The 57,671-nt window shown below is 47.4% G+C and carries 40 protein-coding genes (1 of these 40 running past the window's edge); 6 read left to right on the forward strand and 34 right to left on the reverse strand.

Features of this window, described 5'->3' with window-relative positions; genetic code table 11:
* Positions 1-229: 229 nt before the first annotated feature.
* Entirely contained in the window at positions 230-394 is a 165-nt protein-coding gene (locus tag JT717_RS05080; RefSeq protein WP_205509120.1) for a DUF6728 family protein, read from the reverse strand.
* Between the two features lie 311 nt (positions 395-705).
* On the opposite strand from JT717_RS05080, the gene JT717_RS05085 reads away from it, so the two are divergent.
* A complete protein-coding gene (locus JT717_RS05085) occupies positions 706-3,288 on the forward strand; it encodes a zinc-dependent metalloprotease (RefSeq protein ID WP_205509121.1) in 2,583 nt (860 codons plus the stop codon).
* A gap of 94 nt (positions 3,289-3,382) precedes the next feature.
* Here the strand turns inward: JT717_RS05085 and JT717_RS05090 are convergent, their stop codons facing one another.
* Positions 3,383-3,844: a hypothetical protein gene (locus JT717_RS05090; protein WP_205509122.1), complete on the reverse strand. Its 462-nt coding sequence runs from the start codon at positions 3,842-3,844 to the stop codon at positions 3,383-3,385.
* A gap of 767 nt (positions 3,845-4,611) precedes the next feature.
* Positions 4,612-5,007 (reverse strand): group III truncated hemoglobin, encoded by a 396-nt coding sequence (locus JT717_RS05095; RefSeq protein WP_205509123.1) that lies wholly within the window; start codon positions 5,005-5,007, stop codon positions 4,612-4,614.
* Positions 5,008-5,352: 345 nt separating this feature from the next.
* Here JT717_RS05095 and JT717_RS05100 point away from each other — a divergent pair, with 345 nt between their 5' ends.
* Both JT717_RS05100 and JT717_RS05105 read left to right on the forward strand, forming a co-directional pair.
* Positions 5,353-5,913, forward strand: a complete 561-nt coding sequence (locus JT717_RS05100; protein ID WP_205509124.1) for a YciE/YciF ferroxidase family protein — start codon at positions 5,353-5,355, stop codon at positions 5,911-5,913.
* Between the two features lie 240 nt (positions 5,914-6,153).
* Complete coding sequence (locus tag JT717_RS05105; RefSeq protein ID WP_369411692.1) at positions 6,154-7,632, forward strand: MFS transporter; 1,479 nt, start codon at positions 6,154-6,156, stop codon at positions 7,630-7,632.
* Positions 7,633-7,743: 111 nt separating this feature from the next.
* Here JT717_RS05105 and JT717_RS05110 read toward each other — a convergent pair whose 3' ends face one another.
* The 22 genes from JT717_RS05110 to JT717_RS05215 all read right to left on the reverse strand — a co-directional run bounded on the left by JT717_RS05110 (position 7,744) and on the right by JT717_RS05215 (position 41,937).
* Positions 7,744-9,105, reverse strand: coding sequence for a chloride channel protein (locus JT717_RS05110; RefSeq protein ID WP_205509125.1), 1,362 nt, complete (start codon positions 9,103-9,105; stop codon positions 7,744-7,746).
* A gap of 219 nt (positions 9,106-9,324) precedes the next feature.
* Complete coding sequence (locus JT717_RS05115) at positions 9,325-10,092, reverse strand: hypothetical protein (RefSeq protein WP_205509126.1); 768 nt, start codon at positions 10,090-10,092, stop codon at positions 9,325-9,327.
* A 261-nt stretch (positions 10,093-10,353) separates the two neighbouring features.
* On the reverse strand, positions 10,354-10,629 hold the full coding sequence (locus JT717_RS05120) for a zinc ribbon domain-containing protein (RefSeq protein WP_205509127.1): 276 nt from the start codon (positions 10,627-10,629) through the stop codon (positions 10,354-10,356).
* A gap of 281 nt (positions 10,630-10,910) precedes the next feature.
* The gene (locus JT717_RS05125) at positions 10,911-12,242 is read right to left on the reverse strand and encodes an MFS transporter (RefSeq protein ID WP_205509128.1); all 1,332 of its coding nucleotides are present in this window, start codon (positions 12,240-12,242) and stop codon (positions 10,911-10,913) included.
* 62 nt (positions 12,243-12,304) lie between these two features.
* Positions 12,305-12,964 (reverse strand): bifunctional 4-hydroxy-2-oxoglutarate aldolase/2-dehydro-3-deoxy-phosphogluconate aldolase, encoded by a 660-nt coding sequence (locus JT717_RS05130; RefSeq protein WP_205509129.1) that lies wholly within the window; start codon positions 12,962-12,964, stop codon positions 12,305-12,307.
* Positions 12,964-13,971, reverse strand: a complete 1,008-nt coding sequence (locus JT717_RS05135) for a sugar kinase (RefSeq protein WP_205509130.1) — start codon at positions 13,969-13,971, stop codon at positions 12,964-12,966. The genes JT717_RS05130 and JT717_RS05135 overlap by 1 nt, the downstream gene beginning before the upstream one ends.
* A complete protein-coding gene (gene uxaC, locus JT717_RS05140; RefSeq protein ID WP_205509131.1) occupies positions 13,971-15,371 on the reverse strand; it encodes a glucuronate isomerase in 1,401 nt (466 codons plus the stop codon). Before uxaC ends, JT717_RS05135 begins: the two co-directional genes overlap by 1 nt.
* An 87-nt stretch (positions 15,372-15,458) precedes the next feature.
* Entirely contained in the window at positions 15,459-17,114 is a 1,656-nt protein-coding gene (locus JT717_RS05145; RefSeq protein WP_205509132.1) for a UxaA family hydrolase, read from the reverse strand.
* The gene (locus tag JT717_RS05150) at positions 17,114-18,628 is read right to left on the reverse strand and encodes a tagaturonate reductase (protein WP_205509133.1); all 1,515 of its coding nucleotides are present in this window, start codon (positions 18,626-18,628) and stop codon (positions 17,114-17,116) included. The genes JT717_RS05145 and JT717_RS05150 overlap by 1 nt, the downstream gene beginning before the upstream one ends.
* A gap of 189 nt (positions 18,629-18,817) precedes the next feature.
* Positions 18,818-20,758 (reverse strand): glycoside hydrolase family 88 protein, encoded by a 1,941-nt coding sequence (locus JT717_RS05155; protein ID WP_205509134.1) that lies wholly within the window; start codon positions 20,756-20,758, stop codon positions 18,818-18,820.
* Positions 20,759-20,893: 135 nt separating this feature from the next.
* Positions 20,894-22,540, reverse strand: coding sequence for a glycoside hydrolase family 28 protein (locus tag JT717_RS05160; protein ID WP_205509135.1), 1,647 nt, complete (start codon positions 22,538-22,540; stop codon positions 20,894-20,896).
* 734 nt (positions 22,541-23,274) lie between these two features.
* Positions 23,275-24,972 carry a RagB/SusD family nutrient uptake outer membrane protein gene (locus JT717_RS05165; RefSeq protein ID WP_205509136.1) on the reverse strand — a complete coding sequence of 566 codons (1,698 nt, stop codon included), beginning with the start codon at positions 24,970-24,972 and terminating at the stop codon, positions 23,275-23,277.
* Positions 24,973-25,003: 31 nt separating this feature from the next.
* Positions 25,004-28,270 carry a TonB-dependent receptor gene (locus JT717_RS05170; RefSeq protein ID WP_205509137.1) on the reverse strand — a complete coding sequence of 1,089 codons (3,267 nt, stop codon included), beginning with the start codon at positions 28,268-28,270 and terminating at the stop codon, positions 25,004-25,006.
* A gap of 148 nt (positions 28,271-28,418) precedes the next feature.
* Positions 28,419-29,513: a FecR family protein gene (locus tag JT717_RS05175; protein ID WP_205509138.1), complete on the reverse strand. Its 1,095-nt coding sequence runs from the start codon at positions 29,511-29,513 to the stop codon at positions 28,419-28,421.
* 218 nt (positions 29,514-29,731) lie between these two features.
* The gene (locus JT717_RS05180) at positions 29,732-30,319 is read right to left on the reverse strand and encodes an RNA polymerase sigma-70 factor (protein WP_205509139.1); all 588 of its coding nucleotides are present in this window, start codon (positions 30,317-30,319) and stop codon (positions 29,732-29,734) included.
* Positions 30,320-30,445: 126 nt separating this feature from the next.
* Positions 30,446-32,050, reverse strand: a complete 1,605-nt coding sequence (locus JT717_RS05185) for a glycoside hydrolase family 43 protein (protein WP_205509140.1) — start codon at positions 32,048-32,050, stop codon at positions 30,446-30,448.
* Positions 32,051-32,196: 146 nt separating this feature from the next.
* Positions 32,197-33,180: a pectinesterase family protein gene (locus JT717_RS05190; RefSeq protein ID WP_205509141.1), complete on the reverse strand. Its 984-nt coding sequence runs from the start codon at positions 33,178-33,180 to the stop codon at positions 32,197-32,199.
* 101 nt (positions 33,181-33,281) lie between these two features.
* Entirely contained in the window at positions 33,282-34,196 is a 915-nt protein-coding gene (locus JT717_RS05195) for an alpha/beta hydrolase (protein ID WP_205509142.1), read from the reverse strand.
* Between the two features lie 143 nt (positions 34,197-34,339).
* Positions 34,340-35,074, reverse strand: a complete 735-nt coding sequence (locus JT717_RS05200) for a rhamnogalacturonan acetylesterase (protein ID WP_205509143.1) — start codon at positions 35,072-35,074, stop codon at positions 34,340-34,342.
* 107 nt (positions 35,075-35,181) lie between these two features.
* Positions 35,182-36,618, reverse strand: coding sequence for a pectate lyase family protein (locus JT717_RS05205; RefSeq protein ID WP_205509144.1), 1,437 nt, complete (start codon positions 36,616-36,618; stop codon positions 35,182-35,184).
* Between the two features lie 282 nt (positions 36,619-36,900).
* Positions 36,901-38,715 carry a RagB/SusD family nutrient uptake outer membrane protein gene (locus JT717_RS05210; protein WP_205509145.1) on the reverse strand — a complete coding sequence of 605 codons (1,815 nt, stop codon included), beginning with the start codon at positions 38,713-38,715 and terminating at the stop codon, positions 36,901-36,903.
* An 18-nt stretch (positions 38,716-38,733) separates the two neighbouring features.
* Positions 38,734-41,937 (reverse strand): SusC/RagA family TonB-linked outer membrane protein, encoded by a 3,204-nt coding sequence (locus tag JT717_RS05215; protein ID WP_205509146.1) that lies wholly within the window; start codon positions 41,935-41,937, stop codon positions 38,734-38,736.
* Positions 41,938-42,363: 426 nt separating this feature from the next.
* Between JT717_RS05215 and JT717_RS05220 the strand changes: the two genes are divergently transcribed.
* The 3 genes from JT717_RS05220 (at position 42,364) to JT717_RS05230 (ending at position 46,355) form a co-directional block, all read left to right on the forward strand.
* Positions 42,364-43,407 carry a LacI family DNA-binding transcriptional regulator gene (locus JT717_RS05220; RefSeq protein WP_205509147.1) on the forward strand — a complete coding sequence of 348 codons (1,044 nt, stop codon included), beginning with the start codon at positions 42,364-42,366 and terminating at the stop codon, positions 43,405-43,407.
* 730 nt (positions 43,408-44,137) lie between these two features.
* Positions 44,138-44,821: a ribose-5-phosphate isomerase RpiA gene (gene rpiA, locus JT717_RS05225; protein ID WP_205509148.1), complete on the forward strand. Its 684-nt coding sequence runs from the start codon at positions 44,138-44,140 to the stop codon at positions 44,819-44,821.
* Between the two features lie 94 nt (positions 44,822-44,915).
* Positions 44,916-46,355, forward strand: a complete 1,440-nt coding sequence (locus JT717_RS05230; RefSeq protein WP_205509149.1) for an aminotransferase-like domain-containing protein — start codon at positions 44,916-44,918, stop codon at positions 46,353-46,355.
* A 414-nt stretch (positions 46,356-46,769) separates the two neighbouring features.
* On the opposite strand, the gene mobA is transcribed toward JT717_RS05230, so the two are convergent.
* From mobA to JT717_RS05275, 9 genes are all read right to left on the reverse strand, one after another.
* Positions 46,770-47,390 (reverse strand): molybdenum cofactor guanylyltransferase, encoded by a 621-nt coding sequence (gene mobA, locus JT717_RS05235; protein WP_205509150.1) that lies wholly within the window; start codon positions 47,388-47,390, stop codon positions 46,770-46,772.
* A gap of 32 nt (positions 47,391-47,422) precedes the next feature.
* Positions 47,423-47,710 (reverse strand): Rdx family protein, encoded by a 288-nt coding sequence (locus JT717_RS05240; protein WP_205509151.1) that lies wholly within the window; start codon positions 47,708-47,710, stop codon positions 47,423-47,425.
* A 112-nt stretch (positions 47,711-47,822) separates the two neighbouring features.
* A complete protein-coding gene (locus JT717_RS05245) occupies positions 47,823-49,310 on the reverse strand; it encodes a rubredoxin (RefSeq protein ID WP_205509152.1) in 1,488 nt (495 codons plus the stop codon).
* 159 nt (positions 49,311-49,469) lie between these two features.
* Positions 49,470-52,991, reverse strand: coding sequence for a nitrate reductase (locus tag JT717_RS05250; RefSeq protein WP_205509153.1), 3,522 nt, complete (start codon positions 52,989-52,991; stop codon positions 49,470-49,472).
* Positions 52,992-53,068: 77 nt separating this feature from the next.
* The gene (locus JT717_RS05255; RefSeq protein ID WP_205509154.1) at positions 53,069-54,376 is read right to left on the reverse strand and encodes a NarK family nitrate/nitrite MFS transporter; all 1,308 of its coding nucleotides are present in this window, start codon (positions 54,374-54,376) and stop codon (positions 53,069-53,071) included.
* A 114-nt stretch (positions 54,377-54,490) separates the two neighbouring features.
* Positions 54,491-55,357 carry an ABC transporter ATP-binding protein gene (locus JT717_RS05260; RefSeq protein ID WP_205509155.1) on the reverse strand — a complete coding sequence of 289 codons (867 nt, stop codon included), beginning with the start codon at positions 55,355-55,357 and terminating at the stop codon, positions 54,491-54,493.
* A 37-nt stretch (positions 55,358-55,394) separates the two neighbouring features.
* A complete protein-coding gene (gene ntrB, locus JT717_RS05265; protein WP_205509156.1) occupies positions 55,395-56,177 on the reverse strand; it encodes a nitrate ABC transporter permease in 783 nt (260 codons plus the stop codon).
* A gap of 33 nt (positions 56,178-56,210) precedes the next feature.
* The gene (locus JT717_RS05270) at positions 56,211-57,434 is read right to left on the reverse strand and encodes a CmpA/NrtA family ABC transporter substrate-binding protein (RefSeq protein WP_205509157.1); all 1,224 of its coding nucleotides are present in this window, start codon (positions 57,432-57,434) and stop codon (positions 56,211-56,213) included.
* Positions 57,435-57,458: 24 nt separating this feature from the next.
* Positions 57,459-57,671 carry the final stretch of an alginate export family protein gene (locus tag JT717_RS05275; RefSeq protein WP_240347850.1) on the reverse strand. The gene runs 1,329 nt beyond the window's last position, so only the last 213 of its 1,542 coding nucleotides appear in the window; the start codon falls outside the window, past its right edge; its stop codon occupies positions 57,459-57,461.

Genomic DNA, 57,671 nt, shown 5'->3' on the forward strand with positions numbered 1-57,671 from the left:
GCTGTCCGGTAAAAAAGCTACCTTTACGCATGGCTATTTTTTGTTGTGGTAAACTAAAAATAACCAAAAGGAGGCCTCCGGCCTCCTTATTTATTCTATTTCTTGAGTCTTTTACCGGACACCAATGGTTCAAAGTTCTAAGTTCGAAGTTCTCAGTTCTCGAAGTTGGAAGTTCTTAGTTCGAAGTAAAGCTCAAAGCGGGTCGAGGTTTAAACCTCAAAGTTTATATTCAGGAACGGAGCAGCTTGATAATGATCACAATGATCGCTATCAGGAACATAAACAGCGAGATCCTGTTGATGCCATGCATATAGCGCATCCAGGGCGTGTGCGGCGCATTCGGATCGCGCTTCTTCAAATAAAAATATTCCTGTAATTGTCTCCATACTCCCATAAGCCAAAATTAATATGATAATGTGCTAATTAGCTAATTTGCTAATATGCTGATGAAAAAAAGCCCTGGCCTTTGTTATCACAAAATTACTTCATTTCATCAAGCCGGCAAATGATTGGGGGCAAGCCTGCCGGGGTTGTATCCAATTAGCACATTAGCTAATTAGCAAATCAACAAATCGGCTAATCAGCACGTTGGCATCGCCGTCAGACAGCCATGCAGTTAATCTATCCTTAAATTTCGGGCGTCCATCCCAAAAATTTCAACCAAGGAGAAACCATCTGTAAATTGAAATACCTAAAAACACATGTATGAAAAATTTCCTGAAGGTCCTGATTTTGTCGCCGGGTTTGCTGGTAATGGCAGCCCAAGCTCAGGACAAGAAGAAAGGAGCAGCTCCTATGCCTCCGCCCGTGACCGACAGTACTGCCAAACAGAAAAAACCTGCCGGTATTTCAGACAAAGTAAAAAGCAGCCGTAAATACGATGGCCTGTTCACCCTGTACCAGGATACGGCAACAGGCACCGTTCAACTATACGTAAAAAAAGACCAGCTGGGAAAAGAATATATCTACCAGAGCTTTTCCATCAATGGTCCCAACCAGCTGTATCTGAACCAGAGCATGCACCGCGCTACCCTGGTATTCAAGATTGAGAAAGCATTCGATAAACTGGAATTCTCCCGTGTGAATACCCGGTTCTGGTACGATCCCAAGAACCCGGTGAGCAAAACAGCGATGGTAGATAAACCGGAAGCCGTTTTCCTGGTAGAAAAAACCGTTGGCGAAGATGCAGATGGCTACCTGGTCAGCGCCGATGGCTTATTTATCAGTGAAAAACTCGATCCGGTGAAACCGTTGATGCCTATCGGCATTCCGCCTACGGCCATCTTTAACCTGGGCAATCTGAACCCCGCCAAATCGCGCTACACCAATCTTCGTTCTTTCCCCCATAACAGCGATATTGTTGTAGACCTGGCCTATGATAATCCCAGTCCGTATAACTCAGGTACTACCGACATTACCGATGCCCGTTATGTACGGGTACGCATGCAGCACAGCCTGATAGAGATGCCCAAAAATGATTTCCGCCCCCGCCGCGACGACCCGCGGATAGGTTATTTCTCGCAAATGGTGAACGACCAAACCAGCATCAGCCCGGTTCCCTACAAAGACCATATACACCGCTGGTTCCTGAAGAAAAAAGACCCGGGCGCCGAAATAAGCGAACCGGTTGAACCGATCGTATACTGGATAGAAAATACCACCCCGCATGAATATCGCCAAACCATCATCGATGCAGGGTTGAAATGGAATGAAGCCTTTGAAAAAGCCGGTTTTAAGAACGCCATTCAAATGAAGGTCATGCCCGATGATGCCGACTGGGATCCCGCTGATATCCGCTATAATGTGATCCGCTGGGTCTCTTCTGCACAACCCACGTATGGCGCCATCGGTCCCAGCTTTGTAAATCCGAAGACCGGACAGATCATTGGTGCCGACATTACGATTGAGTGGTTCTCCGGAAGCTCTACACCACTGCTGGATGAACTGTTCAAAACAACGGCTGCCGGCGGCGATCTGCATCTCCCGGGCATGGATCCGAACCATGCCGCTCATTGCACCCTGGCCGGCGAACTGAAAAGCCAGCTGCTCACGGGTATGACCGTGCTCGATGCCAGCGGCGCTTCCGCCAATGAAGTAAAAGAAATGCACAAGCAGTTCCTTACCTACCTCATCCTGCATGAAATGGGACATACACTGGGCCTGAACCATAATATGAAGGCCAGCCAGATGTTGTCGCCTGCCGAGATCAATAACACTGAGATCACCCATAAACTGGGCCTCATCGGTTCGGTAATGGATTATCCCGCCATCAATATCGCATTGGACAGAAGCAAACAGGGTGATTATTATACCACCAAGGCAGGGCCCTATGATATCTGGGCTATTCAATATGGTTATACGCAGTTCGATGAAGGCGAAGAAGCAGCCGGTTTAAAGAAGATCACCGCGCGCAGCACCGAACCGCAATTGGTGTTTGGCAATGATGGCGACGATATGCGGGCGCCCGGTAAAGCCATGGACCCGCGGGTAAATATCAACGAGCTTACCAGTGATGCCATCGGTTATGCCGAGGACCGCTTCAAGGTGGTGAACCAGACACTGGGCAAGCTGGTTGCGAAATATTCCAAAGAAGGACAATCGTATGCTGAGCTGCGCACCCGTTATGGTACCCTGATCGGGCAGCGCTACAGCATGGCATCTGCTTTAAGCCGGTATATTGGCGGCATTTATATCGATAGAAGTTATCCCGAACAGAAATCCGGTGTGAAACCTTATACCCCGGTGCCCCTGGCTACCCAAAAGCGGGCGATGGACATGCTGAACAAATATGTGTTTGCGCCCAACGCCTTTGACGGTGACGATGCGGTATTTGCTTATCTGCAGCCTCAACGCCGCGGCTTTACGCAGAACGGCTCAGGTGATGATTTTCGCATTACCGAGAACCTGATGATGATCCAAACCAGCGGCGCACTGTCGCACCTCCTGCATGGCGCCACTTTACAGCGTATTACCAATACCCGTTTATATGGCAACCAGTACAGCGTTGCCAGCATGCTGGGGGATCTGCAGAAAGGCATTTTCAATGCCGATATTGCAACCAATGTGAACATTTACCGCCAGTACCTGCAAACGTATTTTGTACGGCAACTGGTAGCCATGATCGATCCCAAAACGCAACAGTTCGATGATGTGGCAAAAGCAGCAGCCCTGTACACGCTGAAAAAGATCAAAACACAATTGGGCACTGCGGTTTCGGCGAATGAAGAAACAAAAGCCCACCGCACAAACCTCTTATTCCTGATCAACAACGGGCTGGATAATAAATAGAATTCGGCAAGAACATTTTATAGTGCAAAAGAAAGCCCTGACGATCCTGTCAGGGCTTTTTTATTGAGAACATCAAATCAACACAAGCCTGAATTTACCTGAAGAACCTTGCCAGGGGTAAACTTTTTTTATTGCGGTTCATTATTGTTTTTAGTCCTTTTTCAATGGTTTGCACTTTTTCAGTGGGATCTTCTTCATGCAGGGCGATCGACAGATCGCAATACCCGCTCTCCATGTTAAATGTCATAATAAGTACGATCACTTTTTGCCCCCAGAAATTAAATGCATTGTTATGCACCAGTTCCACCGACACTTCTTCCACATGCTCATCGAATACTTCATACCCGTATTCATCAATGGAGCGTAATTGTTCTTTGTTGTTTGTTCGCTGGATGGTAATGGTAATGAATGGGCTTAGCGGCTTATCTTTTCCTTTTTCCAGATTAAGCAGCAGAATGCGTGGAATGTTGCGGTTGATGTACCCTTCAACCCGTTGGATCAATGCTTTGTCAATGTTGTAGGGCCCGAGGTGTTTTTGCAGACTGTGACGTGGCATAGCGCATTAGTTTAGTAGTAAAAATTAATTGCTATGCTAATAATCAGAGTGCCTTTTCACATTAAATGTAAACAAGATTTGTCAACTGCCAAAAATTAAAAACCCTTAGGAAAGGCGCAAGACTAAAGGCGGAAGGCTAAACGCAGCATGCAATGAGGGCGGATGGGCGCTACACGTTATGCTGAACGAACAGACCATCGGTAACCAGTAAACAATTAGGGTGTTTTAGGTAACTGGTTTAACGCTACGTACTACCTTGTATAAGCGGTTAAACAATACGGCGAATCTACACAAAGAGGCCAGCCGAAATTTGCAAAGCGCCTGTTTGCGGTTGTACTTTTACATCAGCAAGCAAATGATCATAGAAAGTGCTAAGCTCTGAAATCCTGAAACCCTGACAAAACGCAAAAGGCTTTAGCTGAAAGCTACACGCTGAAGGCCCGAAGCGAAAGCCGAAAACCGGACCCTATATTGAAATCGAGTCCCTTGAAAACCAATCGCAAGATGCATAACCTGAACAGAAAACGGCTGCTGGTGGCTGGAACATGCGAAACCAGCTTTGATCCTTACCCTTATGCATTGCGCGTACATCGTACCCTTGGAGTTCCCAACCTAAGCCCGTTTTATTCCGAAACCCTATGAGCTATTGATCCGTCCCTGATCCGATCCAGATCCAATGAAATCCGTACAACCCGCCTTTTGGAACCACCCAAAAGAGACTGTCCTTCTCCGCCAGCTGGCGGGGGAGGATTTTTTTATGTACCTGCTTACATAATGGACCTGGGATCATTGGAAGGCGTCACCTTTATAAGCATCATGGTGGCAATGGAACGGGCGCGCTGTTTAATGATCTCGGCCTTTTCCCCGACAAAGAGTTCATCAACGGTTGCCAGGAACAGCTCCTGCCAACGGTCAAAATGCGCCTTGTTCAGCGGCGATCTCTGGTGCAGTTCTGCATGCACCTGCATGGGATTGCCCTTGAAGCCACCGGTTTGAAAGAGGATATTCTCCCAAAAATCATACATCCTGGGTAAATGCTGTTCCCAGTTCACCTGTGCTATATCATTGAACAGGTAGCCGATCGTTTCATCGGCCTGCACCTTGCTATAAAATGAATTTACCAGTAATTGAATGTCGGTTCTGTCTGTAATGTCTTTTTTCATAAATTGTCATGATGTGTTGCCGGGCCTGCTTTGCTTATCTTATTGATTGCCAAATAAGTTTTAAGTACAGCCTAATTGTATGAGATGGTCCACCATATAAACACCTGAACAGCATCCCTGGTTTGCCTGCGCAGGATATAAACCATTACACAATGCTCCCCCAAAATAAAAGCAAAGAAAACAGTTCTGGGATGATCCTGCTCATATGGTGTAATTCATTGTTTACAAGTAACCAACATTGATCCACAATTTTCGGGGGTATAATAATTGCAACCTTAGCACGCAAGCACTGTTAAAAGAAATTAAACCCTCCCCTTTTTTATAATATTATTTAAATACGTTGTTATGGCTATTCAAACTAATGCAGGTTCGCAAACGTCTCCCCGTTCTTCGGTTATGCCCGATTCAAAATTGCATCAATTCTTTTTACAACAATTACAGGATGTGTACTGGGCAGAAAAGAAACTGGTAAAAACTTTACCCAAACTGTCAGATGCAGCTACATCGCCCCGCTTAAAACAAGCATTTAACGATCACCTTGAGCAAACCATAAATCATGTAACCCGGCTTGAGAATATTTTCGGTTTACTGAACGAAGAGCCGCGGGCTTTGAAATGCCCTGCCATGTCAGGGATCGTTGAAGAAGGTTCAGATATCATCGATGAAACTGATGAAGGCAGTGCCCAAAGGGATGTGGGTTTGATTTTTGCAGCACAAAAAGCAGAGCACTATGAGATAGCTACCTACGGGGGCCTGGTGACGTTAGCCCGTACGATGGGACATGATGATGTGGCTGAACTGTTGGATCAAACTTTGTCAGAAGAAAAAGTAACCGACAACTTACTTACCAAAATTGCCGAAGAAGATGCCAATGTGAAAGCGAGCACAGAAAAATACGAAAATTAATTATAGATCGAAAGATCAACCCAACCAATTAGTAGTCGGCGATAAAATATAAAGGCTGTTTAATGTCTTTATTTTATGAAGCCATTTGCCGCAGGCGAATGGCTTCTTTTTATTTGCGTTAAAGGATTTATAAATATTCGTTTATGTCATAATAAGGGAGAATAAGTAAAGTCCTGTTAATAATATCCACAATTATAATGCGTTTCTAATATGAGCACTAATTTTGTATTCCATTAAGCTGTGATAAAACTTCAACCATCTGATCAATTAACCAATGCCCAGATAAAGACCGGGTTGCATTTGATCTTAAAGGATGGCCTGGCAACAGAGACCATGAGCACTCTTACTGCAGGCACTTTCCTCGTAGCCATTGCTTTATACATGGGCGCTTCCAATGTTCAGATAGGTATTCTGGCAGCCCTTCCTACTTTCACCAATATATTTCAGCTGGTATCGGTTTGGCTGGTTCAACGTTTTAATAACCGGCGCACCATCACCGTCATTGGCGCCTTTTTCGGCCGCATTCCTCTACTGGTCATAGGAACACTGCCTTTATTGTTCTCCGCCAGCGCGAGCGTATCGGCCCTTATTTACATCCTGTCGTTCCAGTACCTGTTCGCTTCCATTGCCGGCGGCAGCTGGCATTCATGGATGCGCGACCTCATTCCTCAACAGATCCTGGGCAGCTATTTTTCGCACCGCAGCCGCCTCATGCAGATCCTGAATGTTACCCTCAGCCTGCTCATTGCCATGAGTATTGATTACATCAAGGAACATCATCCTGCACATGAGATCACGGCTTATTGCTGCATGTTCATCATCAGCGGTGTTACCGGCATGTGGGGCGTATATGCCCTTGCCCGCACCCCTGAACCAAAGTCGAAACCCATCAACGATAATATTGTAAAGCTCTTCAGCAAACCGCTTACGGTTCCCAATTTCAGGAAACTGCTAGTCTTTAATTCCTGCTGGATCTTTGCCTTCAACCTGGTTACACCTTTCTTCTCGGTGTATATGATGAAAACGATGGGACTGCCCCTCGTGTATGTTATCAGTTTGAACATTGTTAGTCAGCTAAGCAGCATTACCTCCATAAAATTATGGGGCCGGTGTTCAGACCGGTTCAGCAATAAGACCATCATTCGCATTTGTGCGCCGGTGTATACCGGCTGCCTCATGGCCTGGTCGGTTGTAGGCATTATGAGCCCAGCTGTATTGTTTCCGGTACTGGTGATCATGCACATGCTGATGGGCGCCTCCAACGCAGGCATTACGCTGGCCCTGCAAAATATAGGCTTAAAGCTGGCGCCGGCAGAAGAAGGTATTGTATACCTGGTTACCAAGAATATTGTAACAGCTGTTTTTTCTGCTACCGCTCCCCTCGCCGGTGGTTTACTGGCCGACTTCTTCACCAGCCATTTTGTAATTGATCTCTTTGGCCGCGGCCAGTGGAATTTATTATTTATGACGGGCGCAGCCGCTGGTGTTTTGTCATTGAAGCTGTTGAGGTCGGTTCAGGAAAATGGAGAACGGGATAAAAAACTATTGGTTGCCGAATTACAGCATACCTTCAAAAAGAAACTACGCAACCGGCATCAGCTGTCATTGCTGCGCCGTTGGTTCTACCATAGATCGGCTGTCGTCTTTAAAAAAGGCATTTCCTTCGATTTCGATAACCTCATTCAATACAAGGGCTGGAGCGATAAGAAAAATAACTAGTAGCTAGTGGCTAGTGGGAAGACACCCTCATATTACCGGCTCGCTACTTGTTTGATCATACGCTTTGTGCTGAAAGCAGGAAATGCCATGCAATGTGCTTACAGCCATTTACTATTTACTACCGGCTTCCTCATGATGTGCATCATGGATGTATGTCATTTTCAAATGATCATAGAATGAATGCCTGTCGACCAGATAAGCGACCAGACTGGCCACCATACCGGCCAGCATCAGGTGAAATATAACATTGTGCCGGTCAGTCATTTCAAGCACCAGGATGGCAGAAGTAAATGGGGTGCGCGTTACGCCGGTCAAAAAACCCACCATACCCGCCAGTATCAGCAGGTTTACATTGGAGCCTGTTACCTGGAACCATTCGCCCATCACCGCACCAATACTGGCGCCGGCCGTTAAGGCGGGAGCAAATACCCCACCGGCAGCCCCGGTTGTAAATGATAATATGGGGCCCAGGATCCTGATCAATGGCATATACCAGGGCAGATGTTTATCATTGGTAAACAAAACATGGGTCATGATCTCTTTGCCAGATCCCAATACATGGGCGCCTGCGAACCAGGCCATCGCCGCGATCACCAGGGCGCATGCGATTATGTACAACACCCTTTTGGGTACCGACGCCAGGGATCTTGTCCATTTCATGATATTCAATATCACCCGGGCCATGCCGCTGCCTAATAAGCCGGTGACGATACCCACAGCAATGACCCCGAAGAAGATATACCCCGATAAATTGCTTACATCTGGATAACCGAGGTATAAATAGGGACCCAGTATAGCCTGTGCAGTTAAACCGGCAATGATCACCGCGGTAAACAGGGCTGTTTTGAAATAACTTATATGCGTACGGGTCACTTCTTCCATGGCAAACACCACTCCACCAAGAGGCGTATTAAAAGCCGCCGCCAGACCGGCCGCAGCGCCCGCCTTGATCATATTCCGTTTCGATATCCTGGGCCACCAGCAAGGCAGTAACTGGTTAATGGTCCTGAATACCGAGCCGGCAATTTGAATGGTGGGACCTTCACGCCCCACTACGCCACCGCCGAACACCATGATAATGCTCGATACTATTTTAACTATGATGATTCGTACGCTCAGCAGTTTTTTTACTTTGTCGACATAGCGCGGTGTGGCCAGTTCTACTGCTGCAATCACCTGGGGAATACCGCTTCCACGGGCATTCGGGGCTAATTTATACACGAGCCACCAGGCAATAACAAAACAAACCGGCATCACAATGAACAACCATCGTATATCGTGGTGTATTAGCCAGGCGGTTCCCATTTCGGCCCATGAAAATAATTTGGCATAAAGCACGGCAATAAGCCCTGTTATCACAGATGCGATCCAGAAGGGAATGGCCTGTAAAAGATTGTTCTTGAAATTTTCATTGTGCAACCGGTCATAGATCCGTTTCAGGCGGTTGCGCAGCACATGAATAAATTGCTTCATAGTTTATAAACAGCCTGGCATTGAACGACAATACCCAATGGTGGTCGGTTCCATTTGAGGGTGGTATTGTTTGGCAAGAGAAGCTATGGGCAAAAGGTCACAGGCTTAATTGACGCAAAGATACACGGGTGGGCCACACCGGAGATTAGAATTGGATTAGTAGGTTGATGAAATGGCAAGTCGCTAGATGCCAGTAGCAAGTGGCGAGTGGCTACCCGCTTAAAAACTGAGTGCAAGCCCGGCCATTACATTTACCTCCGCCAGCCGGTATTTGATCTTCTCTGTTCTGGGTGGAACCGGATTGGGCGAGAACGGAAAGGTAAACGTATATTCTTTGGCGGTGGTTGCATTGAAAGAGTTTAGATCAAGCAGCAGATGCAGTTTTTTGTTCAGCTGGTATTTGACCCCCAGGCTTACCTGGTAACAAAAAGCCCAGTTCAGGGAGTTCTCACCGGTGCTGCCGGCATAGGAACTGCCATTCTGTTCATTATAGGCAGTGAAGCTATAGCCGGGAACAGCGGTTTTACAGGCGCCGGCCGTTATTTTTGTTTGCAGCACCAGGTCTTCCTCCATGGTCAAGGGAGTGACCAGGAAAGCACCGGCCAATAATTTCAGCATCTTCCAGCTTTTCGCGTCAACCGCTGCATGGGATGCCGTCGGCGCGCCCATTGCACCGGTACTTTCTTTGATAAAATTTTCATATCCCGATCCATCCTGCGCATGTATGCTGTAGCCTGGCGACAGCAGCAAGCCAAAATTTTCACCTAAATAATAGCCCACTGCAGCCTGGAGGTTAAGCCCTGTTTTGGCCAAACCCGCAGGTTCATCATCTTCCAGTACACTTTTATAGTTTTTGTCACCGAATTTGCCAATGGGAAAAGAGGGACCAATACTCAGCTCTACAAACAAGTTGGATTCTTTCTCCTGTGCATGCGCCAGGATAGTGAGTAACAGAAAGCCGGTTAACAGGAATGGTGTTTTTTTCATTGTGGTAATTGAAAATGATGGCGCATTAGCGATCCTATACGCCTTCACTATATTACACACAAGATAAAAAATAAACCCGAGCCGATGCCTATGGCTAGCCGGTCCCGGGCATTGGTGCCGGAAACAAAACTCCTGCAAGCAATACCTTTTCAGGTATTGCACAAACAAGTTGGTCGCCGCTCGTTAAGGAACAGCCAATAAAATTCGCGGGTTAAGATTGCAATAGATCAATGTTCATAAAAACGCCCTGCTGAAGGTATATTATTCAACAGCAAGGGGATGTGATTTCCAGCGCTCCAGTTTGTGTATGTTACGGGTATAAAAGCCGGTCAGGAAACCAGGAAAGCCAACCTCTTTTAATTTACCTTTTACCCGTTCCTTCATATCATCAACTGTAATGTTACGCACTGTAAATTTCCCATCCTGAAAACAGTGACTGCAATACATCGTGCTTCTGGTGCCATCCGCATGGGTGCCACCAGTATCCCGTTTCATAGGCATACCGCAGGATTGACAGCATTTGTAGGCTCTTTCCATAACAGTCGATTTAGATTATTTCTAATTTACAAAATTCTTCTATACGACGATCAATAAACGACATTAGAATCCAAATTTTTCGAATTATTCGAATCCATGGGGCGCAATTTGCCCTTAATGTGGCTATTTTACGCATTTTTTATGGCCGAACGACAAAAACGAATAGCAGCACTTTAATGCGTTCTGGTGAGCATCACCCTAGGCTAAATGGATTTAAAAAGAAAACGGGGAAGAACCGTTTTTACCGGTCTCTTCCCCGTTCGAATTTTATATAAGTTCTTTTAAATTTCTACTCTTCTTTCTCTTGGCACCAGGAAGTGCATGATCAACCAGGCCAGTAAGTAAGCGCCGCCGCATACGGCAAACATGATATAATACGCTATTTCAATTTTACCAATGCTGCGATAATGCACAAACAAATTCTTCTGTACGGCAGCAGATAACAAAATACCGCCAACAGCACCGAACATACCACCGATACCGGTTACAGAACCCGTTGTATGTTTGGGGAACATATCACTTACAGTTGTGAAGATATTAGCGCTCCAGGCCTGGTGAGCGGAAGCAGCAATTCCAATAATGATTACTGCAAACCACATATCAACACTACCCGCCAGCTGCGCAAAGATGATGGGAATAACAAAGAATGCATAGATCAGCATCGAAGTCTTCCTGGCTCTGTAGGTTGGCCAGCCGCTATTGATGAACTTCATAGGCAGCCATCCGCCGAATACACTGCCAATAGTAGACATAGTATACACAACAGCAACTGGTAATGATACCGCTGTTCCTTTCAACCCATATTCACTGCCCAGGAAATCGGGTAACCAGAAGAGATAGAACCACCAGATAGGATCGGTGAGTAATTTACCAATGGCAAATGCCCAGGTTTGTCTATAGGTAAGCAATTTTGCCCATGATACGCTGGGTTTTACCTGCTCCAGGGCCGGGGCTTCATCCCTGTCGCTATGAATATATTCAAACTCAGGCTTTGATAATCTCTTTTGCTTTTTGGGAATTTCATAATACATAAACCAGAGGATCAGCCAGAAAAAACCCAGCGCACCGGTAATGATAAAAGCCCATTCCCAGCCTAATTTTGCTTCAATCAGGGGAACTGCAATAGGCGCAGCAATAGCGCCCACATTGGCGCCGGAATTAAATATCCCTGTTGCCAATGCGCGTTCTTTCTTTGGGAACCATTCCGCCACCGTTTTAATGGCTGCGGGAAAATTACCGGCTTCAAAAACACCCAGAAAAGCGCGGGCAACGCCAAATCCAAACACCGTATTAACGGCAGCGTGCGCTACGGCGGCGGCGCTCCATAAAAAGGTAGCGACCGCATAACCGATCTTGGTGCCCATCTTATCTATTACCCGGCCGGCAAGCAATAAACCAATGGCATATGCAATTTTAAAGGCGATCTCCACATTGGCATAATCGCCATCATCCCATCCCAGCTTTGTGGTAAAAGTATTCTTTAATAAACTGATAACGGCGCGGTCGAGGTAGTTGATCGTGGTGGCAAAAAACACCAAACCACATATCGTCCACCGGTATTTTCCAATGGATTCCTGGATGCCGGGTCCTTTTTCTTTCGCTATAGCTTGCATATCAGTCCTTTTAAGGGAGAAAGACGTGCTTCATCATATGAACGTGGCACGTCTTTTCGATTTTATTGAATGTTAATTAGTATTTCCTGTACAACTTTCGTCAGCCTCGTGAGCTCATCGTATTGTTTTTCCTGCAGGATCTTTTTAGTGATCAGTTTGCTGCCCATACCAACGGCCACCACGCCCGCATCGAACCACTCTTTAATGTTCTCAGCAGTGGTATCAACACCCCCTGTAGGCATGAACAATAAACCGGGGAACAATTCCTTAATAGCTGAAATATAAGAAGGACCCACTACACTGCCCGGAAAGATCTTCACCATTTTGGCGCCATTCATCTCTGCCGTGAAGATCTCCGTAGGCGTTAAACAACCAGGGATCCATACAAGCCCGGCATCCTGCACCACTTTGGCAACCGGCGGGTAAACCACCGGACTAATAATAAAATCAGCACCGGCTTTAATGAACCGTTCTGCATCTTCCACGGTTTTTACCGTACCAATGCCCAGGAGCATGCCGGGCATGCTTTCGTTTACGATGGTACGCATGGCCTTGAAATTGGCTACGGCTTCCGCGCCCCGGTTGGTATACTCCACCGCCCTTATACCGGCCTGGTACAATGCTTTCAATACATCAATGCTTACTTGTACATCCTTATGAAAGTACAGGGGCAGCATTTTCTGCTGCCTGATCTGTACGATTATATCTTGTTGATTCTTCATTACTTTTTTATAGATGCTTTTATTTCTTCAACCGTTTTATTGGTAGCGTCGCCCTTGATGAACAGTTTTTGAAAAGCGGCTGCCGTGGCGAACTCAAGGATCTCCTGCGGCGCTTGCTTTTTGTAATAACCGTAGATCAAACCAGCCATATAACAATCGCCACTACCTACTTTATCTATTACGGTTTCGGTTGTATATACCTGCGAAACATGCAGTTGCTCATTGGCATATAAGGTGGTATAATATACAATCCCTTTATGATCGAAGCGGAAGGTATTTGCTACTGCTTTACAGCGGGGGTATTGTTTAATGATCTGTTTTGAGGTGATCAGCGCCTGCTCCAGGTACTTTTCCTTCGTATCTGTGCTCACCAGGTCGGGATGCACCGGGATCTGTAACATTTTTTCGGCCGCCCACACATTCCCCATGATCACATCACAGTAAGGCGCCAGCCGCATCATAACTTCATGCACCGGTACGCCGTATTGCCAAAGCTTCGCGCGATAGTTGAGGTCAATAGAAACGGTAATTCCTTTTTTATTGCATACCTGCATTACTTCGGCACATACATCGGCGGCATCGGCATTCAGGGCCGGACAAATAGCACTCAAATGGAACCAGCTAACGCCTTCGAGTAAGGCATCCCAGTTGATGGTGCCTTTTTGCAGCCGGGCAAATGATGAATCGGCCCGGTCGTAAATAACGCCGGCATTTTTTACATCCAGTCCCTGCGGCAGGTAATAGATGCCCACCCGCTGGCCACCATATTGAATGGCCGAGGTATCGATCTTCCATTCCTGCAGCTTTTTGACCAATTGTTGCGACAGATAATTATCAGGTAACCCTGTGCAATACTTCACCGGTATGTTCCAAAGGGCCAGCGCCCGGGCAACATTCAGTTCGGCGCCGCCTACGTGCACGGGCATCGATGCATTTGCCAACCACTGGCCTTCCGTATCGGGTGATAAACGGAGCAGGAGCTCTCCAAAGCTTAAAACATTGCCCATTACCAGTTGAAGTAGTTTTTAGCGTTGTTAAAACAAATATCCTGGATCACTTTTCCTATCCAGTCGAGATCAGCAGGTAATTCGCCATTTTCTATATCATCTCCAAACATGTTGCACAGCAGGCGCCTGAAATATTCGTGGCGGGGGTATGAAAGGAAACTTCTTGAATCGGTCAACATACCTACGAACTTGCTCAGCAATCCCATATTTGAAAGGGCATTGATCTGTTTGGTCATACCGTCTTTCTGATCGAGGAACCACCAGCCGGAACCAAACTGGATCTTTCCTGCTACGCTGCCGTCGTTAAAGTTACCGATCATGGTAGCCATCAGCTCATTATCGGCAGGGTTCAGGTTATACATAATGGTTTTTGCGAGCTGGTCTTCCGTATCGAGTTTGTTCAGGAATTTCGAGAGCTGGCGTCCTTGCGAGAAGTCACCAATAGAATCCCAACCGGTATCGGGACCCAGTCTTTTCAGCATGCGGCTGTTGTTATTGCGCAGCGCGCCGAGGTGGTATTGTTGTACCCAGCCTTTTTCCCAATCCCATCTTGCAAATTCAACCAGCATGGCCGATTTGAATTTCAGGTTCTCCTCAATCGACAATTCTTTTCCGCTTCTTATTTTGGCGAAGGCGTTTTTGATCTCGGTCTCAGTATAGTCTTCGGCATAGATCTGCTCGAGGCCATGATCGCTCACTGAACAACTCATGGTGGCAAAAAAATCGTGGCGTTTTTTTAACGCTGCCAGGTAATCGCTATAACTACCGATGGAGGTATTGGCTGCTGCTTCCACCTTTGCCACATAAGCATTAAAGGCCGCGGCATCGTCTACATTCATGGCCTTGTCGGGACGGAATGCGGGTAATATTTTTATCTCAAAGCCATCTTCCTTGATCTTCTTATGATACTCGAGGTTATCGACAGGATCATCGGTGGTGCACACCACTTTTACATTCATCCTGCGCAGCAGGCCGCGAACCGAGTATTCTTTTGTTTGCAGTTTGGCGGTAGCTTCATCGTATACCTTCCTGGCTGTTCTGCCATCGAGGATCTCGGTTATTCCGAAATAACGTTGCAGTTCGAGGTGCGTCCAGTGATATAAAGGATTACGTAAGGTGTAAGGAACAGTTTCTGCCCATTTTTCAAACTTCTCATAATCGCTTTTACTGCCGGTAATGTATTCTTCATTCACCCCGTTGGTACGCATGGCGCGCCATTTGTAATGGTCGCCATATAACCAGATCTGGGTCAGGTTCTCAAACCGGGTATCATTGGCTATCTGGTCGGGCGGCAAATGACAATGATAATCTATTATGGGCATTTGTTTGGCAAACTCATGGTACAGTTTCTGGGCGGTAGGCGTTTGCAATAAGAAATGCTCGTCAATAAACTTTTTCATGGTGAATGGTGAATGGTCAATGGTGAATAGCCCGCGGCTATTCACCATTTCCATCTATTATTTAATATTTTGGATTCAAACCTCAAATTAAAGCGATACGCCGCGTTTCCACGGAATGAAATCATCCTGGCCATGACGAACGGCGCTCACCTCCAGTTCACCGCTGGCCACTTTGATCACATAATCGAGTATGCGCTCACCCGCCTGCTCGATGGTCTCTTCACCTTCGATGATGGTGCCGGTGTTGATATCAATTATATCGCGCATTTTATTATATAAAGCGGTATTGCTCGATAATTTAATAACCGGTGCAATGGGGTTGCCGGTTGGGGTACCCAGGCCTGTAGTGAACAGCACTACGTTGGCGCCGCTGGCTACTTCGGCCGTGGTTGATTCCACATCATTCCCCGGCGTGCACAGCAGGTTCAAACCGGGTTTGGTTACTTTTTCAGGATAATCGAGTACATCGGTCACCGGTGATGTACCGCCTTTTTTGGCGGCGCCGGCCGACTTAATAGCATCGGTAATGAGACCGTCTTTGATATTACCCGGAGAAGGGTTCATATCAAAACCACTGCCTACGGCAACAGCCCGGGCATTATAGGTCTTCATCAGGTGTGAGAAGCGTTTGGCGATATCCACCTGTACGCAGCGGTCGCTCAAGCCCTGTTCAACACCACAGAGCTCAGGAAATTCAGAAAGAATAACTGAACCGCCCAAACCCACCAGCAGATCTGATGTATAACCGATGGCCGGATTGGCTGAAATACCGGAGAAACCATCACTGCCACCGCACTCGAGCCCGATGCAGAGCTTGCTCAGCGGTGCCGGTTCGCGTTTGGTTTGATTGGCCAGGATGAGCCCTGCAAATGTATGTTTGATAGCAGCGGCCAGCAGATCAGATTCTAGCCCGATCTTCTGTTGCTCCAGAATATACAATGGCTTGCTGAAATTGGCATCGCGCTTTTTGATCTCTTCTTCGAGAATGGAAACCTGTGCGTTCTGGCAGCCCAGGCTCAGTACCGTGGCGCCGGCGCAGTTCGGGTGTGTGATGTAACCGGCGAGCAAACCGCACAATGCCTGCGCATCCTGCCGGGTTCCGCCACAACCGCCTTCATGGTTCAGGAATTTGATACCGTCAACGTTCGGGAATAAACGCGTTGCGTTCTCTTCTTCGGCACTTGTACGTATATCAGCACTCAGAATGTCTTCAACACTTTTACCGGTCTTGTACAGCTCGATGAGCTGTTGAGCCTGGTATTTATATTTTTTATTCCGGCCATAACCCAGGTCGCGCACCAGGGATTCCTGTAATACGTCGAGGTTGCGGTTTTCGCAGAATACCATGGGAATAACCAGCCAATAGTTTGCTGTACCTACCTCACCGTTCGGGCGATGATAACCCATAAAGGTGCGGCCGGCAAACCTCGATACATCGGGCTTTTTCCACTCGGTATTGCGCTGGGGACTGATCTCGAAATCGTTGGCTGCGTGTTTTACGTTGGCGGTTGAAATAAGACCGCCTTTTTTAATGGGTGACTGGGCTTTTCCAACCAATACTCCATACATGATGATGGAGTCGCCTGCATTCAGGTCAGTGGCTACAAATTTGTGTTTTGCAGTAATATCTTCCTGCAGGGTATAATCCTGGCCATTCAGGGATACTGTTTCACCTTTTGATAAGTTGGTGAGTGCTACCACCAAATTATCATCTTCATGAACTTTTAAGACCTTTTTCTTCATTACGCCAATACTTTTTTGGTCTGATGTGTTTGAATTGTTTTAGCAACGCCGGCTTCCAGCAATGAAGCCATATTGTCTTTTACTGCCTGGGCAAAGCCCGGGATGGCGCTCAGGTCGGCACCCCACAGGGAAGTATCGGCCAGTACTTCATCGGCCAGTTGGGCCGGTTTCAGCTTGCTCCATTTTTCAAAGAAATAAGCGGCAAAATCGTCCTGGATCAGGTATTCTTTTCCCTGCCATTCACCGTAAAATTTATCCTGTTTTTTATTTACGGGCTTCAAAAATAACAGATAAGCAGCAAATCCCAGAGCAATATTCTCGGGCACTGTTTTTATCCGTTCTGCATATGTCAGGATCACAGGTACATTACGCATTTTCATCTTAGAAGTGTATTGCATGGTAATGTTGATCCAGTGGTGCTCGATATTCGGGTTGGCGAAACGATCCAGTACTTTATTGCCAAAGGTTTGGGAAACGCCGTGCTCTACATTGTAAGGAATGCCGGTCGCTATTTCATTTAACATTAATTGCGAGATAAATGTTTGCATGCCGGCATCGTCCATCGCCTGCTTAACGGTGCCAAAACCACCCAGGTATGCCAGTCCGCACGATAAAGTATGCGTACCATTCAACATACGTAATTTCAGTTCTCTGAAGAGGTTGATATCGGGAGCGATCACAACGCCTTCGTCAACCGAAGCAAACGTAAGCACCGATTTAATGTGCTCGCCGCCTTCAATGGCCCAGAGGCGGTACACTTCAGACATAGTGAGCAGTTCGTCTTTATAACCGAACTGTTTTTCCAGCTGTTCGCGGGTTGCGGCATCGGGTTTACCGGGTACGATGCGGTCAACCAGGGAGCTGCAGAAATAGTTGCAGTTCTCGAGCCATTGGATGAAATTATCGTCGAGGCCGTTCAGATGGGCCAGTTCAAGCACAATTGATTCCAGCTTTTTACCATTGTCGGGGATCAGCTCGGTAGGCACGATCACCATACCGCTCTGGCGGCTGCCGTCGAATGCTTTATACCGCTCCAGGAGGAAAGCCAGCAATTTGCCGGGAAAAGAAACAGGCGGCAGGCGGTGAATATCGTCCTGTACCAGCTGAATGCCTACTTCGGTGGTATTGGAAATGATGATCTGCATGTTAGGGTTATGGGCACATTGCAGAATTTCGCTCCATTCGTCTTTAGCGCTCAATACGCGGCTGATAGAGGAGTTGATGATATTCTCTTCTATTTTTTTACCGCCTTCCAGTCCGCGAACGCATAAAGTATATAATCCATCCTGTTTATCAAATGCGGAAGAATCGCTGTCGGTTGATTTAACAACCACCACCCGGCCATTGAATACGCCCCGGCGATTGGCTTTGTCGATAAAATAATCGGGTAAACCGCGTAACAATACGCCTGTACCGAATTGCAGCACTTTTTCAGGAAGATCAAAAACCGATTCAGCAGGCGTTTCTATATCCTGCGCACTGATATTTTTCAGGTTATACCTCGAAAGGATCATACACTACGCGTTTAATTTTTATAAATCTTTATTTAGATGATCAATTTTTACGTTCTGTGAAAAAACCGCCGGCCGGCTGCCGGCATGCCACCACAAGATGCATAATAAATTCAGGCGGGCTGTCCTGCACTTACCTTTAACCCGTTTGCCTGTGCTTATCCAGTGCGCTGACAACCAGCGGGTAAAATATTACTTCTTCGGTGCCTGCAAAAGCAGCCATTTGGCTAATTCATAAGCTGCTTTGGCATTTTCATACTCCGCGGGTATTTTACGGCCATCGGTGTACTCGTTATACAGCCAGGGATCGCCTACCGCGAATACAGTTCCCTTACCGTATTTGGCCACTGCCATCACCACATCGCTCTCTGCTTTCACTACCGGGCGGGCAGGCGCCTTGGTCTCAATGATGCTGATCTCCTTCAGGTAGGTCTTTTTCGTTTGTTTAAAGATCTCATTGCCGGGTGCAATGGGCACAGCTCCTGTTTCGTACTGATCGCCTTTTACAAAATTGCGGCCCCGGTTGCTGAAATGAATACCAAAGGTATTGGCCAGTTTGTTGAAATGTGCCAGGTCGCAATTGACACTGTCATTGGCCATCAATACCAGTACGCCGCCTTTTTTCACCCAGTCGCTGATCACCTTCACGTGGCTCTCCTCCACATAATTGGGGTTCTTGTTATCTTTTAAACCATCGGGGTCAACAATAATATAAACATCCGATTTGGCGAGATTGCTTGCGGTGGGCGCAGCTTCCAGGGTATTGAGTTTGGCGCCATAGCTGCTGAAAATATCGCCCAGGTAGCTGAACCCGTTATAGCTCATTTCATTCCAGGTATAATGGGTTGGATACTGGAAACCATTCAGGTTCTTTTTATCCTCGTGGTTAAAATAGTAATCAAGGGTTACGGTCTTGCCCTTACCTGGCATCTCGGCAGGCATGTTCTCCATTTCGGCGCCGGCCAGCAGGTAAGCGCCCACGCCCTTCCAGTCGTTCACGATCACCGGCTCGCGCATATAATATTCAAAGCTGCCGTCGCGGTAGGGATTACCACCCAGGCCCGAAACTTTTACAGTGCCTTTCAACTGCACCTGGCCTTCTGCATTCTTGTCGACAAATGTTTTCAGAATGCCGGCGTAGCCCTTTTGGGCATTGGACCAGTAGCTGGCCGGCAGGTAACCTTTACGAATGCCTTTGGCGATGGTATATACGAGCATGGCGGAGGCCGATGCTTCGAGGTAATTCTTTGGCCGGGTAGGCAGGTCAACCACATCGTACCACAGGCCGGTCTTCGCGTCCTGCACTTTGGTAACGGCTTTGGTGAACCGGTTGAGGATGCCAATGATGGTATCGCGGCCGGGGTGGTTAGCGGGGAAATAATCCAGCACATCCACCATCGCCATTCCGTACCAGCCCAGGGCGCGGCCCCAGAAATGCGGTGAGGTACCGGTTTGTTTATTCGCCCATTGCTGTTCCTTCGATTCATCCCAGCCATGGTACAGGAGGCCGGTCTTGGGATCACGGGTATTCCTTTCTATATTGGCGAACTGGCGGGTAATATCATTGAAGACGGTATCTTCTCCAAACAACATGGCATATTCGGCATAAAAGGGCTGGCCCATATACAAACCATCGAGCCATACCTGCCAGGGATAGATCTTCTTGTGCCAGAAACCGCCCTGTTTGGTGCGGGGGTGGGTTTGTAACTGCGCGCGTAAATGGTCTGCCGCTTTTTTATACTTGGGTTTTTCTGTTACGCGGTATAACAATAATAAGAGCTTGCCATTATTAACGTGGTCGATATTGTATTCGTCGGCTTCGTATCCGCGGATATTGCCTTCCTCATCTACCCAGGCGTCCATGCTTTTCTGAATGTATTTGAAGTAGGAGGCATCACCGGTCGCTTTCCATAAAGCTTCCATGCCTTTTAAAACCACGCCCATATCGTAGCTCCATTTGCCTGGTTTTTTGGCGGCGGAATCACTCCACCAGCTCATGACCGAAGCGGCCATGCCCTGCGACCAGTTCATTTTATTGGATGAACCCGGGGCGGAGGCGGCCGTTCCCTGCTGGGCGAAGGCGTTTATTGAAACGGCACTGCTAATGACAAACAATACGTGTGAAATCTTCATGGTTATATTTTTGAACAGGTTTCAAGTTACAGGTTCCAGGTTTCAGGGCTTGCAGTTTTTAAGGGCCCTGCAACCCCGCTTTGCGGGGCAGGCCCTGGAACCTGTAACAGCCATTTATTTAATAAAGTCCCATACTTACTTAATTGTTACATTTTGTTCAGAAGCGCCAAATTCATACAAAATCTTTTCTTTGGCTTTCGAAGCATCGGTGTTCTGGATGCTGATCTTTTTGGTTCTGTCGCCGGCCACCCTGAACAATAATTCTGCATCCTTTTTATAAGTAAGTTTATCAAAGGTGAGATTATCGCTGTTAATGATATCTACTACCGGTTTGGTTTCAGCGCTCAGGATCTTGATATTTTTTAAAGTGATGCCTGATGCTTCCTGGATATCGATGCCTTTGTCGGCTTCCAGCACCATATTTTCGAGGTGCACATTTTTTACATGCATTTCTGGTACCCCGCGAATGAAGATGCCTTTGGCTGCCCCGTTGCATACCACGTTCTTTATAACAAAGTTCTGGAACTGCGGTGTGGTCTCATTTACCGGCAGGGTTTCCACCTTTGGCAGTTCGCGTTTTTCACCGGCCAGCGCAACGGGGTCTACCGACATATAATACATATCGAACAGAATGGCTTCACCGGGAATATTGATCATTTGAATGTCGTTGATGTAAATATTCTCTACAATGCCGCCCCGGCCGCGGGTTGTTTTAAAGCGAAGACCAATATCGGTGCCGATAAATGTACAGTTGCTGACCCACATATTGCGGGCGCCGCCGCTCATTTCGCTGCCGATCACAAAACCGCCATGGGCGTGGTATACTTTACAATCGCGGATGATCACATTTTCAGTAGGCATGCCTCTTTCTCTTCCCCAATGGTCGCGGCCGCTTTTGATACAAAGGCCATCGTCGCCTACATCAAATACTGAATTTTCGATCAGTACATTCTTACAGCTTTCCACATCGATGCCATCGCCATTTTGGGCAAACCAGGGATTCAATACAGTAACATTCCGTACGGTAAGATCTTCACTCATGAGCGGATGTAAACACCAGGCTGCAGAGTTCTGAAAGGTTACGCCTTCGAGCAGGATCTTTTTGCATTTGGTAATAACCACCAGGTTGGGGCGCAGGAAATCTTTGATGCTTTTATAGAATTCCGGTGTTTTATCTTTTGTGATCTCGCCGGGGTTCTTCATTTTAGTGGGTTTCAGCCATTGCTCCGAGGGATACCATGATCTGCCATCCTCGCTCACCACACCGCCCTGCGATATCCATTTTTTCCACTGGCTTTCGGTAAGCTTCTCTTTTCTTACCTGGCGCCAGGCTTCGCCACCGCCGTCGATGACGCCATAACCGGTAATGCCGATATTGGTTGCATTGGTAGCTGAAATGGGCGACTGGTTGCGCATTTGCGGTAAGCCTTCCCAATTGCCTTCTACCAGCGGGTATTGATCTTTATCCTTGGTGAATTGTACAAGCGCGCCTTTTTTCAGGTGCAGGTTCACATTGCTTTTTAATACCACAGGCCCTGTAAGCCATAATCCGGCAGGTATAACTACTACCCCACCGCCTTTTTTGTTACAGGCATCGATAGCATCGTTGATGGCTTTTGTATTCAGCGTTTGGCCATCGGGTACTGCTCCGAATTTAGTAATGTAGGTGGAATCCTTTTTGAAACTTGTCTGTTGAATAACCGGCAATTTGCCCTGGGCAAATACATCCGAAGAACAGGTCATTAATCCAATTACTGCTGCTGCTTTAAACCAATTGTTCATTACAAATTGTTTACTTCAATGAATTTAAAATGTACGGTTTGCCCCGCAGAACCCAAAGGATGATTTAACATTTTGTGCGTGTACCTGCAGTAGTTTGGAAAAGGTAAAATCATGCAATCTGCGCGTTGCAAGGCAATCGTCCCAAAGATGTAAGTTACAGGCTACAAGTTGCAGGCTGTCCCCTCATTCAACGGGACAGGCGCTGAAACTTGCAACCTGTAACCTTAATACCTGTTTTTCAGCGGCAAGTGTACACAGATATTTAAACCCACCGAAACGAATAAGGAATTTTATTTACGCAAACGTTACCGGCAACGATAACATACCAGACGGGAAATAAAATGCTGGCAATCAACGTAAATTACCCAGAACCATACCCCTTTACGCGACTGCCAGCAAGAAGATACCCCATTCCCGTAACCCCCCTGACCCCCTAAGGGGAAAGGAAATACTAGGAGCAGGGATTTATACTTTTAAATGAGTGTGTTTTTAACATTTAATTGACTGAAGCTTTTTCGTGGCTCAAAAACAGGTGGGCAGAAACTCCTAAACTGCCCACCCTCGAAACCCACTGCATTTCTATTGAACACATCAGAGCATATAGACAATTGACAACAGGCAACAGGCAACAGGCAATTGGCAATTGGCGATCATTCGATCGTCTGCAAAACCAATTGGCCATCATGCAAGGCTGGTGGCCGCCACTCGCCAATCCCCTTCCGGGGGTTGGCGGGTTACTGATACCCCTCATTCTGCATAAACTCCCCTTTATTGGTAACCGCATCCAGCTGTGATTGCGGAATAGGCCGTACTATATGAAATGCTTTTACATACTGGGCGGCATCAGGGTTCAGGTTTTTTATGCGATCGATCAGTTTATTCGTGCGTTTCAGGTCGAACCAGCGCAATTGCTCCCCGGCCAGCTCGCGTGCCCGCTCATCGAGTATAAAGTCGAGCGTTACCTGCGCAGCGGTGATCTCCATCGCGCTTTCCCTGCCGGGATGTGCAGCACGGCGGCGAATGGCGTTGAGGTAAGTGACTGCCTGATCTGGTTTATTGAGCTTGAACTGGGCTTCAGCAGCGATCAGGTACATTTCGGCCAGCCTGATCACAAACACATCGCGAACGCTTTGCGCTTCATTAAAGGAAGCCCGCGTTGAATCCTTAAATTTTTTCAGCGATACATAAAACCTCCGCTGGGTGGGAATACCCGTAGTCGCATTATATACGCGTGACATATCGTAGGTCGTATACCGTTTGGCATTCATGTCTGTAACGGAAAGGGTATTCTTGGAAGTAAAGCAGACGGTATCGCCCACTTTAAAATTGTTGGTATCTTTTGAATTAAAAGTATTGCCAGCAGCCCGCGCTTCTTTATTGCAATACCACACCGTTTGAAAAGAAGCCTCATAACGGCTATCGTCGTTCTCGTTGAACATGTTCAAAAACGCTTTCGTAGGCATATACCGGTTGAAAGGCCGCCCATTGGGGATATCCCGCTGCAGGATGGCGGAGTTCACCTGGTCATATACCTGCAGGAATAACATGTGACCATTGTTGCTGCCGCGGCTATGCCCCGTGGGAAAAGCAGATGTGGCAAGATCATTATTCGACAAATTGGTAGAATAGTCAACAGCCCAGATCACTTCCTTATTTTTCAAATTGCCCATATTCCACAGATCGGCATAGCGGGCCGCCAATTGATAGCCATAATTTTTGATAACATCATCGGCCATGGCGAACGCCTGTTCGTTCATGCCCCGGGTGAGGTACATGCGCGCCAGGAAAGCTTTTGCTACCGGGATGGTAGCGCGGCCATAATCACCGGAAGTTTTTGGCAGATTCTTCACCGCAAAATCAAGGTCGGCGAAGATCTGCGTGTAAAACTGATCAACCGGGGTTTTATTGGCAGTTGATTCAATCACACCGGGCGGTGTTGCCATGGTAGTGAAATGAACGCCACCCCAGGTCTCTACGATATGCCAGTAATAGAAGGCACGTAAAAAGCGCAGCTCCGCTTCCCGGGTTGTTTTCTGGGCAGCGGTATAGTCGGCCACCTCCCCTACTTTGGCAATGCCGTCGTTACATAAATAAATGGCTGCATAAAAATTATCCCATTCCAGGTTGAGGGCCGCGGTGTTACTGCCCTGCAGGTTATCATAACGTGATAATTGCGGGAAAACATCCCCGGTACCATTGGTCCAGATATCGGTACCCATTTCTGATAAACTGTAGCCTTCTTCTTTTCCATACCAGTACCGGGTATATGTGTATGCTGCATTTACCAGCGCATCAAAACCTTTTGCACTTGTATAGGTAGCTTCGGGCGTCAATCCGCTGGGATTATATTCAGTTAATTTTTTATCGCAGGAGGTAAATACCACAGCACCGGTCAGCGCTAAAGACAATACGGTATTTATTGTACGTTTCATATTCAAATATTGATTCACTAATGAATAAGATTTAGAACTCAAGATTGATTCCGGTAACGATCAATTTGGTCAACGGCCTGTCAAATGAACCTTCCCCTTCCGGATCATAATCTTTCTCCTTCGCAAATGTGAAATAGTTCTTGGCGCTTACATACCAGCGCAGGCTGCTCACGTGGAACCGTTGGGTAAGTGTTTTCGGCAGCGTATAACCGAGGGTGATATTCCTGATCTTTACGAAAGAACCGTCTTTGTAACCGAGGGTGGTTGCAAATGGCATGGAGGCTCTTGAAATATTGATATTCGGCCGCGGATAATCATTGGTCGGGTTTTCCGGTGTCCAGTAATTAACATTGGCGCCATTCTCAATGGCATTGGGCTCAAACTTGTTGGCGTAGTCAGAAACGAAGGTTTGTCCAACCCGGGCAAAAACATAGATATTCAGATCAAAATTCTTATAGCTGATATCATTGCTGAAGCCGAGGGTGTAATCAGGAACGGCTGAACCTATTACTGTGCGGTCGTAAGTAGCATCCAACTTCCCATCGGGCTGGCCTTTATCTCCGCTGAGGTCGGCTACCCGGATATCACCGGCCTTATAGCCAAAACTTCTGGCTAAAGCAGTATCTGCGGTTTGCCAGATCCCTTCTTTCTTAAAGTCGTAGAACGATTTCACCGGGTGGCCGATGAACAGGCCGCTGGCAATATCATTTTTTCCGTTTGCCAGTTCGGTGATGCGTTCTTTATTACGTGTATAGGTAATAGCGCTGGTCCAGGTGATCTGCTGGTTCTGCACGTTCACGGTACGTAACTGGATCTCGATCCCATTGTTACGGGTCTTACCCACATTCTCTACCACTTTGGTATGGCCCGATGAACCTGGTAAGGGACGCAGCAACAAGAGGTCACGGGTTCTTGAATCATAATAATCAACACTGGCGCTGAGGCGGTTCTTGAACAGACCGAAATCTAACCCGATGTTCTGCGTACCGGTCAACTCCCATTTCAGGTTGCGGTTACCGTTCTGCGGATCATAGCCATAAGCGATCATACTTACATCGTTCCATGAATGTGGAATAAGGATCAATCCGCTGTTCGTTGAATAGGGTTTCACGGCCGCATTACCCGCCACACCATAACTGGCGCGCAGCTTCAGGTCGCTGAACAGGTTCTGACTGGCCATAAAATTTTCATCGATGATACGCCAGGCAACCGCTGCAGATGGGAAGAAAGACCAGCGGTTCTCTTTTAACAATACGGAAGAACCGTCGGCGCGACCGGTAAGGGTCAACAGGTATTTTCCTTTGAAATTATAGTTTAACCGAAGGGCGCCCGATAAGAGGTTGCTGCCAATATAATTACTCCAGATATTAATGTTGCTTGGGTTGCTCAGCAGCGCATGCCATGACTGGCCGGGAATGATCTGTCCGGTACCCTGCGAATAAGCGCTGTCGGTCTTGTTAGATAAATAGCTGGTGACGGCCGTCACATCCAGTCCATGGTCACCGAACTTTTTATTCCAGGTAATGATGTTTTCCCAGATAAGGTCGGCCTGGGTAGCGTTGGTCACTTTTGCCAGCGAGCCTGTTGAAGTAAAGCGGGTAATGGTATTTTCTCCCAGGAACAGACCATTGCGGCTGCTGCTGTTGGTTATACCCAGGTTCGAGCGAAGGGTAAGGCTTGGGAAAGGTTTCCATTCTGCATAGGCAGAAGATAAAATGCGGGTGGTATTGGTCTCATTGATATAAGCCCCCGGCAATTCTTCCAACAAGGGGTTAACCTGGTTGGCATTGCCGGGAATTCTTATAATTGAACCGTCCGGGTTATAAGGTGTAAAATAAGGTATCACTTTATTGGCTACGTTGAGAATATTGTCGGTACGCCGGTTCTCATCATAATATGTCAACTGGCTTTGCAATCCCACCTTGAAGGTGCCTATAATGGTTTGATCGATGTTCAGGCGTAAGGTATAGCGGCCGGAAAAATCATTGTTGAGAATACCTTTTTCTTTAAAGTAATCGAAAGAGAAGAAGACTTTTGTTTTTTCACTGCCTGCGGCCACATTAATGCCATAGTCCTGCTGTGAACCATCCTGTAACAGCAGTCCTGGCCAGTAAGTAGACTGGCCACTGGTGGCGGCAGCCAGGTCGGCCTTAAATACATTGGGATCATCTGCCGGTGAGTTCCAGGCGCCGGCGGTGCGGCTGGCCTGCCGTTTCAGTTCGGCATATTGCGGACCGTTCATCGGCTCGGGATAACCAGCTACTTCACTTATTCCATAATACGCATTCGCACCTACCCGTACTTTTCCGGAAGCGCCTCTTTTAGTAGTAATGATAACTACGCCATTAGCGCCGCGTGAACCATAGATAGCGGTAGAGGACGCATCTTTCAATACCTCCATGGATTGGATATCGTTGGGGTTGATGTCCTGGAAGTTGGCATACTGAATGCCATCAACGATAAATAAAGGGGTATTCTGCGCCAGTACCGACCTGTTACCTCTAACAGTGATATTCACGTTAGAACCCGCGCCACCGCTGGTGCGGGTGATATCAACTCCCGCCACTTTACCCTGTACGCTTTCCATGACGTTACCCGCGGGCACTTTTTTCACTTCATCGCCTTTGAGCGACACAACAGCCCCGGTAAGATCTCTTTTCTTTACCGTACCATAACCGATCACCACAATGTTCTCGAGGCTGGAGGCTGCTGAGGCCAGCGACAGCGTGATCATTGTTTTGTCGCCTACTTTTATTTCCTGTGACTCGTAGCCTACATAGGAAAATACAAGCACATCGTTTTCGTCGGCCATTAATGTAAACACCCCCTGCTCATTGGTGGTGGTGGCCTTTGTTGTGCCTTTTATGGTTACTGTTACGCCCGAGAGCGGAGCTCCGTTTGGGTCAGTGATCTTACCCGTAACCTTTTTTTCCACAGCACGGGTTCCTTCATTGATCACTATAAGGCCGTTGGCCATGAAACGGTAGGTAAGTATAGTTTGGGAAAACAAATTGTCGAGCGCCTGTTTAATATCAACGTTTTCAAGGTTGATGGTCACCTTTTGCCGGATGGCCGGCAGCTGGTTGTTATACAGGAACCGATAGTGTGTCTGCTTTTCAATATTGATCAAAATACCAGCGATCTCGGCATTTTTATACTTGAGATCCAGCTTATTCTGGCCGAATCCCTTCGCCGACACCTGCAGCACACCAACAAGCAGTAAGAAAGTAGTTATTTTCATAACAAGCAGCGCATTGGAAAGCAACGGGTTTTTTCCGCCCGTTCTAAAACTTTTCATACATTAGTATTATTATGGGTTAAGAAATCACTTCCCCTTCCCGCCTGCCAGCGGGATCGCGGAGAAAACAACACCGAAAAATTTAACCTGTAATGCGCGGAGAATGCTGCCAACATTCTCCGTTTTTTTTGGTTACGTAGGATGCATATTATTGAATCGATTTTATAAAAACCTCATTATTGTTGATCGATACATTGAACGGGACAGCTGCTTTCAGGGCCATAAAAGCCTGTTCAACGGTTTCATTCTGCAGCGAACCATTAAATACCAGCTGCCTGGCTGCCTCATCTTCAAAATAGATCCTGATATTATACCATCTTTCCAGCTTCAGGGCCAGCTGTTCGAAATTGTCGCCGCGGAACTCGAGCCGGTTATATACCCAGGCTGTTTCCAGATGTTCATGCTCGGCTGCCGTGCTGTCAATACGAATGATCTGCGGTGGCGCTGGCGGCGTATTTGTCGTGCTGGTTTTCGCCCCGGCTTCTGCCAGAAAGCTGCTGGCGGGCAACACGATCTTTTCATTCGGATGCAGGTAAACAGGTTTATTGCTCGCATCCCCTTTGCGGGTTATTTGTACCAGCCCCCGGATCAGGGTTGTTTCAATTATTTTTTCCTCGGGATACGATTTCACATTAAAGGCGGTACCCAGCACCTTGATATCGATGCTTCCGGCATGAACAATAAATGGCTTTTTCTGATGCGTAGAAGCCGAGGTGACCGTTACCACATCAAAATACGCTTCGCCTTCGAGGGTGATCTCGCGCACCGGACCACTGAAATTCGCATACACAATGCGGGAACCTGCATTCAACCATACGGTTGACCCATCGGGCAGAATGGTGCGGGTTTTACTTCCTTTAGGGGCCACCACTTCATTAGCCGCAAGGGCTTGCTGTTTCCGGTTCCAGCTGGTAAAAAACCAGGTCCCGATCGCCAGCGCCGCTACTATTGCGGCAGCCCAGTATATTTTCCTTCTTTTTTTGAGAGGTACAACAGGAGCGCCCGGGTGCGACAAAGCCGTTTCTGCTGCCGACAATTGCAGGATGCGATTGATCTTATCTCCATGCCCCGTTTCTTCAGACGCGGATGTATTTACCGACCATAACTGGTGCAGCATTTCATATTGCTGCATCAGTTCGGGATGTTGCTGCAATAAGCTGTTCAGTTCTTCTTTATCCTGTTCAGTAATATCCCCGCTCAAACTGCGAGACAGCAAAAACCAAATTCTTTCGGGTGTTTCCATTTTCGCCTGGTGCGTTTATGTTTATAAGGACAGGCTTTTTTGAAAAGACCATTAAGGCTTTTAGAAAAATATTTTTCAAACCTGAACGTGAGGTGACATAAGGAGTAATGTGCTGATATGCTAATGTGCTGATGAGCTGACTCGCTATTGAATACAAAGACCATTCGGCCAGGCAAGGCCTCGCCGGGATTCACCATAAACCATTCACCATTGACCATTCACGACTGCTTCCTGGTGGTTATTTCAAACCCCCTGGCAGCGCGGTTGACCTGCAGTTCGGAACAGATCTTTTTGATGGCGATGGCCATTTGCACATCGACGGTATTGACGGAAATATTGAGGATCTCGGCTACTTCACGGTGCTTGAGGCCGTCTTCACGCACCAGTTTGAAGATCATTTTACAACGGGGTGGTAAATTATCAACTGCCTGTTGCATGCGTTTCATCATCTCGGCAGTGACCAGCAGGTTATAGGGATCAGAAACTACCTGGCCCGCTTCGATGTCAAGATCATCGAAAGGGGCCCTGATCAACTCAGTGGCTTTTTGCGAGATCGCGTTCAGGGACCTGTTCTTTACGGCAACATATAAATATACGGTGAGATTCTCTACTTCGTTTATGCGCTGGCGGTTGCTCCACAATTTTACAAAAACATCTTCCACTATTTCTTCAGCTATTTCGGGCGAGCGGGTAATGGCCCGGGCAAAATGATGCAGGCGTTTGCTGAATAACCGGTACAGCTCAGCCAGACATTGTTCATTTCCGGCATATATACCTTGCTGAATATGTGGCAGGCTAATGGTCATACTTTTTCAATAAGCAATCAATCGGCGATAAATGTAGTCAATTTTTGGAAATAATGAAAGCGCCATGCCGGCTGCCGCCAAAAACGACAGCCATCCAAACATGGCGCACACTTTATTCCTTTACAACTATTCCACCCGAAACCAATCAAGATCAGCAAAACCCGCATCATTGGTCACCGTAGTGCGGGTGCAGAACAATCCCAGTTTGGCGCCGATCCACCGGCCGGGCACCGCAGTAAATGTCTCACCGGCTGTTGTGAATTGTTTTCCATCTTCACTATACGAAAAACTGCATTTGGCTCCTTCTGCAACCTGTACCCGCAGGTAGATGGTTGTGCCGGAGATCTTACCAATCCCTTTTTCCTGTTCGGCCTTACCGGCTTCCGCTTTGTCGCACACCACGTAAGAGAGATAGATCCCGTCGTCTTTCTTCGTGAGGCCAACATATGCATAGTCGGAACCCATTACCATGAGCCCGGTTCGCTCGCCTGCTAACCTTGGTTTAAAATCGAGTTTTACCGTAGCAGTGAATTTTTCTGCCGGAAATTTCTGCATTAATACGTTCGGTACAAACCAGAGATTTTTTGCCGTATCGGATACCATACCGCTGAATAAACGCAGGGAGCCATTTGCCGGAAAAGCCCAATAGGGTTTTGGATTCGCCTGCCATTGCCATTGCAATCCCAACGTGTGCCCATTGAATTCATCCGATTCCTGCGGCGTTTGTACCGGGTATGTTTTGCCAACATTCGGCTTTTTATGTTCAGTCACCGGCTCCCCCTTTCCATCTCCATCTTTATCGATGCCGATCACCGGCCAGTTATTCACCCACTTCATCGGTTGCAGATGAACGATACGGCCATAAGCACCTACATCCTGAAAATGCAGGAACCAGTCCTCCCCGGTTTTTGTATCCACCCAGGCGCCCTGGTGCGGACCGTTTATCTTTGTATTGCCCTGGTCCATCACTACTTTTCTTTCGTAGGGACCATAGATATTTTTTGAACGCAACGCCAGTTGCCAGCCCGTAGCTACTCCTCCGGCCGGGGCAAAAATGTAATAATACCCATTGCGTTTGTAGAGTTTGGGACCTTCGAGTGTAGGGTCTAAATCGTGGCCATCAAACACCATTACGCCGCCATCCAATACTTTGGTGCCGGTAGCGTCGAGTCTTTTTACTACAATAATACTTTTTATTCCGGCCCTGCTGCCGGCGTATGCATGTGCCAGGTATACCTTGCCATCTTCGTCCCAGAACGGGCAGGGATCGATCAATCCTTTGCCGCCTTCCACCAGGATGGGATCAGACCAGGGACCATTGATGCTTTTTGCTTTTACTACATAAATGCCGAAATCGGGATCGGGATAATAAATGTAGAACTCATTATTATGATACCGGATGGCGGGCGCCCATACTCCACCTCCATGACGCACTTGCGAAAAATGGTCATAGGGCGGCTGGCGTTTCAATGCATGGCCGATCAGGGTCCAGTTCACAAGGTCTTTTGAGTGCAGGACCGGCAGTCCCGGTATGGCATCAAAACTGGAAGCTACCAAATAATAATCATCGCCAACGCGGCAAACATCGGGATCGGAATAATCAGCATAAATAACCGGATTCTTATAGGTACCATTTTTGTTATCAGGCACCCACACCTTGGAAACATATGGCTGTTGTGCGGATGCATACAAACTAAAGAGAGAGAAACTTAATGCAAATAGTTTTTTCATTTATAGTCGGTTTCTTATCGTGAATGGTGAATGCCCGCCCGACTAAACGTCGTTCGGGCGGGGTCAATGGTCAATGGGACGATTAACTTTATCAACTCTGGCAAATTTTTCAACTCGTCAACTGCTCAACTAGTCAACTGGTCAACTCATCTCAACGGATCCCAATCACCAAAAATATTCTTCAGGGTGTATTCCTTGGCTTGTTTTTTTGTTAACTGGTGCGACCAGGCGGCGCGGCCTTCGGGATTGGCGCCTGGCCCTTTGCTGTTGTACTCGGCATAAAAAGCCGTTTTTTCATTTGCGGGATTTCGCCAGTTATCCCAACCGATGGCGGAAATATGCTGCCCCATCTCAGTATTGATGAACACGGTTCTGGCATATGGGCGCCATGGACGGCCCAGCAATACTTTTGTTGCTCCCGTATCCGCCAGCAGTTTACAATTGAAAAAAACAAATCCATACGCCTGCCTGGGCGTGGTTGATGCTGCTGTTATGTATGAATTGGACAGGCTTTTAATGGTGCAGTCCTGGAAAACGACGGTAGCCGGACCAAAAATAAAATCGGTCGTGCCCTCTATATGGCAGTCTTTATAATACTGGCGGCTGCTGTCGATACCCACATAGAGGGTATCCTGGTTGCCAAGCAGGCGGCAGTTCACGATCACGCAGCGATCGCTTTCTGCATGCAGGGCCACGGCCTGGCCTACGCGCCCGGCCGCATTTTGGATGGTTAGGTTTTCTGCGCGGAAATCATTTCCTCTCACCAATACGGTATAACTATTAAAGGTGCTGAACTTGTCGCGGCCCCTTTCATCTTTTTTACCATCTGCATACGGTTTACCACTGTAATCAGACCAGGTGATGATGGTGCTGTCGCGGCTCTCCCCGACCAGGGAAATATTGGTCTTCCAGCTTGGGATGACAAGTTTCTCATGGTATACGCCTTTCCTGATAAAAATAGTTACCCGCTCCTGTGAGAAATCGCGCATGGCATTTACGGCTTCCTGAATGGTTTTATAATTGCCGCTGCCATCCTGCGATACGGTCAAATATTTGGGGTAGCTTTCTTGCTGCGCGAAGGCATTCGCAACAGGAAAAAGCAACAACAATAATATCCTGAAACTTTTCATAACTAAGATTATATTGGGAATGCTGGTAGCTAGTGGTATATGGCTTGCAAAACTTATGTTCGAAGCTCGCTTCTTTCCTTGCCTTCCCCACTTGCCACTAGCTATTTTAGAAATCCCATTTCAACAAGCCACGCTTCACATAAACCCGTCCACAACTGCGTAGAGCCGGGATTGTTACGCAGCGCAATATTGTGACCACCCTGCGGAAAGATATGAAGGCTTGCCGCCACCTTCTTTTCGAGCAAGGCCTGATAGAAATAGATACTGTTGCGGGGATCAACCGCTTTGTCATCATTCGCATGCACCAGGAAACAAGGCGGCGTGTTTGGCTGCACCTGTAACTCCATGGAAAATTTTGCCAGTTGCTCTTTTGAAGGATCTGGCCCCAACAGATTATCGCGGCTTCCCTTATGCGTATATGCTCCCATGGTGATCACCGGTGAAACCAGGATCGTGAAATCAGGGCGATACGCAATGGCATTCAGGCTATCGCCGATGGCAGCCACATCTTCGGTATTGTTGCCTACCCAGGCAGCCAGATGACCACCGGCGGAAACGCCCAAAATGCCGATCTTGTTTTGTAGAAGATTCCATTTGGCGGCATTGGCGCGAATGACACGAATAGCGCGCTGCGCATCCTGCAAGGGGCCTTTATCCCGCTGCACCAGATCGGGCGAAATGGGTAAGCGGTAATTGAGCACAAAAGCGCTAATACCCATCGTGTTGAACCATTTGGCCAGCTGAAAACCACTGATCTGGTAAGACAAATGATGATAGCCGCCACCCGGACAAATCAGCACTGCACACTGTTTGTTTTCCTGCACCGATGGAAAGAAGGCATAGATCCCCGGCGTACCTACCTGGTACACCCGTTCGTTATAGATGCTGTCATTTAACCGCATGCCTTTTGAATTCGGCATCTTACCGGCCGGCCACAGCGGAATGAATTCCTGCGCCTGAACAACCGGTGAACCTAGTGCGATCGTTATCAACAAACAAACAAGCCTTCGATACATGCAATGATATTTGATACTTAAGTTAGTCAATGGGCATAACAGACAATGGGCAATTGGCAATAGACAATATACAATATGCAATATGCAATTGGCAATTGGCAATCGACAATAGACAATATGCAATGGGCAATTGCTTATTGGTTTTATTTTCTCACCCGCGCTGCCAGTTCGAGGCCGAGGCTTTTAATATTTTTAAAAACTATTTGCGCAATGACCCGGGCGCCGAGTTCATTGAAGTGGGTATTATCTTCTTTTCCGTTTGGATAGTTCGGGTGCTCGCCGGGCGCCAGGTGATTGAACAATAATTTGGACTTCTCAACACCCCATTGCTGCATCAATGCCTGTGCTTCCCTATCGAGGTCGATCAATGGCACTTTGTTTTCGTTGGCCACGTCACGCACAATTTGAGCATAGATGTCGTGGGTTCCTGCAATATGGCCGGTGGAATCGAAATTGCGGCGCGCCACCGGTGTCAATAAAACCGGTGTGGCTTTCTTACTGCGGGTATCGGATATATATTTAAGGAGGTTCGCTTTGAATTGCGCTTCTGTCGTATAACTTTTCTTTGTCTTCACCTCATCATTATGGCCAAATTGAACGAATACATAATCGCCTTCCTGCAGGGCAGCCACTACGGGCGCCCAGCGGTTCTCTTCCATAAAGGTTCTGGTACTGCGGCCATTTTGTGCGCGGTTATCAACGGTTACCGTTGAATCGAAAAAATAGCCAAAGGGCATGCCCCAGCCATGCTCCGGATAGGCTTTGATCTCCTTGTTGGCCATAGTAGAATCGCCGATCAACCAGACCGTGATCTTTTTTTGGGGAGGCAGCGCAAACGCTGTCAGTATTAATGATGCAATAACTATCCACCTTTTCATTGCTGTTTATTTATACCCGTATTTACTTTTCAGTTTTATCAAGCGGTTAACCGTGGCCTGGTTAGAAACCATGTCACCATTCTCTACCTATCAACTTTATACATGCATCACTTCCCCAATCCATTAATATACATTTCAATATTAGTATACTGTTTATCGAGTTTGTAACCGGCTGCATCGCCGGCATCGGCCGGGTTTAATTTATGTTTGATTTCCCAGGCATCGGGCATGCCATCCTGGTCTTTATCTGCCGCTGCAGGCGTTGATTGCAAGCCCGGCCATGCATTCACGGTGGCTTCATACGGCGTTCCATGCTGATAACCGCCCTGCACATCAATCAAGCGGCCGGTGCGGTTCTTTACATCGTTGACGATGCGGGCATCGAGGGTATCACGATTCGGCAAACTGCAACCCACATGTTTCAATACCAGTTCATAGGCATCCTGGGCTAACTGTGTTGTTACCGGCACAATGGTAAAAGGAGCTGTAGCTTTGGCAAGCGCAGGATCGTCGCCCATCTTGCTATTGCCCAAACGTACGCCCAACCAGTTGTTGCTGGTCACTTCCTTTGAACCATCGACATAATTCCCCTCTACAAAAAATTTACCGTAAGAGATCCCAGGCGGTTTGCTCCAGGGATTCACCACCTGGTGCATTACGTTCTTATGGGTGTTGGGCCCGTACTTGTAGTAATTGTTTACAACATTATAATTGCCCCCTTCGCCGGCATATACATTATTACCGCCCCAGTTGTAGATCACATTATTGCGATAATCTACATTTTCATCCGGCATTTGCCGGGTACCATTGAAGCGCGGGTTACGGCTGTTACAATGCGCGAAGAGATTATGATGCGCTGATAAATGTTTTCCGCCCCAGATACCACCATAACCATGGCGTTCAAAGTCTTTATCGCCCGCTTCAAAATGATAGCTGTAGTTCAATGGTTCTGCAATGAGATTCCATTGCAAGGTAGTACTGTCGCCGTTATACACAGAGAACACTTCGTCGGTGCTCCAGCTCATAGAGCAATGATCGATGATAATATTTTTCCGGCGGGTTCCGCCAAAAGCGTCATCACTTCCGCTGCCATCGACCATACCGCCCCGCTGGTTCTTATCACCCATCCGAAAACGCAGGTAGCGGATGATAATGTTATCACCGGCCAGTGCCACCGGATGGTCGGCTAAACAAATACCATCACCGGGCGCTGTTTGCCCGGCAATGGTTGCGTTACCCTTTATCTCAAGCTTTGATTGCAGGTGTATAGTGCCCGAAACCGCAAATACGATGATGCGCGGTTCTTTGGCCTGAACGGCTTTGCGGAAACTGCCGGGGCCATCGTCATTCAGTGTGGTTACCACGAACACTTTACCCCCGCGGCCTCCGGTAGTATACTGACCGAAGCCTTCCGCACCGGGAAAGGCAAGCGGCTGTGCCCCGAGGTCAGCGAACAGAATTAAATGAAGAATTACCAGCATGATCTTCCGGTTCACATGGCGATCCTGGCTGGCTTGCTTACAGAATAACAATCGTTTTATCATACATCCAATGTCAATTCTAGTGAGATATTTTGTTAAATGACCGATTCAGCGTTCCTTTTTCTATGCAAACGTTCCCGGAACTCGTTCATAGTTCACAGTTCTAAGTTCTAAGTACTCAGTTCTAAATTGCCTAGATGCAGGTTCCCACGTACTGGTTGCAAACTGAAGTGAAGCAAAGCAAAATGTGCCACACCTTTGGGCATGACACATTCAGCTTAACAGTTAAGCAGTATTTGAACAGCGGTGCGATACTTTGAAAGTGTGGCACTCCTTAATGCCGCGTTATTGATAACCCGGATTTTGCGACAACCTTCCCTGGTAAGCAGAAAGTGTTGCCTGATCGAAGGGGAACAACTCACTTTTACCTGTTTGAAAAAAGCTGGCCATGCCTGCGCTCAGCGGCCTGTTATCGATAACGTTTGTAGACAAATAAGTTCTCCACGGCAATGCATTCCAGGTGCCCGATGCAGGTTTCTGTTTCGGCTGCCAGAAAGGTTGCGCTGTTTGAGCGGTATTGGCACCGGCATAGAATTGTATTTCTTCACCCACGTTCCGCCAGTAAATGGTATCCGGCACATTGGCATACCTGCCGGCGCCCGTTCTGATCTGCTCTATCTTAGTTCTTGCCTCACTGAGTTTATTAGCCAGTTGTCCCCACCGTAAGAGATCAAATTTCCGGATGCCTTCATGGCCAAACTCAAGGTAGCGCTCATTGTCCAGCGCAGCAAAGAAACCTGCTTTATCAGTGGGTGTAGTACCGATCATATTGATATTGCCGCGGTATGCTCTTTTTCTCACTTCTTCAAAAGCGGCGATGGCCGCTGCGGTGGGACCATTATTCAATTCATTCACCGCTTCTGCATACATCAGCAATACGTCTGAAAAACGGATCATGACCCAATTATAACCCACATTCAACACCGTACCGGGTAATAGCGGCACCCGCCAGTCGCGCCGGTATTTGCCGGTATTCAATTCATTCAGGCGGCGCATCGATTTTATATTGTTGGCCGATGGCACCTGGTACCAGGTAACGGTAACATCGCGCCGCGTATCTACGGAATCAAATGCATAAAAATAATTGGGCAGCATAATAATGCCACCACCTCCGGCGCCATAACGCGAAGCGTTGTTGAGGTTGGGACCGTCATAATTCCCCATGCGGCTGTCACTGTTGCCGTTACCGCCGCCGGCGCCTACTTCGAACAAGATCTCACCCTGCGGATCATAGGTAAATGAGGTTACGTTCCGCCAGATATTTTCAAAGTTGGGATTGAGGGTATGCTGGTCGCGGCGCGCCATCAGGTCTTCACACTCCTTTCTCGCTATCTCGTAATATGTAAGGTAATCGCTGCGGCGTTCGATCTGGCCATTGTTGCGCAATGCATAGCCACCCCTGAACAAAGCGATTCTTGCCCGCAATGCCTTGGCCGCCCCTTTGGTGATGCGTTCATTGCGCGCCACCTCTGTACGCCATGGGAGGAGCTCGATAGCGGTAGCCAGGTCGTTCAACAACTTGTCATAGGTAGAATCACGATCACTGCGGCCGATAAACAGATCGGGCTGCTGATAGGCAGGAACCATCGGCGCGGGTACATCACCCCAGTTGCGGATCAGCTCAAAAAAGAATTGCGCCCGCAATGTAAGCGACTCGCCATACAAGCGTTGTAATTCTTTCTTCTCGCTGTCTGTTCCCTCGGTATACAATCTCATTTGCGGGATCTGTTCAATACAGAGATTGGCTTTTTCGACCCCGCGGTATAACTGCCGGAAAGGATTGGAGATCTCGGAATTCGTGAGCAATAATTGATAACGGCCAATACCCCGGCGGCCATTGTCGATATTCCCGCTTACGATGCCTTCATCGGAATCATAAGGATAATACATGCTGACGCGAATGCCATAGCCGTTATCACCCTGCAGTTCATCATACACGCCGATAACTGCCATGAACGCATTGGGCACATCGGTAAATACTTCCGGGATGGTATAACCTGATTCAGGTTCTACTTCCGTATACTTTTTACATCCTGTTATGGTAAAGAGAATTACTATAATGGCGGCGCTGATCAATTGATACAATCGTAAACATTTCATACGTCAATCTTTTTGTTTTTAGAAAGTGACATTTACACCAAAGACCCAGGTACGGGAACGCGGATAGGCGGCAAAATCAACACCCGGTGTTAAGGGATCGTTCCTGCGCGCCGTTACATCAGGATCATAGCCCGAATAACTCGTGAGCGTGGCCAGGTTATTCACGGTTGCATATACGCGCAAGGTTGACAGTTTAACTCTATTGATCACCGTTTTCGGTAATGAATAACCTACTGTGAGGTTGTTGATCCGCAAATATGAGCCATCTTCGACCGCCCAGCTGTGCAGCCACCAACGCTGTACCCGCACCGGGCTCCAGATCTTGGCATTTTCGTTCAATGCGGCCAGTTCCTTGGGATCTGTTACCCGTTGCCCGGCATCATTGATCCAGGTGAACCGGTCTTTCATTATATTCAACATGTTCAGATTGGGAAAAGCGCCGTCGGTCCATTCAATTTTATTGGCATTATAAATATCATTGCCATAAACAAAATTCACGAATATGCTCATGTCAAAACCCTTATAGGTAAGCTGGTTGTTCCAGCCTCCCGTAAATTTCGGATTGGCATCACCTATTACCACGCGGTCATAATCAGCCGTGATCTGGCCGTCGGGCTCGCCGTTGGGACCACTGATATCGCGCCACTTCAACATACCTGGTTGTGCAGGGCCGTATACGCCGTTATTGGCAATGCCCGGCTTCAGGGTATAGGTTTGGTTGGCGGGATTGTAGTTGAAATCATCCACACTGAACATACCTTCGGTCACAAAGCCATACATAAGACCGGCCGGCTCGCCTACTTTCACCAGGTAATCATCAACGCCATCGCTTCCCTGCCAGCCGGAGTTGCGGGTTATTTCATTTACGCCGCCCAGGCTTTCCACTTTGTTCCTGTTGAATGAAATATTGAAGTTGGAATTCCAGGTAAAATCTTTTTTAGATATCGGAATAGCATTGATCTGGAATTCTACCCCGCGGTTAGAGGTAGCGCCCAGGTTCTGCAACTGGGTCGTATAACCCGTAGTCGGTGGAATGTTCACAGCCAGCAGCAGGTCTTTGGCCGTATTCTTATATACATCTACCGTAAACTGCAAACGGTTATTGAAGGCAGCCCAATCCATACCCAGGTTCATCGTGGTATTACGTTCCCAACGCAGATCGGGATTGCGCAGTGCAGTGGGCGCCACGCCGGGCTGAATAATATGATTGAACGCGTATTGACCGGTTACGCCATATAATTGCAGATACAGCAGGTTATCGATGCGGTTATTTCCCACTGATCCGTAGCCGAAACGGATCTTGGCATCGTTGAGCCAGGAGATATCTTTCATAAAGTCTTCCTGGCTAAAACGCCATGAAACCGAACCCGAGGGGAATATAAGGGTTCCGTTCTCTGATGCAAATTTCGAAGAGCGGTCGGCCCGCAGGTTAAATGTAGCTGAGTACTTATCATCAAACTCATAGCTGGCCCGGCCAAACCAGGAAAAAATGCGGCTGGGCGGCTGCGTAAAAGTCGTGGGCAATGGTTGCGTTGAACCGGGGGGCGCAGCGCCGGCGCCCATATTTTCCAGCGCTTTTTCGGCCGTAATATCCGATGGGAAAAAACGGGTCTCAAAGGCGCTTGTGCGCATGCGTTGGTCAATCACTTCCTGCCCTACCAGTACATTGATATCGTGTTTCTCCCTATAATTATTCAGCGTGTACTGCAGTACATTGGAGTTGCTCATGGTATTGTTGTTCTGCTCGCCGATGGATGCGACGGGCAATGAAGCAAAGTTGCGGGCAGTAGGCGTGATCTTACTGAAAAAAAGATCGGTCTGAATGGCTGCATTATCGTAGCCAAAGGTTGACCGGAAACTCAGGTTCTTTACAATGGTGTAATTAATGAAACCGCTCAGGTAAGTAGCTTTTGTATATTGGCGGCGGTATTCGGCCCTGGTCAACAGCACCGGGTTAATGGCGCCGCTCGACGCCAGGAAATAGGCTTCATCAAAATCATCGATGCCACCGGCCGGTGTTGGCAATTCAAAAGGGCGATAGTTGATCGTATGCCGCAGGCGGTTGGTTGCGCGGGTACCGCTGTTGGTAGTACCGGCGCCCCGGATGGTTTGATCGAGGTAACGGGCATTAAAGCCTATCCTGAGTTTATCAGACGCTTTGTGCTCGAGCCTGAAGTTCACCAACTTGCGGTCGAACCCTGATTCAATTAATATGCCGTCTTCCCGGTTGCTGGTGAGGCTTAAATTGAAGGTGGTGTTCTCGCTACCGCCGTTTAACGCCAGGTTCTGGTTATTGAACTTTGCCTTTTGGCCAAACACCTGATCTTGCCAGTTGATGGCCGGCAGTTCTTTATAAACATCTAGGGTATCCCAGGTGCTGCCATAGGTGCGCACAAAACTGATGCTGTCGTCGCGGTTACCACGGCTTCGTTCATATTGCCAGCGCACAAAATCATAAGGGCTCATTACATCCATGGTCTCGGGCAATTCACGCCAGCCGAAAGCGCCATTGTACGAGATCTGGGTTTTGCCTGCACGGCCGCCTTTGGTAGTAATGATCACTACCCCGTTCGCAGCACGGGCGCCATAGATAGCGGTGGTGGAAGCATCTTTCAGTACGTCAATGGAAGCAATCTCCTGTGGCGAGATCACACTCAGGGCGTTCTCTACCACTACCCCATCCACAATATACAAAGGCGAATTGTCCTGCGTAATGGAACCACCGCCGCGTACCCGTACTACTACATCCGAACCGGGTGCGCCTTCCGTAGCAGTGACCTGAACCCCGGCCAGCCGGCCCTGCAGGGCTTCCGCAGCGGATGCCAGGGGTACATCTTTTATTTGCCTGGCAGCGATGGATGACACGGACCCGCTCACTTTACTACGGGGAACGGTTTGATAACCGATCACCACTTCCTGCAGCGTGGTGGCATCCCGTTCCAATTGAATGCGCACGGGTGCATTTTCATCTGCGCTTATGGTTGTGGGTTTGAAACCAACACTAGACAATGTAAGGCTTACATTACCAGTGCCGGCTGCGGGAATGCTGAACTGGCCTTTGGCATCGGTTTGCACCGTGCGCCCGCCTTTCATCTGTACCGTAACATTCGGCAGCGGCGCTCCTTTATCGTCGGTGACCGTTCCCGTTATCTGCCGGGTTTGTGCCTGCAGCAGCAATGGAATAAATAGTAGCAGTGCAAGTAATCGTTTTAATTTGCTCATATGGCGACTCTTTAAGGTTAGAAACAACCAGGCATTCGATAAGCCTGGTAAGTATAGGCAATCGTTTATCCGGCAGACTTACAGTCTGTGGCAATATGTCGATCTTGTAATATGGGTACTTAATCAGGTTAAAAACTACGTCCCAGGCACATTCTGCTAATCAGAAGGATTCGGTAGCGTGCTTGCCGGCCATTCCGGGTTTACGAACCGGCAACAGGTAGCACAATATTCATTCCAGCGAACAATTTGTAGCAATAAATACAGGAGGCCTTCTAAAATTCTGATTCAATTCTAACGAGATATTTTTAAAAAATGCAATTTCCGCTCCCCTTTTTCTGTGCAATCGTTCCCGAAACTGATTTCACCAGGGATATAGCGGCCTTTTAAAAAAAAGACTATTTTTAACGGCACTTTGCTGCCACCACTGTGAAATTTGAGACTGTAACCATAAAGGATATTGCCAGGGCGCTGGGACTTTCAACTTCTACCGTATCACGTGCTTTACGTGGTAGCTATGAAATTAGTCCGGAAACAAAAAAACTGGTACTCGAATACGCCGAGAAGATCAACTACCGGCCGAACCCGATCGCTTTAAGTTTGAAAGAGCGTAAAAGCCGGTCGATCGGGGTGGTCGTAAGTGAGATTGCTAATACGTTTTTCTCTCAGGCAATCAATGGGATTGAATCCATTGCCTATAACCGGGGTTACCACGTTATCATTTCGCAAAGCCACGAATCGTATGAGCGCGAAAAAGTGACCATTCAACACCTAGCCTCGCGGTCGGTAGACGGGCTGCTGGTTTCCCTGTCGAACGAAACCATTGACCTGTCACACCTGAAACAATTGCATGACAAAGGACTGCCCATCGTTTTCTTCGATCGTATTACCGATGAGATAAATACCCATAAGGTAACCGCCAATAATGTGAAAGGGGCTTTCGACGCTACCCAGCATCTGATCAATAAAGGTTTTACACGCATTGCGCATGTGACCAACTCTCCGAACCTGTCAATTACCAAAGAAAGGCTGCAGGGTTACCAGGAGGCATTGAAAAAGAATAACCTTCCTTTCGATGAAAAGCTGGTGCATTATACCTTACATGGCGGTATGATCTATGAGGAAATTGAGGGTGAGATCGCGAAGATGTTCAGTGGCCGCCAGAAACCGGATGCTATTTTAACAGCCAGCGACCGCATTACCACCTCCTGCCTCACGGCCCTGAAAGCTGCCGGCAAAAAGATACCCGATGATATTTCGGTGATCGGTTTTACCAATACCAATATTGCCGACCTGTTCAACCCGCCGTTATCGGCTGTGCGCCAGCCGGCCTTTGACATGGGGCAGACGGCCACGGAACTGCTTATTCAGATCATTGAAAGCAAACGTCCGGTCACTGAGTTTGAGACCCGGATCCTGGATACCGAGTTATTTACCCGCGAGAGTACAGAGCAGCATCCGCCGCTTTCCTGAAGTGCGCAAATACTGTGGCCAAGATCAGTACATTTTTAACCGCGCTACGAACAGCTTTGACACCGTTTTATTTTTTCAGGTGCTGTTATTTTTTACTGGCCCCTGTTGTATTTTTTAAAGCCATGTTATTCTTCTACTGACCCCTGTTGTATTTTTTCAGGTGCTGTTATTTTTTTGCAGGCCCCTGTTGTATTTTTTTAAGCCATGTTATTCTTCTACTGACCCCTGTTTTATTTTTTTCGGACCATTTAATTTTCTCTTGATACTGTTTAATTCTTTTCCAGGCCCTGTTATTTTTTTGCTGCCCCTGTTTAGCTTTTTCCAGCCCGGAAAATGAATTACAGCTATCTGTTTATTTTTTGCAAGCCTTTGTTGTTTTTCTGCTAGCCTTATTAATTTGTTTGCAGCCTCAGTTCCGGATCTTATGGTTCTGTTTATTTTTTATATGCCTCTGTTGTGTTTTTTTCCGTGCCGTAAAAAAAAGCAGCTGTCCGTTTATTTTTTTCTCTCTTTCTTTCATTTCAATCTGGCACACAAATCGCTTTCAGCTATGCCGAATTTTTTACCAGGTGCCGCAAAAAAGATTTGCTATCCCCGGATCAGTAAAGTGATCAGATATACTTATTTCTCTGCCGGTTGCAGTTATTACTTTACACTTATTGTTAATTCAGGTGAAGAGAATGTTTTTCCTGATTGATCAACTAACGATTTTTAAAATTACCTTCATTGTATGCTTACGCAGGATGAGATCAAACAATTGGTGGCTAAACAGGCTGCTCAATTAGTTCAAAACAGCATGACCGTTGGTATTGGTTCCGGCTCTACGGTATATTACCTGATCCAGGAACTGGCTAAACAGGTAAAGAAAGGGCTTTTCTTCAGGGCCATTCCTACCTCGAAAAAAACAGCCGCCCTTGCGGCCGCGGCCAATATTCCTTTGGCTGAACTGAATGCCGTTGATTATATTGATCTCACCATCGACGGCGCCGATGAAATTGATGCCAGCCTCCAATTGATCAAAGGCGGTGGCGGCGCCCTGCTCCAGGAAAAAATGGTAGCTGCAGCCTCCCGCGAACTCATCATCCTCGCCGATTACAGCAAACTGGTACAGCAGCTCGGCAAATTTCCCTTGCCGTTAGAAGTGATCCCTTTTGGCTATAAACAGGTGCAACGGAACCTGCGGGAAAGCTACCAGATAGAAGCAAAGCTGCGTTTGCAAAATGATCAGCCTTTTGTTTCTGACCATGGCCATTATATTCTCGACTGCCCTTTTGAACGCATTGAAAATCCCGATATCCTGTCTTATGACCTGAACGCCATCCCCGGCGTGGTAGACAATGGTCTCTTCATCAATATGGCCGACCTGGCCCTGATCGGGTATCCCGACGGAAAAACGGAGACTATGAGTAAGTAGTTGCAAGTTGGTAGGCGCCAACAAGTTGGCAGCTATTATGACCTGATACAGTTCTATATTTCGTAACTTTGACTGTATCAGATCCCAACCAACCATGCACAAGAATAAACTGAATGGTAGCGACCACCTCTATTTGCAGATCGCGGGCAGCCTTGAACAGATGATCCATAACGAGATCCTGAAGATCGGCGATAAATTGCCTTCTGTACGTATGCTTAGTGAAGAATACGGCATCAGTATGGGTACCGCCTTTCAGGCTTACTATTATCTTGAAGGAAAGGGTCTCATTGAATCGCGGCCCAAATCGGGTTATTATGTGCGCTTTAATCAAAAACGATTTCCGGCCCTGCCTGCCGCCCCTAACCCTGAAACGCTGGCGGGTTCGGTGAGCGTAGACGAAATGGTGGCCGCCGTTTTTAAAAAACTCAGCGCTACCGACATAACCAACCTGGCATTAGCGGCGCCTTCCATGGAATTGTTGCCTGCCGCCAAACTGAATAAATCATTAGTGCATGCTTTTCGCCATTCCGCCACCAGTTGCATTCAATACGAAGATGTTCAGGGCAACCTGGAGCTGCGTAACCAGGTAGCGCGCATGGCCTTTAACTGGGGCGGAAAAATTACCGCCAATGATGTGGTGATCACTGCCGGCTGCATGGAAGCCTTATCGCTTTCGCTCCAGGCAGTAACCCGCCCGGGCGATACCGTTGCTATTGAAACGCCTACTTTCTTCGGCATTTTCCAGGTTATGGAGACCCTTGGTTTACACGTCATTGAAATACCTACTGATGCAGTGACTGGTATTGACATCAACTACCTGGAGCAGGCCATTAAAAAATCGAATATCAAAGCCTGTGTGTTTGTGCCCAGTTTTAATAACCCGCTGGGTTGCTGTATGCCCGATGACAATAAAAAGGCATTGGTAGAACTGATCACCAGACACCGCATTCCATTGATCGAAGATGATATTTATGGCGAATTGTATTTCGGCCATCACCGGCCGCGCTGTTGCAAAACCTATGACACGGAAGGCTGGGTCTTGTACTGCGCTTCCATCAGCAAGTCACTGGCGCCGGGTTATCGCATCGGCTGGGCCATCCCCGGCCGCTTCCGCGAACAATTCATCCGGTTAAAAATGCGGCACACGATCTCGAGTGTTACTATTACCCAACATGCAATGGCCAATTTCCTGGCCATGGGGCGGTTCGATTATCACCTGAAGAAATTACGTACGGCATTACATATCCAGCAACTGCGTTATGTGCAGGGCATTCTCGATCATTTTCCACCAGGCATAAAGATATCGAGGCCACAGGGTGGTTTTGTATTGTGGCTCGAGCTCAGCAAAAAAGTAAATACTTTTCAATTGTACCAGGAAGCGATGAAATACCAGGTATCGCTGGCGCCTGGCAGGATCTTTTCCATGCGCGACCGCTACAGCAACTATATGCGCATTGGCTATGGTAAACCCTGGAATGATGAGCTGGAACGAGGCCTGCGGATCTTAGGCAACCTCACGAAAAAAATGATGTGATGTGACAACGAAATACACAATGTGCTGATGTGCTGATTTGCTAATGTGCTAATGATAATGTGATAATGTGATAATTCGATAATGTGATAATGAAATACACAATGTGCTAATGTGCTGATTTGCTAATGTGCTAATGATAATGTGTTAATGTGATAATTGGATAATGTGATAATGAAATACACAATGTGCTAATGTGCTGATTTGCTAATGTGCTAATGAAATTACAAACCTATTGTGCTGCCAACTGCGAACTGTAAACTGCGTACTGTGCTGCCAATTGCCAACTGCTAACTGCTAACTGCCAATTGTGTATTGCTCACTGCCAATTGCCAACTGCTAATTGCTAATTGCCCATTGCCAATTGCCTATTGCCAATTGTGTATTGCTAACTGCCAACTGCCAATTGTCAACTGCTTAATGTCCATTTCCAATTGGCGTAGTCGGTGGATGTTCAAAATAGGCCTCAATATCCTCATTGGAATTGTAATTGCGGAAAAAATGGGACGAGCGTATGGGTAACCGTAGGGTGCACCCTTCATCGAAGATGGCCTGCAGGCTGTAATTCTTCAAGCGCCCGATCATAATTCGTCCGGCCACCTTTTCAAGGCCGGTCCGGGTGTAAATACCACAAAAAGGTTGTGCAAAATCTGTATCCTGGTAAACGTAAAAATCAAACTGGTTGTCGCGCAGGTATTCCTGTAACAGGTGATGAATGGAACCGGCATCCAGGTCGAGCATATCACAGGCCAGCAGGAGCAGGTCATGATCGGGATATTGCATGTGTACACTCAGCAGTCCCCGCAGCGGCCCTTCCACTTCGGCATTATCAACCACCAGCAGTTCGGGCGAAATCTCTTCGGCATAAGTAAGCACCTGTTGCGGGTTAACCGAATACACGACCGGCAAATGGAACATGGCGAGCTTCTCGTGCATATGTTTCGCCCAGATCGTATTCCGAATGGGTAAAAGCCCCTTATCGGCGCCCATGCGTTTGCTCTCGCCGCCACATAAAATAACACCTAACAAGTTTTCCATATTGTAAATACTGGAAGATGAGGAATAAAGGATCAGTCTAATACCTTGCGATCGGCATGGCCCAGGCTTTTACCCGGCGCCACCACATCGCGCACCAATTGTTTCACTTCTTTAATTTCAAGGAAACCGCCAGCCTCTTTGCGGTCAAAAACCTTCTGGTCTCCGATGCAAATTGTGTACCGCCCACTCACTTCACTGGGCTTCAGCAGTACACCCTGCAGCTCATCGGTAAAGGTGGTTAACAACTCCTGTGCCATATACGCAGCCCGCAGCAGCCAATTGCATTTTGGACAGTATTCGATCGTGATGGTTGGTTTCATGTAACAAAGATAAGGGTTCAGAACCCATGAGGCAAGTACCTAAAAACCAATCCCAGACTAATCTTTAGCAGGAAACAGTATGTTAAATATGATAATTTTTCAACAAATTGAGCTACGCGTTCACCCCTTCCGCCCGCGTGCTCTGGAAATCGGATTTCGGCGATTCACATACCGGACAATGGTAAGTGCCGGGCAGCTGGCTGAATGGGGTACCCGGTGCAATATTGTTTATTTCATCTCCATACTGCTCATCATATACGGTAAAACAATGCTTACACTTATAAATATCCGGCACTTTCACCGCCGCCTTCACGGCAGGCTCCTGTACCAGCTCCTGCCGGTATACATTGTGGAGGATCTTATCCGCTTCGGTGGTGAGGTCATAAAAATATTTGATGAGCGAGATCAGGTAGGCGCCCAGCTCTTCTTTCTGCACCCCTTTCCTGAATAAGATATATTCGCGCGAATTGGGATTGAAATCTTTGGTGTACATGATATCGTACCGGTTCATGGCGGCGCTTTTATTCCGGCTGGTATTGTTTTGTTTGGCTATTACAACCGCTCCAAACAAACCAATGAGACCCGATTTGCTTTTGGTCTTAACGGCAAAGCTGAGCCCGTGGGTACGAACATCATCTTTATCAAACTGGCGAATGATGTATCTTTTTAAATTCAATCCTTCCTCGCTCAGGTCTTCTATCTGCCAGTTCAACTCGTTGGCAGCATGGTGCACATTGATGCGGTAAGTATTCAATACATATTCCCATGCCATGCGATCGCTTTGGGCAATTCCTTTTACGATAAGCGATTTCCAGGGCGTCACATACAACTGCCCCACCTTGGTCTTTAAGCAGAGCGAAGCAATATCCTTCAAAAATGAAACGGGGAAACATTCATCACGGCGGTAAATACCCAGCCAGGTCTTTTCGCCATAGCGGTTAAAACCTTCGTAATAGGGCAGCGCAAAGGGAGGTATGCTCAGGGCTGCCGTGACCGGCTGCATAATGAATTGCTCTTTGCTGTGCACCATCTCATACAAGGCATCCCCATCTGCCAGGGTCTTATTCGCGATGATGGCTTCCTCCACCAGGCGGGTCATGCGCGGAATATCATCGGAATAGATCAATCCCTTCCAGCAATAAATAACCGTGGTTCTGGGAAAACGCACATACAAATACCAGTAATTATTCACTGGTGAAGAAATAAAATTGATATTACCGGTGAAAAAGGGAATGAAGCTCTGATTCGCATCTACCAGGTTTAGCTTCAGGCGGGGCCGGTAATCGAACAAACCCAGAATATCTTTATAAACGCCCTCGCTCAACCAGTTGGCGTTTTGAAATACATCTTCCGACACATATGAGGTGAGGATGTTGGCATAGTCGTCATGGTTGGCTTCATAAAATACGCCCAGCTGGTCCAGTTCTCTGCGGAACTCTTTTTCATTGGAACTATCGGCCACACAATACAATTGCTGGCGATTTCCGAATTGAACCTGGCTTAGACCGCATCTTTCGGCTGCTTCCATCCATGCATGCAGGTCTCCGGCAGCCACAATGCCGCCCGGGAGGTTTATTTTTATATGGTGATACTTACGCATTGTAAAAGTTCTTAGTTCCTAACTTCAGGTTCTTTGGTACCTGTTACCAGTTTCCAGTTGCCGAGCCTTACATGTCGATCACTCTACCTTCAGTCAGAGGCTCCAAATTTTCTGCCAGGTGACCGGGAACCGGCACCTGATAAATTCATGATTAACATTCTACTTAACGAGCACACTGCCAGTAGCATTTAGTAACGTTTCTTCTAATAACCGCTGCACTTCGGGGCGGCAGGATCCACAACCGGTTCCTGCTCCTGTTAACGAGCACAGCTGTTTAAAGTCGGTACAACCTTCATTGATCTTGTTCTTCAGGTTATCGCTGCCTACATTGTTACAGCTGCAGACCAGCTTGCCCAATACCGGCTCGGCTTTTTTACCGCTGCGCAATAATTGCAGGCGTTTTTCATTCAGCTCGATCTTATTAGCGATCAGTTCCCTGAATTCCTGGAACTCGCTTTTGTCGCCAATTAAAATGGCGCCTACCAGCCGGTCCTGGTGAATGATACATTTTTTATAATAGCGTTTTGCTTTATCCAGGAAGATGATCTCTTCATAATCCTGTTCATTCGGACATTCGGGAATTCCTATGCTGCAAAGATCAAAGCCGTGGATCTTGATGATGTTCATGAAGAGGCTGCCGCCATAGTAGCTTGCAATATCGCCCTGTAAATAGCGGGCAACCACATGCGCCTGCTGCTCTGCTGCAGCCGTTATGCCGTACAGCATGCCTTCAAATTCTGCTATTTCCCCAATGGCAAACACATTGGGGTCGCTGGTTTGCAGGCGTTCATTCACGATCACCCCGCGCTGGCAATGCAATCCGGTGTCTTTGGCCAGCTCAATATTGGGAATGGTGCCGATGGCAAATACCAATGCATTACAATCGATCACTTTTCCACTTTTCAGGCGGATGCCCGTGAGCTCACTGCGGCCATAGAACAATTGCACTTCATCATCATAATAAATATCGCAATGGTGGTCGGTCATTTCCTCATGCAGCAGCTGACTGCCCAGCGGATCGAGCTGGCGGTCGAGGAAGCGGGAAATACGTTGTACAATGGTCACCTTGATGTTCACCTCTCGTAAGGACGCGGCCAGTTCAAGCCCCAGCAATCCACCCCCTACAATAACGACATGGCCATCGGCCGGCACATGGTTCTTGAATTCATCGGCATCGGTACGGCTGCGCATGGTGAAAATGCCTTTCAGCGAAGGCACATTACGTGGCACTGCGGCGCGGCTGCCGGTAGCCATGATCAATACATCATAATAGGTAGTGCGGCCGGTAGAGTCAATCACACATTTATTTGTGCGGTCGATCTTTTCAATGCTTACGCCTTTATACAGTTTGATATTGTATCCGGGCTCTTCCGATTCTTTCATCTTGATCAGCTGGTCCCAGCTCTGGGTGCCGCTGATATAGTCGGGCAGCATGACCCGGTTATAAAAAGGGAAATTCTCTTTGCTGAAGATCACGATCTCGTCTTCGCGGTTCATTTCGCGGTACGATTTCACAAAGCCATATGCACCGGCGCCGGCGCCAATGATCACAATACGCTGCCGTGGCTTTTTATAAGGCGCTACCTGTACAGCACAAAATTTAAAATCGGGCTCTTTTGAGATAGGATCAATGAGCGGACTGGTAACATTATTCGCCCGGTTCAGGTCATTGTTCAGGATCTTACCCCAGTGCATGGGTAAAAACACAACGCCTTTTTTTATAGTGGGAGAAACAGTGGCTTTCACCCTTACTTCTCCCCGGCGTGAACTTACCACTGCAATATCGCCGTCCTTTAAATGCAGTCGGCGCGCATCTTCCGGATGGATTTCCAGGAAGGATTGCGAAATATGTTGCTTTAACTTATTCACCTTACCGGTTTTTGCCATCGTATGCCATTGGTCGCGGATCCGGCCGGTAGTCAGAATAAACGGAAAATCGCCGTCCGGTTTTTCACTGGTGATATCATCGGGCACCGCGTGCAGGATGGCTTTAGCAGAAGGTGTATAAAAAGTTTTGTCGGCAAACAAGCGTACAGTGCCCTGGCCTGTTTCCCCTTTGGGATAGGGCCATTGCACTGACCTCCTGTTTTTCAGAACACTATAGTTAAGTCCGCTAATATCGATATTGGTGCCTTCGGTCAGCTTCGCATGCTCATCATAGATGGCCGATGCATTCGCATAATCGAAACCATGATAGCCCATCTTTTGTGCAAAGCGACAGATGATCTCGGCATCCGGCAATGCTTCACCGGGTGCTTCTACGATCTTATTGAGGTAGGTAATACGCCGTTCAGAATTGGTCATGGTGCCCTCTTTCTCCGTCCAGGTAGCAGCGGGCAGAATGACATCAGCATATTTCAGGGTCTCGGGGCGGTTGCTTATATCCTGCACTACTACAAACTTTGCCTTTTTCAAACCATCTTCGGCCACCCTTACATTTGGTAAGCTGATCAGCGGGTTGGTACAAATGATCCAGATGGCTTTCAGGCGGCCATCATTCAGGGCATCGAACATTTCGGTAGCGGTTAAGCCCGCTTTTTCAGAAATATGCGTACCGCCCCAGAATTGTTGTACCTCTTCGCGGTGTTTAGGATTCGCCAGGTTACGGTGAGCAGGCAGGAGGTTCGACAGACCGCCTACTTCACGGCCACCCATGGCATTGGGCTGGCCCGTTAATGAGAAGGGACCGGAGCCGGGTCTCCCAATATGACCGGTGATGAGGTTCAGGTTGATCAGGCTGAGATTTTTATTTACGCCTACAGCGCTTTGATTCAGGCCCATCGTCCATAAGCTCATGAACCCTTTGGCATTGCCAATATGCTGGGCCGCCAGTTTTATTGAAACTTCATCAATGCCACAGATCTCGGCAGCTTCAGCCAGGGTTCTTTGAAAAACGATCTTTTTATATTGTTCAAATCCTTCGGTATGGTTCTTTATAAAATCAAGATCAACATCCCCGTTCTCGATCAACAGCCTGCCAATGGCGTGGTTCAGCGTGATATCGGTTCCGGGATTCAGTTGCAGGTGCACATCGGCCAGTGAACAGGTATCGGTCTTACGCGGGTCAACCACTATGATCTTTACATGCGGGTTAGCCGCTTTATGCGCTTCTATCCTGCGCCATAAAATGGGATGGCACCAGGCCGGATTGGCCCCGGTGATATAAAAACAATCAGCGGCTTCAATATCATCATAACAGCCAGGCACACTGTCTTCACCGAGGGCCATTTTATAACCAACCACTGCACTGCTCATGCAGAGGCGCGAATTGGTGTCGATATTATTACTGCCAATAAACCCTTTTATCAGTTTATTGATCACGTAATATTCTTCGGTAAGACATTGCCCCGATACATAAAAAGCAACCGAATCAGGACCATATTTATCAATAAAGGTTTTGAAAACGGCGGCGGTACGATCCAATGCATCGTCCCAGGACACACGTTGCAGGGGCATATTCCGGTTATAACGCATTTGTGGGTACAGCAAACGATCGCTTTTATCATTGATTGTATAATGCAAATTCATGCCTTTGCTGCACAACATGCCTTTATTCACCGGATGCTGTTTGTCGCCTTCAACCGAAATATTCCCTTTTTTATCCTTGTTTACTACCACGCCACATCCCACTCCGCAGTAGCAGCAGGTGGTGGTCACTGAATCGGGATGCTGATTATTCATGATTTTACTTTTGATATATCGCTGTTCTACTATCTAAGGTTACCGGTGCCACGGTTGTCCGGTGGCACGGTTCACTATTATGCTCTGGCAAGGGCCGCTTCATCTTTGATCGCAGTAGCACCTTCTGTTTTAGAAGAGCTGCGCAAATGCGTTAACAAAACCAGCAGGCCGGTTACGGCTACACCAATGCCTATATAGAAAAATGCCTGTGAATAGGTAATGTTCTTCGATTTGAACAGGAAGCCTACCAGCATGGCCCCGATATTTCCACCGGCGCCAACGATGCCGGCCACACTACCGATCGCATCTTTGTTTACAAAGGGAACAATGGAATAGGTTCCACCGTTTGCCATTTTAAGGAAGAGCGCAAAGATCAACATGGAAATAATGGCGAGGGTCAAGGTGCCTGCATTGGCGAAACAAATAATACCGATGCCTTCCAGTATTAAAAAGCCTGCCAGCAACAATCCTTTTCCGCGCAATCCATATACTTTACCTATTTTATCACTGATGATACCACCCAGGGCGCGGGCAAAGAGGTTCATGAAGCCAAAGATGCTGGCCAGGGCGCCGGCCATGATCAGGCTTGCCTTGAAATTATCGACAAAGTAAGTAGCCGCTACGTTGTCGACCGTGATCTCGATACCGAAGCAGGCCGCATAAGCAATGGCCAGGATCCAGGTCCTGTAATCTTTCAGGGCCACCATAAAACTGCCTTTCTTCTTTTCTTTCGACTGGCGTTTGATCTCATTATAATTACCGTTGGGTGTATCTTTTGTAAACCGGTAGTACACGAATGCCATGATCAGTAAAATGGCACCCGGAATGATCATCGCTATGCGCCAGGAGTTGGCATTGTCGATATACCCTGCTCCTACAAAAGCAGCGGCTATCAAAGGCATTACAATTTGAGTAACACCACCGCCCAGGTTGCCCCAACCGCCGGCCACTGCATTGGCAGTACCTACCACATTGGGCGCAAACATTACTGAGGTATGGAACTGGGTTATAACGAAAGAAGCGCCGATGATGCCAATGATCAGCCGGAACAACAGAAATGATTCGTAACTGTTGGCAAAACCTATACACATTACAGGAATTGCGCCTAAGACAAGCAAAATAGTGTATGATAAGCGGGGCCCCAGCGTATCGCACAAACGGCCAATGATCAACCGGGCAATAATGGTAGCAGATACCGATGCAATCGTGATATTACCTACCTGCTCTTTAGTTAAATGCAACTGCTCACGCACCAGGGGCATCAGCGGAGCTATGCCAAACCAACCAAAAAAGCAAAAGAAAAAGGTAAGCCAGGTAATGTGAAAGGTGCGCATCTGTATGCCCTTTCCCGAAAAAATGTTCAGCTTTGCTAGCGGTTGATTCATGTCCTAGAAAATTAATACTGTTATAAAATTTGTCTTCGTTGTTATAGTGGCCCGTTACAGCTTACAAATCCCAGGTTACAGGCTTTATCACTCCTGCCTGCAACCGGTCAATCATCAATCTTTAATGTCGTCAATTGAGAACTTATCAATAAGCAAACTCAATAATTTGTCATGAATGTTCATGTACACCGGGTCATGTACGATATCCCTCTTATTGCGGGGCCGGTCGAGCGGCACGGACACGATCTCTTTGATGGTTGCGGCCGGACCGTTATTCATCACCACTACCCGGTCGCTCAAAAAGATGGCTTCTTCCACATCATGGGTAACCATAACAATGGTTTTCTCGCGGTTGTCGAGGTTCCACAATTTCAGCAGCTCTACATGCATGTTGCTCTTCGTTAATGCGTCAAGTGCTCCGAAGGGTTCGTCGAGCAATAATATAGAGGGATTGATGGCGAACGCACGGGCTATAGCCACCCGTTGTTTCATGCCACCTGATAACTGACCTGGTAATTTGTCTTTGTGATCCCAGAGATGAACGCTTTTCAAATTGCGTTCTACCAGTTCCTTTTTTTCACCTTTTGAAAGATCTTTTAAAGCAGCGTCCACTGCTTCATAAATATTCCGGTATACCGTTAACCAGGGCAACAGCGAGTAATTCTGAAAAACAATGCCTCTGTCGGGTCCTGGTCCCATCACGGGTTTGCCATTGGCAGTCACATCTCCCGCTGTGGGTTTAACCATGCCACTGATGGTTCCCATAAGGGTTGATTTACCACAACCGGAATGACCGATCAGAGAGATGATCTCGCCTTTCTGCACCGAGAGTGAGATTTCCTTCACTGCGGTATAGCTTCCTTTGGCAGTTTTAAAACTTACTGTAACATTTTTGATATCAATAGCTGTTGACGGTGTTAATACCGGCTGCAGTATAGAATCGGCTATATTTTGTGTTGTTGTAATTGCTGATGAGCGCATTGTTCGATCGGTTTACATGCATTAAAAAATAAAATCACTACACCGCATAGGTGAACCGCTTTTGCAAGCTGGTAAATAACCGGTCAAGTAATAATCCAACTGCACCGATGATCAATATAGCCACCAGTATTTTGCCTACACTGCCACCGTTAAATCCTTCTTCCCAGACAAAATATCCGAGACCAATCCCGCCTGATAACATTTCGCCGGCCACGATCACCATCCAGGCCACACCAATCGATAAGCGTAACCCTGTGAAAATGTGCGGCAGGCTATAGGGCAACATGATCCTTATTATGTATTTCCAAACCGAAAAACCAAATGCTTTACCTACATTCTTATGATCCTGGGGAATGTTCGAAACACCAAACGAAGTGTTGATAAGCGTTGGCCAGAGCGAACAAATGAAGATCATGAAGATACTTGCCTTGGGTGAATCCTGGAAAATGGCCAGCCCCAGCGGAAACCAGGCCAATGGCGAAACAGGCCTTAAGATCTGCATAATGGGATTGATGATGTTCATCATAATGCGGCTGCTTCCCAGCAAAAACCCTAACGGAATGGCCACTAAACTGCCCAATCCAAAACCAATTCCTACGCGGGCAAGCGAGCTCAATAATTTTATACCGATACCTTTATAATCGGGTTCGTTTTGGAACGGATCTTTCATTACCTCTTTGAAGGTATCCCAGGTTGCCAGCGGGGAAGGGATCTCTCCTTTAGTGATCCGCGAAACCATATCCCACATACCCAGTAACAACAACATGCCTGCCACGAAATACATTACCGACCATCCGAGTTTTATAACTTTTGCCTTCATTGTTTTTCTTTTTTTGAATGGCTAATAATGGGTTTACTTTGGCGAAGCAGCGATATATGCTTTCGGATTATTGGGATCAAATGTGGCAGCTTCGATATTCAGCTTAAAGGGCTTCATATCGTCGGCAGGAACCGCAATGTTCATGCTTTTGGCCACTTCTGCATACACATCATCCATGATCAGTTTATCTGCTATCTCTTTGAAATTGGCCGGCATTGCGCTTATGTAACCAAACCGAACATATTGCGACAAAAACCAGATGCCATGCGCTTTTCGCGGAGCATTTACAAATCCATTGTTGTGGAACAGCATATAATCATCCTTATACTTCTGCACACCGAGATCGCAGCCCAGGTCAGTGCTTCCCATGAGGCGTGCTTCCAGTACAGATACCGGCGCATTTACATAATTGGGACGCGATAATATGGCAGCGGCTTTTTTTCGGTTACCCATGTTATCGAGCCACCTGCAGGCTTCGAGCACCGCTTTCATTACATTTTTCAGCGCTTCGCGGTCACCATCGGCAAATGCCTTATTCACTACGAGGGCTTTTTCAGGATGGTTCTTCCAGATATCCTGTGTAGCAATATGGGTAAAACCGATATTTTGTGAGGCTGCCACGCCATTCCAGGGCTCGCCCACGCAATACCCTTCCATGTTATCGACCCGCATATTGGCCACCATTTGCGGAGGCGGAATGGTAATGATGCCAATTGATTTTGCATTTATGCCACAGGCCGCCAGCCAGGTGCGTAACCAAATATCGTGTGTGCCCCCGGGGAAGGTGTGGGCAAACGTCACTTCTTTCCTGGATTGTACAGACTTTAATGCCGCTGCTACTTTTTTAAGTTCTTTAAAGCCAACCAAGCCGCAGAAATCCTTGGAAAGTGTAATGGCCTGGCCATTGTTATTCAACAGCATGGCGATGCGCATTTCAGAACCGGCTTTACCGCCAATGCCCTGGTACACCGAGAATGGCATCGAAAACAAACAATGTGCACCATCCAGTTCACCATTCAATACTTTGTCGCGTACATTCGCCCATGATGCTTCTTTAGTAACCTGTACATCGAGCCCATACTTTTGAAAGAACCCCATTTCCTTGGCGATCACCAGCGGTGCGCAATCGGTTAAAGGAATAAACCCCAGCTTTATCACTTTTGCCGGCCGGTTTGCGGTGCGATGCACAAACGAGGTTGAAATCACAAAAACAACCAGCGTGGCAATTAATATTTTTGTTATTTTATACATTTTCATTGCAGTTTGATTTTAAGGCCATGATTATTGTTTAATTGCCACTGGTTTGGTGTAGAAGAAATCGGGGCGGATATTGATCATCAGATATGCCCAATTGGCATTGTGCCTGGCCTGATCCATGGTTCCGCGTTTAATGTACTCGGTACTGTTGTTCGCTTTCATAAAGGAGTAACCGAGCTCCAGTGTCGTGAATTTGTTGAGTGAATAATTGGCGATAAGATCAAACTCGTATCCTAA

The sequence above is a fragment of the Longitalea arenae genome (assembly GCF_016924755.1).
GTDB classification, from domain to species: Bacteria; Bacteroidota; Bacteroidia; order Chitinophagales; family Chitinophagaceae; genus Niastella; species Niastella arenae.

Excerpts from the sequence above, each read along its gene's own strand:
- JT717_RS05080 (WP_205509120.1), bottom strand. The coding sequence starts at position 394 with ATGGGAGTATGGAGACAATTACAGGAATATTTTTATTTGAAGAAGCGC.
- JT717_RS05085 (WP_205509121.1), top strand. The coding sequence starts at position 706 with ATGAAAAATTTCCTGAAGGTCCTGATTTTGTCGCCGGGTTTGCTGGTA.
- JT717_RS05090 (WP_205509122.1), bottom strand. The coding sequence starts at position 3,844 with ATGCCACGTCACAGTCTGCAAAAACACCTCGGGCCCTACAACATTGAC.
- JT717_RS05095 (WP_205509123.1), bottom strand. The coding sequence starts at position 5,007 with ATGAAAAAAGACATTACAGACAGAACCGACATTCAATTACTGGTAAAT.
- JT717_RS05100 (WP_205509124.1), top strand. The coding sequence starts at position 5,353 with ATGGCTATTCAAACTAATGCAGGTTCGCAAACGTCTCCCCGTTCTTCG.
- JT717_RS05110 (WP_205509125.1), bottom strand. The coding sequence starts at position 9,105 with ATGAAGCAATTTATTCATGTGCTGCGCAACCGCCTGAAACGGATCTAT.
- JT717_RS05115 (WP_205509126.1), bottom strand. The coding sequence starts at position 10,092 with ATGAAAAAAACACCATTCCTGTTAACCGGCTTTCTGTTACTCACTATC.
- JT717_RS05120 (WP_205509127.1), bottom strand. The coding sequence starts at position 10,629 with ATGGAAAGAGCCTACAAATGCTGTCAATCCTGCGGTATGCCTATGAAA.
- JT717_RS05125 (WP_205509128.1), bottom strand. The coding sequence starts at position 12,242 with ATGCAAGCTATAGCGAAAGAAAAAGGACCCGGCATCCAGGAATCCATT.
- JT717_RS05130 (WP_205509129.1), bottom strand. The coding sequence starts at position 12,964 with ATGAAGAATCAACAAGATATAATCGTACAGATCAGGCAGCAGAAAATG.
- JT717_RS05135 (WP_205509130.1), bottom strand. The coding sequence starts at position 13,971 with ATGGGCAATGTTTTAAGCTTTGGAGAGCTCCTGCTCCGTTTATCACCC.
- uxaC (WP_205509131.1), bottom strand. The coding sequence starts at position 15,371 with ATGAAAAAGTTTATTGACGAGCATTTCTTATTGCAAACGCCTACCGCC.
- JT717_RS05145 (WP_205509132.1), bottom strand. The coding sequence starts at position 17,114 with ATGAAGAAAAAGGTCTTAAAAGTTCATGAAGATGATAATTTGGTGGTA.
- JT717_RS05150 (WP_205509133.1), bottom strand. The coding sequence starts at position 18,628 with ATGATCCTTTCGAGGTATAACCTGAAAAATATCAGTGCGCAGGATATA.
- JT717_RS05155 (WP_205509134.1), bottom strand. The coding sequence starts at position 20,758 with ATGAAGATTTCACACGTATTGTTTGTCATTAGCAGTGCCGTTTCAATA.
- JT717_RS05160 (WP_205509135.1), bottom strand. The coding sequence starts at position 22,540 with ATGAACAATTGGTTTAAAGCAGCAGCAGTAATTGGATTAATGACCTGT.
- JT717_RS05165 (WP_205509136.1), bottom strand. The coding sequence starts at position 24,972 with ATGAAACGTACAATAAATACCGTATTGTCTTTAGCGCTGACCGGTGCT.
- JT717_RS05170 (WP_205509137.1), bottom strand. The coding sequence starts at position 28,270 with ATGAAAAGTTTTAGAACGGGCGGAAAAAACCCGTTGCTTTCCAATGCG.
- JT717_RS05175 (WP_205509138.1), bottom strand. The coding sequence starts at position 29,513 with ATGGAAACACCCGAAAGAATTTGGTTTTTGCTGTCTCGCAGTTTGAGC.
- JT717_RS05180 (WP_205509139.1), bottom strand. The coding sequence starts at position 30,319 with ATGACCATTAGCCTGCCACATATTCAGCAAGGTATATATGCCGGAAAT.
- JT717_RS05185 (WP_205509140.1), bottom strand. The coding sequence starts at position 32,050 with ATGAAAAAACTATTTGCATTAAGTTTCTCTCTCTTTAGTTTGTATGCA.
- JT717_RS05190 (WP_205509141.1), bottom strand. The coding sequence starts at position 33,180 with ATGAAAAGTTTCAGGATATTATTGTTGTTGCTTTTTCCTGTTGCGAAT.
- JT717_RS05195 (WP_205509142.1), bottom strand. The coding sequence starts at position 34,196 with ATGTATCGAAGGCTTGTTTGTTTGTTGATAACGATCGCACTAGGTTCA.
- JT717_RS05200 (WP_205509143.1), bottom strand. The coding sequence starts at position 35,074 with ATGAAAAGGTGGATAGTTATTGCATCATTAATACTGACAGCGTTTGCG.
- JT717_RS05205 (WP_205509144.1), bottom strand. The coding sequence starts at position 36,618 with ATGATAAAACGATTGTTATTCTGTAAGCAAGCCAGCCAGGATCGCCAT.
- JT717_RS05210 (WP_205509145.1), bottom strand. The coding sequence starts at position 38,715 with ATGAAATGTTTACGATTGTATCAATTGATCAGCGCCGCCATTATAGTA.
- JT717_RS05215 (WP_205509146.1), bottom strand. The coding sequence starts at position 41,937 with ATGAGCAAATTAAAACGATTACTTGCACTGCTACTATTTATTCCATTG.
- rpiA (WP_205509148.1), top strand. The coding sequence starts at position 44,138 with ATGCTTACGCAGGATGAGATCAAACAATTGGTGGCTAAACAGGCTGCT.
- JT717_RS05230 (WP_205509149.1), top strand. The coding sequence starts at position 44,916 with ATGCACAAGAATAAACTGAATGGTAGCGACCACCTCTATTTGCAGATC.
- mobA (WP_205509150.1), bottom strand. The coding sequence starts at position 47,390 with ATGGAAAACTTGTTAGGTGTTATTTTATGTGGCGGCGAGAGCAAACGC.
- JT717_RS05240 (WP_205509151.1), bottom strand. The coding sequence starts at position 47,710 with ATGAAACCAACCATCACGATCGAATACTGTCCAAAATGCAATTGGCTG.
- JT717_RS05245 (WP_205509152.1), bottom strand. The coding sequence starts at position 49,310 with ATGCGTAAGTATCACCATATAAAAATAAACCTCCCGGGCGGCATTGTG.
- JT717_RS05250 (WP_205509153.1), bottom strand. The coding sequence starts at position 52,991 with ATGAATAATCAGCATCCCGATTCAGTGACCACCACCTGCTGCTACTGC.
- JT717_RS05255 (WP_205509154.1), bottom strand. The coding sequence starts at position 54,376 with ATGAATCAACCGCTAGCAAAGCTGAACATTTTTTCGGGAAAGGGCATA.
- JT717_RS05260 (WP_205509155.1), bottom strand. The coding sequence starts at position 55,357 with ATGCGCTCATCAGCAATTACAACAACACAAAATATAGCCGATTCTATA.
- ntrB (WP_205509156.1), bottom strand. The coding sequence starts at position 56,177 with ATGAAGGCAAAAGTTATAAAACTCGGATGGTCGGTAATGTATTTCGTG.
- JT717_RS05270 (WP_205509157.1), bottom strand. The coding sequence starts at position 57,434 with ATGAAAATGTATAAAATAACAAAAATATTAATTGCCACGCTGGTTGTT.